Below are 57,509 nucleotides of genomic sequence, written 5' to 3' on the forward strand. Positions count from 1 at the left end.
ATAAGGTTTGTATTGTGATGACACGATTTTACAGATGAAAATCATTCAAACATTCTACATTATCTCAATATTATCAATGTATTCCAACCATTATGTTCAAACTATTGGCTATTTGAAGTTATCTGGCGAGGTATTGATTTGATGGATTTGATAAAATGATTTGTTATAATTTTTTGATAATAGCATTGATTCGAGGTTAAAATGCACTATGGAGATTTGAGCTTATTTGTGCTTGTTGTTTTGTTCGGAGTGTTTTTTGTAGCTGGTTTTATTGATAGTATCGCAGGTGGGGGTGGATTACTTTCAATACCTGCATTGCTCTTAGCTGGAATTCCTCCACAATATGCACTTGGAACTAATAAATTTATCGTCGTTTTTGGTACGGCTAGTGCATTAGTAAATTTTATAAAGCATAAAAAAATCATTTACAAAATCACGCTTTTAAGCGTAGTTTTTTCTTTGTTAGGAGCTCATATTGGGACAGAGCTTATTTTATCTCTTAGCGAATCTATAGCAACCAAAGTTATTTTGTTTTTACTTCCTCTAAGTGCTTTGAGTATTTTTATCCCTCATAATTTTGTAAAAAATAATCCAAAAAGTTTCAATTCGATCCAGACATTTTTATATGCACCATTATTGAGTTTATTAATTGGGGTATATGATGGGTTTTTTGGGGCAGGTACAGGAACATTTTTGATACTGGGATTTTATCTTTTTTTGCAGATGGATATGCTCAGTGCTTCTGCTAGTGCCAAGGCGATCAATCTAGCTTCTGGATTGGGTTCTTTGGTTACATTTGCATTTTCAAATCATATTTTTTATTTTCTTGCACTGCCATTAATAGTGGCAAATATTCTAGGAGGATATACAGGAAGTAAATTAGCCATAAAAAAAGGTGTTGGACTTATTAGGATATTTATTATCATTAGTTTTGTTTTAGTGTTTATCTCCTTGTTGCTTAAATACTTAAAGTCTTATTCATAACTTTAGGATAAAATAAGCTATTTTTCAGTAACCAAAAATGGAGAAATTAGATGCCAACACAACAGATACCCTCTGATTTGAACCCCCAATGGGAACGTAAATCTTGGAGAAATTTTCCTATCAAACAACATCCTAGCTATGCTAACAAAAAAGAACTTCAAGAAGTTGAAGAGGAGTTGCGAAGTTATCCTCCACTGGTTTTTGCAGGAGAGGCACGAAATCTAAAAGAGCGATTCAAAGAGGCCTCTAGGGGAAGAGCATTTTTGCTTCAGGGTGGGGATTGTGCAGAAAGTTTTTCTCAATTTAATGGCATTAATATCCGTGATATGTTCAAAGTTATTATTCAGATGGGAGCTATATTGACGTTTGCAGGGAGTTGCCCAATAGTAAAAGTGGGTCGCTTAGCTGGACAATTTGCCAAGCCTAGATCTTCTGATGCAGAAATAGTTGAGGGAGTAGAGCTTCCTAGTTATCGCGGTGATATGATAAATGGAATGGAATTTGATGTTATTTCAAGAACCCCAGATCCCAAAAGAATGCTAAGGGCATATCATCAAAGTGCGGCTACTTTGAATTTGATTCGGGCTTTTGCACAAGGTGGAATGGCAGATTTGAATGAGGTTCATAGGTGGAATTTGAGTTTTGTGAAAAATAATGATTTTGGGAAAAAATATGAAGAACTTGCTGATCGCATCACTCAAACACTTGGTTTTATGAAGGCTTGTGGAATCAATACGCAAAATACACCCATTTTGAAAGAAACTGAATTTTATACAAGCCATGAGGCATTGTTATTAAACTACGAAGAACAGCTTGTGCGTCAAGATAGCTTAAGTGGAGATTGGTATGGTTGTTCGGCTCACATGCTATGGATTGGTGAGAGGACAAGAGGACTGCAAGAAGCACATTTGGAATTTTTGCGAGGGTTAAAAAATCCTGTAGGCGTGAAAATAGGACCTAATGCAACCAAAGAAGATATTTTAGGTATCTGCGATGTGCTTAACCCAGAAAATGAAGCAGGTCGATTGAATTTGATTGTTCGTATGGGGGCAGATATGATTAATGAGAGATTTCCAAAACTGTTGCGATCTGTTCAAAATGAGGGTAGGGAAATTTTATGGAGTTGTGATCCAATGCACGGAAATACGATTAAAGCAAGTTCTGGATATAAAACAAGAGTTTTTGATAGTGTATTGAGTGAGGTAAAAAGTTTTTTTGAAATACACAAAGCAGAGGGGAGTTATGCTGGAGGGGTGCATCTGGAGATGACAGGACAAGATGTTACTGAATGCGTAGGGGGTTCTCAAGAGATTACAGAAGCAGGGCTAGGCTGTAACTATAACACGCAGTGCGATCCTAGACTAAATGCAACTCAGGCTATTGAACTTGCCTTTTTGATAGCAGATATATTAAAAAATAGAAAAGTTTCTCAATAGACTTTTTTCTGATATAATTTTTTTATAAGCCAACTTGTAAGGAGAGATTATGTTTAAAATTTTTATTGTTACAGCATTTACGATGATTATGTTTTTTGGCTGTGCCTTAGAAGATGCAGACTCTGAAAATCCTCCAACTCCTAGTGAAGAAACAACTTGGATTCCTGAACAAAAATAAAATATCTATTTAGGGTGATTTTATTAAAACATCACTCTTATTTTATTTCTTCTGTTGTTTTGAGTGTTACTTTTTTTCTAAAAATATCTTTTTTCTGCTTTGAGTGCATTTCAAAATCATTTGAAATACTAGCTTTATACACTATGATAAGAATTCAATAAGATGTTAAGGGAAGGTAATGAATAAATTCTTTTGGTATGTAATTTGGGCTTTTATAGCTATTTTGGGGGCTTTTTGTTTTGGTGTTTTGACACTTAATGAAGGTGAAAATATCAGTGCAATTTGGCTTGTGGTTGCAAGTGTTTGTATCTATAGCATCGGGTATCGTTTTTATAGCAAATTTATCGCTTATAAGGTGCTGGGTCTTGACGATAATCGTGCTACTCCTGCAGTGGTAAATAATGATGGTAGGGATTTTGTTCCCACTAATAAGATCGTTTTGTTTGGTCATCATTTTGCCGCTATTGCCGGAGCAGGACCTCTAGTAGGGCCAATATTGGCTGCTCAGATGGGTTATCTTCCTAGCATGATTTGGATATTAGTAGGAGGTGTTCTTGCAGGAGCTGTGCATGATTTTGTAGTTTTGTTTATTTCTGTGAGACGAAATGGCAAGTCACTAGGTGAAATGATAAAAGAAGAGATGGGCAGATTCACAGGTGCTTTTGCTATGCTTGGAATTTTTGGGATTATGCTCATTATCATTGCGATTTTGGCGATGGTAGTGGTGAAGGCTTTGGCAGATAGTCCTTGGGGATTTTTTACCATCGTGATGACAATCCCAATTGCTATTTTGATGGGAGTTTATATGAGGTTTATTCGACCAGGTAGGGTTGGAGAAGCATCTGTAATAGGTTTTGTTCTTTTGATGATTGCTCTTTATTATGGGAGATATGTTTCTTCTGATCCTTATTTGGCAAGTTTTTTTACTTTTGATGCTCCTACACTTGCTATGATGATGATAGCTTACGGTTTTATAGCGGCTATTTTGCCTGTATGGTTTCTTTTGGCTCCTCGTGATTATTTGAGTACTTTTTTGAAAATAGGAGTGATTATAGCTATGGCACTTGCTATTTTGTATGTAGCTCCTCCTATTGAAATGCCAAAACTCACTCAGTATCTTGATGGAAGCGGACCTGTGTTTGCTGGAAGTTTGTTTCCATTTTTATTTATTACTATTGCTTGTGGTGCTATCAGCGGCTTTCATGCTTTGATTGCTTCAGGAACGACACCTAAGATGATACAGAAAGAATCTCACATCAGATTGGTCGGTTATGGATCGATGATCATGGAATCAGGAGTGGCGATTATGGCACTTATTGCTGCTACTATCTTGCATCCTGGATTGTATTTTGCTATCAATTCACCTGCAATCAGTATCGGCACAGATATTGTTTCAGCTGCACAGACCATCTCTAGTTGGGGGTTTCATATCTCTGCACAAGAAATAAGTAATCTTACACAAAACATTGGCGAACAAAGTATCTTGAGCCGAACAGGAGGAGCTCCTACTTTTGCTATTGGATTAGCATTGATTGTTCATCAGATCATAGGAGGGAGTGCGATGATGGGATTTTGGTATCATTTTGCGATTTTGTTTGAGGCGTTGTTTATCCTCACTGCTGTAGATGCAGGTACGAGAACTTGTCGTTTTATGGTTCAAGATATATTAGGAAATATTTATAAGCCCTTTGGTAATACCCATTCTTATTTTTCAGGCGTCATTGCTACGGCTTTGTGTGTGGCTGGTTGGGGATATTTTCTGTATCAAGGAGCAATAGATCCAAAGGGAGGAATTTATACGCTTTGGCCTCTTTTTGGTGTGAGCAACCAAATGCTCGCAGGTATGGCGTTGTTGCTTGTGAGTGTGATTTTATTCAAAATGGGCAAGGCTAGATATGCATGGGTGAGTGCATTTCCTGCTATTTTCGTTCTTGTAGCTACGCTTTATGCAGGAGTGCTAAAGGTATTACCAGCAAGTGGAAATGCCTTAAATGATAGCGTGAGTCATATTGCCATCGCTCAAAACCTTGCTGCTAAACTCCCTAGCATTACTGATAGTGTCCAAATTTCAGCGATTGAAGCCTCTATTAGGAGCAATATTATCGATGCTGTTTTGTGTATATTTTTTATGATTGTAACTGTTTTGGTGATTTTTTCTTGTTTGCGTATTTGTATCTTGTCTCTTAGAGATAAAAACAATCTCAAATCAACTTTGTGCGAGTCTCCATACATAAGAGCTTCATAATGAAATTTTTATCAAAAATTCAAGCAATTTATAGAAAGTCTGATCGCTTTTTTCACCTTTTGGTTGGACTTCCTAGTTATGATAAGTATCTTGAACATATGGAAAAATTTCATCCAGATAAAATACCTAAAACTCAAAAAGAGTTTTTTATACAAGCTCAAGAGGCTAGATATGGTAAAAATGGGGCAAAAAAATGCTGATAAAAGCAAAAGGATACGGTTCGTATCATACATTTTTTGCAAAACATAATAATTTTGATATTTTTAATATGGATGAAATGAGTAGAAATTTATTTATAAAATATTTTTCTTTATGATTCTAAATCAAACTTTGTATCGTTGCTATCTTTTTAGTACAATGAGAATGTATCAAAATTAATAATAAGGAAGATGATATGAATAAAAAAAATACGAATTTGAGTAGAAGGAATTTTTTTAAAACTTCTACACTTGCTGCAGGGGCAGTGCTGGGCGGAGGTGCCTTTGCTGGTACTTTGGCAGGTTGTGATGATTCAAAAAATAACTCCCATTCTATGCAATCAAATTATGATACAAATCAGGAAGCTCAAGCAAGAGGGAGAATGTTTTTTACCAAAGACTTAGATTTCGCGGTTTTATCAGCTAGTTGTGAGCGGATTTTTCCAAAAGATGATTTAGGAGCAGGAGCTATAGAGTTAGGCGTTCCTTATTTTATAGATAATCAACTCGCAGGTGCATATGGATACAACGCTAGAGAATATATGAGCGGACCTTTTGAGAATGGCACTCCAACACAAGGTTATCAAACCCCTCTTATCCGTAGAGATATTTTTTTAGAAGGTATAAAGTCTATAGAAAATGAAGCAATAAAAAATTATAAAAAAAGTTTTGTAGATTTGGATGCTAAAAATCAAGATTTAATTCTCAAAAGTTTTGAAGCAAATAAGGTTTCTATGAAAGGGGTTTCATCAAGCTATTTTTTCTCTCTTTTGAGAGAAATGACTTTAGCTGGGGTGTATGCAGATCCTATCTATGGTGGTAATGATAAAATGCAGGGATGGAAAATGAAAGAGTTTCCTGGAGCACAAATGTCTTATATGGCATTTATTACAGATGAAAAATTTCAAAAAATATCTCCTATGTCTTTAGCTGATATGCAAGGAAAATAAAATGGCAAAAATATTAAAAAAAGTAGATGTATTAACCGTTGGAGTTGGCTGGACAGGAGGTATTGTAGCTGCTGAATGTGCAAAAGCTGGGCTTAAAGTCGTTGGGCTAGAACGTGGAGATATGAGGAGTACTGAAGATTTTGTAGAAGTTCATGATGAGTGGCGTTATGCTGTGAATTATGGCTTAATGCAAGATCTCTCTAAAGAAACTGTAACCTTTAGGAATTCTCCCAAACAAAAAGCTCTTCCTATGAGAAAACTAGGCTCTTTTTTGCTTGGAGATAATTTAGGCGGAGCAGGGGTACATTGGAATGGTTGGACTTATAGATTTTTTCCTTATGATTTTCAGATCAAAACAATGACAGAGAAACGTTATGGTAAAAATAAACTTTCCAAAGACTATTTGCTTCAAGATTGGGGTATTACGTATGATGAAATGGAACCTTATTTTGATAAGTTTGAAAAGACAGCTGGAATTTCAGGTGAGGCTAAAAATCCATTTTCTGGAAAAAGATCTAGTGATTATCCTCAAGTGCCTTTGCAAAATACTCCTATTCTCTCAAAGTTTGAGCAGACAACCAAAAAAATGGGCTACCATCCCTATAGAATGCCCGCAGCAAATAGTTCTGGAAGCTACACCAATCCTGATGGAGAAGTTCTTAATCCTTGCCAATATTGTGCTTTTTGCGAAAGATTTGGTTGTGAGTATGGTGCGAAGGCAAGTCCTATTGTTACTGTTATTCCAACAGCACTTAAAACAGGAAATTATGAAATCAGATCCAATGCAAATGTGATTGAAATTCTCAAAAAAGGGAATAAAGTTATCGGGGTAAAATATGTCGATACAAAGACCTTAGAAGAATATATTCAACTTGCTGATATTGTCGTGCTTAGCAGTTTTGTGCTAAATAATGCTAAGTTGTTAATGGTTTCAAATATTGGAGAACAATATGATCCTAAGACTCGCAAAGGCACTTTAGGAAAAAATTATTGTTATCAGCTCAATCCAGGCACAACAGCTTTTTTTGATGATCAATACAATGTTTTTATGGGTTCAGGAGCGTTAGGAACAAATATAGATGATTTCAATGGAGATAATTTTGACCATTCTAATTTAGATTTTATTCATGGAGCTTTAATCTATGGTCTCCAAAGTGGTTCTAGACCCATTTTGAGTAATCCCGTACCTGCTGGAACACCTTCTTGGGGAAGTGAGTTTAAAAAAGCTTCTGTATATAACTATACTCGTGCCATATCTGTAGGAGGACAAGGTGCTTCAATGCCACATTATCAAAATTATTTATCTTTAGACCCTACCTATAAAGATGCCTATGGAATGCCGTTATTGAGAATGACTTATAATTTTACAGATCAAGACAGAGCTCTTTTCAAACACATAACCGCACAAACTGAAGCGATTGCTAAGGCTATGAATCCTAAGTCTATTGTTTCTGCTGCACAAATCACAGATTATAGCGTCGTGCCTTATCAATCAACGCATAATGTTGGAGGCACTACGATGGGATCAGATCCAAAAAATAGCGTCGTGAATAATTATTTACAACACTGGGATGTGGAAAATCTTTTTGTGGTTGGAGCTGGAAATTTTGCACACAATAGCGGATATAATCCTACTGGAACTGCTGGTGCTTTGGCATATAGATGTGCTGAAGGGATTATCAAGTATCACAAAAAAGGTGGAAGTTTGGTATAAATCCTTTGGTTTCCTTTAGAAGGGTATCTTAATGCCCTTCTAAATTATTTTTTCTCCTTTATCTTTTCTTTCTCTTCTATTTTTAAATAAATATTTTTTATCTATTAATAATTTTATTTTTTCAAGTATCTCAATGTTTAATATTTTAGATGTAAAATGAAATAATTTTAAATTTTAGGAGCGAAAATGAAAGTTGCAGAAATAATGGTCGAAGTTTTGGCAAATGCAGGAGTGCAAAGATGCTATGGGATTGTAGGTGATACACTCAATCATTTTACCGATGCTATTTATCATAGCAAAAAAATACAATGGATTCATATGAGACACGAAGAAGCAGGAGGTTTTGCAGCTGGAGCTGATGCACTTATAACAAAAAAACCAACTGCTTGTGCAGGTTCTTGCGGTCCTGGAAGTTTGCATTTTATCAACTCTTTGATGGATGCAGGACGTAACCGTGCTCCTGTGATATTGATAGCTAGTCAGCTTGATGTTCAAAACTTGGGAACACATTTTCCTCAAGAAGTTGATTTTAAAAAAATCTATGAAAGTTTTGCAGTTTATTGTGAGCAGATAAATACCCCAGAGGAAGCTCAATATATTATGACTATGGCGGTTCAAAATGCCATCAACAAAAGGGGAGTTGCTGTAGTAATAATGCCTGTAAATATAAGCGTACAATCTGCGCAATATGATCCAAATATGAAAATCCATTTACCAAATCCAGTGTTTTGCCCTAACGAAGATGAAATCAAGGAGATTGTCAGTTTGATTTCTAAGGGTAAAAAGGTTGGCATATATGCTGGAGCAGGTGTCGAAGGAGCACATGATGAGCTTGTGAAATTTGCTGAAAAGATCAAAGCACCTATAGCCCACAGTGCAAGATCAAAAGATTTTGTGGAATATGATAATCCGTATAATATGGGTATGACAGGGCTTGTGGGGGTCAAATCAGGCTTTGATATGATGAATGAATGTGATGTGTTATTGGTGTTGGGATCGGATTTGGCATGGAGGCAGTTTTATCCACAAAAGGCTGTGATTATTCAAGTAGATAATGATTGTTCTCATCTTGGACGCAGATGTAATCCAAAAATTGCTGTTTTAGGAGATGTGAAGCATACATTAAAAAAACTTATAGAAGCAGTGAGTGAAAAAACTGATAGGAGCTTCTTAGATCATTGTCTGAAGATAAAAGAAGAAACAGATAAAAAATTACTAAAAGACACACAAGCCCCCTCTGGCGATATAATACATCCGCAATTCCTTACAGGGCTTATTGATAAATACGCTCCAAAAGACGCGCTTTTTGCAGCTGATGGAGGTTCTCCGATGGTCTGGGCATTGCGTTATTTGACAGGGACAAGAGAACGTCGTATTTTTACATCATTATTGCATGGAACGATGGCGAATGCTATGCCGATGTGCTTGGGACTAAAAAAGGCATTTCCAAATAAAGAAGTGATTTCTTTTTCAGGAGATGGTGGATTAGCTATGTTGCTTGGAGATTTGCTCAGTGCCATTCAAGAAAATATACCCATCAAGGTTGTGGTTTTTAATAATTCATCTTTGAATTTTGTTGAACTTGAACAAAAAGTAGAAGGGCTTTTGGACAATTATACAGATCTAAAAAATCCATCTTTTGCCGATCTTAGCAGGGTTATAGGATTTGATTCTTGGAGGGTTGAAAAAAGTTCAGATTTAGAAGAAAATGTAAAAAATTTTTTTAATACTAAAAAACCGGCCTTATTGGATGTTGTAGTCAATCCTAAAGAACTCGTAATGCCTCCAAAAGTTGAATTATCCGAAGTTGCACACTTTGCACTTTATTCAGCAAAGGCACTTATTGCAGGTAGAGCAAATGATGTTGAGGAACTGATAAAAACAAATATCAACAAGCTTATTTGACAAATGTGATTATTTTTTAAACAATCCCTGTTTAAGTTTTTTTTGGATATATTTCCAAAAAAGACCAAATAAAAACAGGGTGGTTTTTCGTGAGTATTTTGAATGTTCTGCATTTAATGAGATTTCATCAATATATCAAGAACTTTTTTATTTTCATTCCGGCATTTTTTAGTTTCAAGTTTTTTGATGAGAACTCTATTTGCAATTCTTTGATCGCTTTTGTAGCATTTTGTTTGTGTGCAAGTGCGATTTATATCATCAATGACATTATAGATGCACCCTCAGATCGTATCCATCCTAGTAAATCTAAGCGCCCCATCGCTAGTGGAAAAATAAAACCTAAAGTTGCCTTGTTTTTCGCAATGATTTTTTTGGTGCTTAGCATTTTTATTTTGATATATTTGCTTCCTGAAGTGATTTTTCCGGTTGTAGTTTATGTTGTGATTAACTTACTCTACACCCTCAAACTCAAACATGTCCCTATAGTAGATATTTTTATCATCGCTAGTGGCTTTGTGATACGGCTATTTGTTGGTGCATTAGCAGTGAATGTTCCCTTGTCTGAATGGATTATTGTGATGACATTTTTATTGGCATTATTTTTGGCTTTGGCAAAAAGACGCGATGATGTGATTTTATACGAGAGTAGTGGTGAGAAAATGCGCAAGGTTGTTGATGGTTACAATCTACAATTTTTGGATATTGCTATGGCCATTAGTGGCTCAATAGTTATGATTGCATATATATTATGGAGTATTTCTGCAGAAGTAAAACTTAGGCTTCATAGCGATTATTTGTATCTCACGAGTATATTTGTTTTGGCAGGAATATTTCGATATATGCAGATTGCTTTTGTAGAAAAAAAGAGCGGGAATCCAAGCAAAATAGTTCTGCAGGATAGATTTTTGCAAGGAGTGATTTTGTGTTGGCTAGTTAGCTTTTGGATATTAATGTATATGAGGGGTTAGAATGTTTTTGGAAAACTTGAAAGACAAGATGATTTATGTATTGATGTTGCTTGTTTTGGGCTTTTTTGCCTATATGGGATATCAGTATATGGATATTCAGTTTTTGCCTACTACTCTTAAAAGATGACTCAATATCTGCAAAAACACTTAGGGAATTGCAGACAAATCACAGGTGCAATCATCAGGAGATTTTGTTATTTTTGTAAAAAACAATAAAAAAGAGAATAGGTGATGGAAATTTTAGATAAAACGAAAATATTTTTGTTAGATGTGTTTAATAAATATAGATGGGTCTTTTTGATAATTTTTGTTCTGATTGCAGTTAAAAGTATTTATCAAAGTATAATCTTGTCTATGGGTAGTAGCTTGGATATGCAGTGGTATCCGGCACTTCAGTATTGGGGGATGGGGGATTTTACTCACTCTATCAATCCTTATTTGGCTCGTTTAAATGGAGATACTTTTATGTCTCAAGATCCAAATTATGCACCATTGCTTTATGTATTGATGTATCCATTTGCCTTGATGGATTTTACTAGTGCAAAAATATCTTTTGCCATTTTTAGTATCACCTGTTTTTTTGCAACCATGTGGTTGTTCTATCGAAATAAAGTCAATCTAGCATTTTTGTTGCTTATAGGTATTTTTGTTTTATTTGGATATACATTTGGAAATGTTATTGCCAATGGTCAGTTAGCGATAATCTTAGGGTTTTTTCTCTCACTGGGATATTTTTATCGTAAGAGTCCCATTGTTTTGAGTTTGTGTTTGAGTATTGTATTTGTAAAATATTCTTTTGGAATCCCTATTTTGCTTGGATTTTTCTTAGCGGGTTATCGAAAAGAAACAATCTTGGCAGGATTTATCAATCTAGCATTTGTGATATTATTTGCATTTCAATTCAATATAAGCATTTTACAGTCTTTGCTTTTGCCACTAAAAGTTTCAGCACAAGCCACAGGGGTAGGACCTTCAGATTTGATGAGTTTATCTAGAATTCTATTTGATGGGGCTTTATTTATGGTTTCAAATCCATTTTTATACATGATTGGGTTTGTGTATGGTTTGTATGTCTATATATGTTTTAGATTATCCCCCCCCCCCCAGCAATATCATCAGTTCTTCTATTTTGCTATCCTTATCGACCTTCTATCATTTAGGATATGATCATTATATGTTTTTTTTGGCTGCAATGATCGCAAAAGAGCGGCTTAAAAGCACAGATTTTTCGATGGTTTTTTTGGTAACATTAGCATTATTTTTGTGGCTTGGATCTAGGGTGCAAAAGTTTCTTCCAGATGGTTATTTTTGGGCGATGAATATGGGAGTTGTATTTTGCTCTATTATGAGTGCAATGATCTTAATATCAGTATTTTGGATACTTTTGGGAAGAAATAAACAAGGAATTTGAAATGAATTTAGACATAGAAAAACAAAAGAGTGATTATTTTATTTTGGGGAGTGTATTGTATATATTTTTATTTTTATTTGCAACAAATATGTTATTTCCTCCACAAAGTGATGATTTTGATGCGTATTATCAAGCCTTAAATGGTATAGATAGTGCGATAAAATCTTATCTTACATGGAATTCAAGATTTGGAGATTTGATTTATGTAGGGTTTTTGGCTAAATATAATGCGAGTATTTATTTTGATGGTTTTATTTCTATTATGGAAACAGGGTTTTTTCTAGCTTTTTTTGTTCTTGTATTTGGTCGATTACCAAAAAATAGCTTTGATAGCCTAATTTTATTTTTAAGTTTATTTTTCATTCTTTTTTTTACAGCTTTTGGGTCTGATTTTTTGTGGGGAAGTGGAGTTTTAAATAATCTCCTTGGTGTCTTATTGATTATGTTGTGCTTAATCCCCTATAGAATGTTTTGGAGTTCCTATTTTGAAGGAAAATTGCAGACAAAAAATTTTTCACTTATCTATACTATTTTATTTTTTTTATTGAATTTTTTCGCTGGGTGGTGTACTGAGCTAGGTGGTATTATTACTATAGCGGCTCAAATTTGTTTTTTATTTTTTGCACTTTTTGTCGCTAAAGTCAAACTTCCTTCTTGGTATTATGTGGGTATTGCTGGATTTTTGATAGGGTATTGTGTTTTATATTTTTCTCCTGGTCCTAGAATAAGAGCAATCAATTCTCCAGAATTCCTTAGTATAGCGGAGTTTTTAAAACTTTCTTTTGTAGATAAAATGAAGCGATTTTATCTAGCTATCAATGCTTATTACTCAAATATATTTGTTGTTTCTCTTTTGAGTATTTTGCTTTATTTTTTGATAAAAAATCTAAAATCAAAATCCAATAAAATCATATTATGGATAGGTTTTGTTCTCTTTAGTGTTGTTTTTTTAGTGCTTGGAAGGCATCTGCCCCATACATTCTTTTTTCTGTTTTGTTTTTTTGTGATTTTGTGGTGTTGTTATTTTTCATATAAAAATAAAAGTGAAGATTTCAAATATTTATTTATCGTATTTTTATTGTATTGTTTTTGGATTGTGGGTGGATTAGCATTGGTGCAGATTCCAAATATTCCCAATAGAACAAGATTGTTTAGTGATATGATATTATTTTCTATAATGATTTTTTCTTTTATTAAAATATATGATTTATTAGATGCTAGATGGAGGAGATTTTTGGCTTCTTTGGTTATATTTGTGAGTGTTTCTTATAGCGTTTTTGTCGAAATACAGTATCTCAAACATAGAATCAGATGGGAAAATATGATTTCTTATATTGAGCAAGAAAAAATCAAAGGTAACAAGCATATTATCATAGATGGAAGGGTTTTTGAGAGTTTGTATAAAAACTTTGGAGATTATGCTGATCCGGGATTCGATCCAGATAAATGGCCAAATGGTATGTATGCACATCGCTTTGGAGTGGATACTTTTCAAATATCAGATAGCAAAGAAAGGATTTTAAATGATTAAGTTTATCCCTATTATTTTATTTTCTGTTGCCTTAAATGCTTTTGCACAGATTTTTATCAAAAAAGGAATGATGTCGCTTGGTTCGCTTTCTGTAAGTATGGATTTTATCCTCAGAGGATTGGGGAATTTTTATCTTTGGATGGGAATGTTATGTTATGCTATCAGCGTATTGTCTTGGATGGTTGTCCTCTCAAAGGTCAATGTAAGCATAGCGTATCCATTTTTGAGTTTGGGATTTATTTTTTCTGCAATTGTTGCTTATTATGCTTTTGGAGAGCCTTTGACGCTTTATAAAATCATCGGTATTGCACTTATTTGTGCCGGACTTTTCTTTTTGACTATTTCTAAGGGATAAAAATGCGCTATATTATCGTTGGCGGAGCTGGATTTTTAGGTCAATATATCGTGGATTTGATCTCTGAAAAACTTGCAAAGAACGATCAAATTATTATATTAGATATTTCAAAGCCAAAAAAACTTCCCTTTGGGACAAATTTTTTTTGCATAGATATTACTAAAAAGATTGATTTTGAATTTTTACGCGATGATGTTGTTGTTCATCTTGCAGCTAGGCAATACCATCTAAAACCACCTAGAAAAAATAGAAGAGAATATTTTTTTGATACCAATGTCTTAGGAACAAAAAATCTATTAGAGAAGATGGAAAAAGATGGTTGCAATAAAATGATTTATTTTAGCACTGATATGGTTTATGGTAAGCCTGAATATTTACCCATAAATTCACGCCATTGCAAAAACCCCTTTGGAGAGTATGGTAAAAGTAAGCTTGAGTGTGAAAGACTTTGCGAACACTATCGCAAAAAGGGTTTTAGTATCACTATTTTCCGTCCGCGTATGATAGTAGGGAAGGGTAGATTTGGGATTTTGATAAAATTATTTAAGTTAATGGAGATGGGATTGCCCATACCAATGATTGGAAGTGGAAATAACTGTTACCAGATGGTGAGCGTGAGAGATTGTGCTAGTGCTATTTGGTTGGCATTGCAAAAAGGTATCCCCAATGTCGAGCTTAATCTAGGAAGCAAAAATCCACCAAAGGTAAAAGATTTACTCAAAAAAATGGTCGCACAAACGGGTTCTAAATCTTGGGTAATACCAACTTATGGAAGGTTTGTAAAATATACTTTAGGTTTTTTAGGTTTTTTGGGATTAGAGATCATGTATAAAGAACAATATAAAATCGCTGATGAGGAATATGTGGTGGATATTACTGAAGCTAGAGATATTTTGGGTTGGGAACCAATGCAAGAAGATGGAGATATGTTGATAGAGGCCTATAATGAATACAAAGCATCAAAAGAAAAATAAGAAAAATAAAAAATGAAACAAAACATAGCTTTTTTTGATTTTGATGGAACTATTACTCGCAGAGATAGCCTGTTTTTATTTGTCAAATTTTTAGTAGGACACAGGAAATTTTATTGGGGTATTTTGATTCATTTGCATATTTTATTGGGATATTTGATGGGGGTATTAAAAAACTCCTATGCAAAAGAGAGATTGAGTGAATATTTTTTCAAAGGCTATGAGGGCAAGGAGTTTTTAATTGAATGTGAGAAGTTTCTGACAATTCTAAAAACAACACTCAAAGATTCTGCTCTTGAAAGGCTGTATTGGCACAAACAGCAAGGAGATAAAATTGTTTTGGTTAGTGCCAGTTTTGAAGAATATCTTATTCCCTTGTGTAGAGAGCTTCAGATAGATTGTATTGGGACGGCTCTGGAGGTCAAAAATGCAAAGCTTACAGGAAGATTTGCATGTGCTAATTGCTATGGAAAAGAAAAATCAATCAGAATTCAAAATAAGTATGATTTAAAAGACTATGCGAAAATTTATGCTTATGGGGATAGCAGTGGCGATAAAGAGATGTTAGCATTAGCATCTATAGAGAATAGATTTTATAAATTTTTCAAATAAAAGAATGTATAAAACTTCGTATTTTCTATGCAGTTAGCATTAATTTTGTGATTATTTGGGTAAAATCTCAAAATTTTAAAAAAGCTAATACGATTTATTTGACATCAAGAGATATGAAAAAGGGTAGAAAATGAAAAAATATGTTGTAGGAGTAGTGGGTGCTAGTGGAGCTGTAGGGGAAGAACTTTTTAGGGTTTTAGATGAACGTAAATTTCCTATCAAGAAAATCGTACCATTAGCAAGTATGCGTAGTGCAGGAGAAGAAATAGAGGCATTTGGCGAAAACCATAAAATATTAGAAACTACTCACCAGGTTTTTGAAAAAGAAGGTATAGAGATCGCGTTTTTTTCAGCAGGTGGAAGCGTGAGCGCGGAATTTGCTCCTAGTGCAGCAAAGGCAGGGGCAGTTGTGATAGATAATACAAGTCATTTTCGTATGCAAGATGATGTTCCTCTCATCGTCCCTGAAGTAAATCCTGAAGATATATCGAAGTGGAAAAAGACAGGAATTATCGCTAATCCAAATTGTTCTACGATTCAGATGGTGCAGGTTTTAGGACCACTTCATAAGGCATTTGGTATTAAGCGAGTGGATGTTAGCACTTATCAGGCAGTCAGTGGTGCAGGTAAAAAAGGGATGGAAGAATTGGTGATGCAAATGCAAAAATTCTTCGCTTTTGAACTAGAAGATTGTGAACCAAAAGCTTTTCCTTACCGCATTGCACTTAATCTTATTCCTCAAATTGATATTTTTATGCCCAATGACTATACAAAAGAAGAAATGAAAATGGTTAATGAAACACATAAGATTTTAGGATCGGATTTTCCTTTGAGTGCAACTTGTGTAAGAGTTCCTGTCTTGAGATCACATAGCGAAGCCATCAGCATTTCTTTTGAACGCGAAGTCAAAGCACAAGAAGCAAGAGAGATTTTAGAAAAATCTAAAAATATTGTTGTCGTGGATACTCCTACTGAAAAGCTCTATCCAATGCCAATTATTTCTACAGATACAGATGAAACTTATGTGGGTCGTATTAGAAATGATATTTATGACAGAAAAATATTACATTTATGGTGTGTGGCAGATCAATTACGTGTAGGAGCAGCCACAAATGCTGTGAAGATTGCACAAAAGTGGATAGAGCTTAATGGTTGATTTGAGAAATAGTGCTTAGAACCTCTTGGAAGTTGGGTCTTTTGATCCCCCTTTCTTTGACTTCTTCTTCGGTGAGCTTTTTCCACAAAAAAGTTTTTCCTATGTATCCGGTTGAATCAATGCTAGAGTAAAAGTCTAAATCACCATTTTTTCTTTGGTGGATTCTGACATAATAGGTTCTGCCATCGTAGAAATTGTAAGCCTTGCCATTTTTATAATTGTTTGGAGAGGTTTGGATAAGATCATACAAAAAGACAACCCCTTTATCATTCCTGTTTCTTAGTTCGGGATTTGGATTTTTCGAGTCTTTTTTAGGTGGTGAATGATCGGCATTTTCTAATCCGTATGCGTAATATTCGCCATTAATTTTGAAGAATTCAACATAAGCACTCTTGAAAAACAAAAAAGATTGCGATTGATATACTCCTACAAGCTCATTTCCAAACAGAAAATTTAGAAAAAATAAAACTATAATCCCATACTTCATAGCTATGCTTTATAGACTCACTTTGACAATCGATCTAGGAACTTTGATAACTATTTTTGAAACATTATTTTCTATATTGTCAAAACTAAGTCCCCCAGCATGAACATCATTATCAAAAAAAATCGCTAACATGCCTTCATCTAGTCTAATTTTTGAGGTTTTTGAATTTTTATTATAAATAATCAAGTCTTTTTGTTCATTGTAAGGAGTTTTGATTTCAAAATCATTTTTATCGCCTATTTCAAAGAATTCCACGCCTTTTACTACTAGTTGAAAATCTATGTATTTGATATGGGTTTCATAAAATGCCTCATCTATGCTTTTGAGGGGATAGGATTGGGCGATGGCAAACATGCCGTTAATAAGATCGGATTTATTCTCTGTCTTTAGTGGTGTGTTTATTGTATGTTGATGGCTAGGGTGATTTGGATTTATCGCATCGCTCATATAACTATAGAGATATTTGAGATCATTATTTTTTTGAAATAAAGATTCTAAAGAATGTAATTTTCCTATGATTGCCATTATTCTTCCTGAAAAGATTCAAAGTTTGTCATTATTTATTTGTGGATGTAATTGTATCACTTTATTTTAAATATTTGCATATGCAATCATTTAAAACAATAGGATATAATTACAACAAAAGATGATAATGTTTTCGGAGAGTAATTAAGTTGAAGATTTTAAAAACTTTGTTGATAGTTTGTATTTGTACTAATTTATTCGGATCTTCGCTTGAAGAGACACTCAAAAATCCAAAAATCAAACACTATAATTTCCCTGCAAAACCCGATGAACCAGGTAATCCATACTATTATGTCCCTGACAGCAAAGGTAAGTATCTTGGAACGAGTGCTGGAATATTAGGCATAGGTTTGATTGTGGGTATTACAGGATTGTATTTGATGCCTGAGAGTGTTACAAACTGGGATAGGGAAAGATTTGGACTTAGAAGTTGGGTTCAGGATGTTTCAATCGCTCCTGCTGTAGATAATGATAATTTTTGGCTCAATGGCGTTGCACATCCATATTTTGGAGCTGTATATTATCTTCAGCCACGAAAGGCAGGGTATAGTTGGCCTGAATCTGTGCTTTTTTCTTTTATGACTTCAGCATTTTTTTGGGAATATGGCATTGAGGCTTTTGTAGAGATTCCTAGTTGGCAAGACTTGATCTATACTCCTGCGATGGGTTCAATATTTGGAGAAATTTTTTACCAACTTACACGTTATATACAATCAAATAATGGAGAGCTTTTTGGCTCCAGGATTTTGGGTTATACGCTTATTGCTTTGATGGATCCAATAGGTTTTATTATTTCAGATCTCGGATTGGGTGAATTTGTAGGGGTCAAAAATAAAAACAAGATAGTCGGGGGCATTTCTCCGCTTGGGATAAGTTTTGCTTATAGATTTTAGGATTTTCCAAATTCGATATTTTTCTTGATATAATTGGATATAGAAATGAATAAAAGGATAGTTTTTGGAAAGATATCAAGTTTCAGAACGTGCAAAATTGCCCACCCGATTTGGTAATTTTTTTATACAGTCATTTAGAGAATTGAAGCCAGAAAAAGATTGTGAATGTCCTGTAGAACATCTAGTTGTTTTTACAGGTGATTTTTGTGATACTCCTGTTGTTAGAGTTCATTCTGAATGTTTGACCGGAGATGTTTTTGGTTCTCAAAAGTGTGATTGTGGTGGAGAACTTGCGTTAGCAATGCAAAAAATAGCACAAGAGCAAGAAAATGGCAAAAGTGGAATGTTGATATATTTGCGTCAAGAAGGTAGGGGTATTGGGCTTTTTAATAAGGTTAATGCCTACGCTCTGCAAGATACAGGTTATGATACGGTTGAGGCAAATGAGGCACTTGGTTTTAAAAGCGATAATCGAGATTATTCTATCGTGGGAGATATTTTCAAATACTACAAGATCAAAAAAATCCGCTTACTTACGAACAATCCTAGAAAAATCGAGGCGATGGGAAAATATGTTGAAGTTATCAGAGATAGCATTCTTGTGCCAAGTAACTCTTACAACGAAAAATACCTAGCTACAAAGAAGGCAAAATTAGGTCATTTATTATAAATGCAAAAAAATATTAGTTTTTATGAAGCCATAGATTTTATACTCAAATCTCAAATTTCGCTATTAGGGAGAGAAAAAGTAGTCTTTAGCGATGCGTTAGGCAGGGTTTTAGCTCAAGATATTATCGCTAAGTCTAATATGCCTAAATTTCCCACTTCAAGCATGGATGGTTATGCCTTTTGTTTTGCAGACTTTCCCAGACTTTTGTCAGAAGGTCTTTTTTTAGATGGGGATAATCCAGCAGGTGCTGATGTGGAATTTTCTTTAAAACCTGCCAGTGCTATCAAAACTTTTACAGGCTCAAGAATGCCTAAAAATTCAGATACGATTTTATTGGTAGAATATAGTGTTTGTAAGGAAGGGAAAGTATTTTTGTCTCAAGATGCCCCTGTGATAAAAAAAGGGGATTGGGTGCGATGTGTTGGAGAAAATTATTGTAGTGGTGATGTTTTGCTTAAAAGAGGTGATTTTATAGGAGCATATGAAATTGGTCTTTTGGCTGATTTAAATGAGGTTTTTGTGGAAGTCTTTAGAAAACCAAAGGTTGCGATTTTAACAGGTGGTTCGGAGATTATTGAGGTTGGAGAAAATCGAGATTGTGAAAATATGATCTACAGCGTGAATAATCATTTGCTTAAAGCGATGGTAACCTCAATGGGAGGAGAAGGGATTTTATATCCCATAATGCCCGATAAAAAAGAGACAATAAAAGAGCTAATGTCTGAGGCTTTTAGAGATTGCGATATATTGCTTAGCACAGGGGGTATGAGTATGGGTGATTATGACTTTACTCAACAGGCTATAGCAGAACTTTGCGAAGTGGTTTTTAAAGGTGTTAGAATAAAACCGGGAAAACCTTTTGGTTACGCACTCTATCACCAAGATCAAAAAATAAAACACTTACTAGCTTTGCCTGGATCACCCAATTCGGCTGCATTGAGTTTTTATTTGTTTGGCAGTGTTGTTTTTGCTAAGATGTTTGGCATAACTTATGAGCATCAAGTATTAAAAGCCATTTTAAGTGAAGATGTAATCAGAACTGATAGCAGGATGGAATTTCGAGTTTGTGATTTAGAGATTTTTGAAGGTAGATATTATGCCAATTTTTCAAAAAAAAGAATTTTTCAAAGCTCGGTTATAAACAATTTATGTGGTAAATCTGCCTTAGTGATACTGCAAGAAAATGGAGAAAATTTGCATAAGGGTGATGAGGTTGATATGATTATTTTCAAAAATTTTTTATAGGAGATATTATGATAAGCGTTGAATTTCTAGGACCTATCGGTGAAAATAAAATGGAATTAGATGTAAAAAATCTCACAGAACTCAAGGAAAAATTACAAGGTATTGAAAGTATTAAAAAATGGTTGCCAATGAGTGCTTTAGCTATCAATGATGTTTTGGTAGAAGATATAAATACCCCTTTAAAAGATGGTGATAAGGTGGTTATCTTACCCCCTGTTTGTGGCGGTTGAATAATGCTTGAAATTTATGAAGGTGCTTTGCCAACCTATGAAATCTATCAAAAATGGGAATTACAGGCAAAAAATAGAAATTTCGGTGCGTTTTGTGTCTTTACAGGTATTGTTAGGGAAGAAAAGCAGATAGAGGGATTGAGCTTTGATATTTACAAGCCACTTTTAGATAAGTGGTTTTGTCATTGGGAAGAAAAAGCAGCCCACCAAGAGGTGGTTTTGATGATGGCACATTCAGTTGGGGATGTTAAAAATGCTCAAAGTTCCTATATGTCCGCAACCATGTCTTCTCACAGAAAAATAGCTTTGGCTATATATGAGGATTTTATAGAGGATTTTAAGCATAATGCACCGATTTGGAAATACGATCTCAAAGACGGAAAAAGAATTTATGCCATAGATAGGAGCCATCATTTAAATGGAAGTGGTATTTTGAGCTGATGAAGATTGTCGCATTTACTGGAAAAAGCAACAGTGGCAAAACAACATTGATTGAAAAAATTATCAAGGTTTTGCATCCGAGCTATTGTGTAGCTGCTATCAAGCACGATCCTAAAAATAAAGCTCAAATCGATACAGAAGGCAAAGATAGCTATAAATTTTTTCAAGCAGGGGCAGATGTGGTTATCGCCTCAGCAAATAAAACAACGATGATGTTTCAAGATGCTTTAGATATGGAGTTTTTATACAAGATGTTTTATAAAAAAGATTATGTTTTTATAGAGGGACTAAAAGAGCTTGAACTTCCTAGAATTTGCGTTGTACGAGATGAAATTGATGAAAAATATATTCCTTATAGTGATGCTTTTGCACTAGATATGAGTGTAAAAAATATTTCGATTTTACCATCAGGGGTTTGCGTACTTGATGTGAATAATCCTAAAGAGATTATTGAATGGATTGACAAAAATGCAAGGAAAATTAATGGATAAGATAAAAATCGGGATTGTCGTTACAAGTGATAGGGCGTTTAATGGTATTTATGAAGATATTTCTGGAGCAGCGATTCAAGAAGTTCTCAAGGAATATATACTTAATGAATGTGAATATATATATAGACTCATAGAAGATGATCAAAAAGTGATTGAAAAGAACTTTATAGAGTTGTGTGATATTCAAAGGTGTGATTTGATAGTCAGCACAGGTGGCACGGGTCCAGCAAGTAGAGATGTTACTCCAGAGGCAACAGAAAATGTGTGTGAAAAAATGATGCCTGGTTTTGGAGAACTGATGCGTCAAACTAGCTTGAAATATGTTCCTACAGCTATCCTTTCTAGGCAGAGTGCAGGAATTAGAAAAAACTCTCTGATTGTCAATCTACCTGGCAAACCAAAAAGTATCAGAGAATGTTTAGAAGCGGTATTTCCAGCTATTCCTTATTGTATTGATCTTATCGGTGGAGGATATATAGAGGCAAATGAGGATAATATCAAGATTTTTCGTCCAAAATCTTGAACGTAATTGACATCATCTATAAGGAATTAGAATGCAACTCACTCATATCAATGAACAAAATCACCCAAAAATGGTCGATATAGGGCAAAAAGAGGCAACTAAAAGAATCGCTAGAGCAAGTGGTAAAATCACTATGAACAAGGAAGCTTATAATGTGATTATTTCTCAATCTTCCAAAAAAGGTCCTGTATTGCAAACAGCAATCATCGCAGCTATCATGGGTGCGAAAAAAACAAGCGATATTATACCGATGTGCCATCCTTTGATGCTAAATGGCATTGATGTGCAGATAGAACAAGATGATATTTCTTGCAGTTTTGTTTTGAGCTCCAGCGTAAAGACAGAAGGCAAAACAGGTGTTGAGATGGAGGCATTAAGTAGCGTGAGTATAGGACTTTTGACGATTTATGATATGGTTAAAGCGATTGATAAGACAATGATTATCAGCGATATCAAACTCGAACTTAAAAGTGGCGGAAAAAGTGGTGATTATATCCGGGGTTGAGTGAGCGGCTTATTAAGCTAAGGTTAGGAATAAGAACAAATTCTAAAATTTAAAAACCGAAAAACCGATCGCTTAGTTATCTTCAAATCTTTGAGAACACAAGCTATTCTAAAAAATATGCTAGAATTCTGATCACGAAATACAACGACAAAGAACAACAAAGGATAGATATATTTGAAAAATATTAATCTCGTTATTCTCTTTAGTGGCAATGGGAGTAATATGGAAAATTTGATTAATTCTCTTCATTCTCAAGAATATTTTCTCAAAGACACTCAAGAGAAGGCAAAAATCCAAATTTCCTGTGCTGTTACAAACAATCCTAATGCTTATGGGATTTCCAGATGCGAAGCATTGGGAATAAATTGTGAAATATTGCCTCACAAGGATTTTGATTGTAGAGAAGATTTTGATGTAGCACTTATTGATCTTTTGAAAAACTATCAGCCCGATGCTGTTATTTTGGCTGGTTTTATGAGAATTTTGTCCCCGATTTTTACTTCGACGATCAGATCTATTAATATTCATCCTTCTCTTCTTCCTAAACACAAAGGATCAAATGCGATTAAAGACACTTATGAATCAGATGATGAATTTGGAGGAGTGAGCGTACATTGGGTCAATGAGATATTAGATGGTGGAGAGATAATTTTACAAGATTATATTCCTAAAATCGCAGGAGAGAGTTTGGAAGAGTTTGAAAACAGAATCCATCAGCTAGAATATGCACTCTATCCAAATGCTATATTAAAAGCATTAAACCTAACACAAGTGATAAAAAATGGATAATTTGGTTACTTTTGCAATTATTTCAATACTGATAGTTTTTGCTCCATTTGTGAGCAAAGTAACAAAGATTCCTATCGTAGTCGTTGAGATGGTATTGGGGGCTTTGGCGTATTATCTGGGCATTGTTAAGCATTCAGAAGCCTTTGATACTCTAGCAGAAGTGGGTTTTTTATTTCTGATGTTTCTATGTGGTATGGAAGTGGATTTGCGAGGATTCAAAAGACTTGGAAAGACATTTTTAAAAAGAGCGGGAATTTATTTTTTAGTTTTGTATGTCGTGGCAGCTTCAGCTGTTCTTCTTCTGAAGCTACCGCCTATTTATATTGCAGCATTTCCGGTGATGAGTCTAGGAATGATTATGGCACTTATTAAGGACTATGGAAAAAATATGCCTTGGCTTGATCTTGCTTTGAAGGTAGGGATTATTGGAGAACTTGTAAGTATAGCTGTTTTGGTTATTATCAATGGAACTTATTCTTATGGTCTAACAATTGATCTTTATAAAACTTTAGCGGTTTTGTTGTTGTTTATACTTGTTATTGTGGGTGTATTTCAGATGGGTAGGATATTGTTTTGGTGGTTTCCGAATTTAAAATTATTTATTATGCCCTATGATGATGCGAACAATCAAGACATTCGCTTTAGTATGATGCTATTTTTTGGTCTGATTGTGATTGTGATTTGGTTAGGGCTAGAGAGTGTTTTAGGAGCATTTTTGGCAGGTATGATCGTGGCTACATTTTTTCCATACAAGCACGAATTGATAGACAAACTCAATGATATTGGTTTTGGTTTTTTTGTGCCATTATTTTTTGTGCATGTAGGTACGACGCTTGATCTTGGATTGATTATCCATACTCCAACTTTGATGTTGCATGGAATGTTTATCGTCGTAGCTATGATAAGTTTGAGATTACTATCTGCGACAATCGCCTTTAGGACATATTTCAAAAGTGCAAAAAACACCGTTTTATTTGCACTGAGTGATTCGATGCCTTTGACATTTTTGGTTGCCACTGCAGCTTTGGGGCTACAGCTCAAGGCAATGGATCAAAACACTTATTATTCATTTTTGCTTGCAGCTATTTTTGAGGGAATCATTTTTACAATCTTTATTAAGCTTGTTTATAATTTATGGAAGGTCAAAAAGGTAAAATAAATCTTTTGAATTTATAAAAAAGATTTGGAACTAAAAATCCTTATCTAGCCCTAAAGTGCCTCCTCAAACCTAAGCAGTCTGTCTCTGTAATACTCATACTGCTTCTTCCTCATCTGTATCTCCGCAGGAATCCCCAAAGAAATATCACTTACAAGCTCATCAAACTTATCCAAAATCCCCACAATCCGCTCCTGCTCCTCTAAAGGCGGAATGGGGATTTTGAGGTTATAAAGGTCATTTCTGTTGATGCCTGGAACTCCACCTTCAATTCTCATTTTTTCTAAATTTAACATTTGCAAATAATAAAAAATGAATTTCAGATTATCTTTTGTTTTCATAACACTATAAAAAGCAGTATCAATTGGGCAACAATTTTCTTCAACAAAATTTAGTTTTCCAGCAGAACCTTTTCGACCAATAATAATAACAGGTGCGGCAACAAAAAAAGTATTATGAGAACCAACAACCCCATTTGAGCCATATACTTTATAGTTTCCTTCTATTCGTTTTGATTGAGGCAGATTTGTTCCATACTCTAGATTCATAATTTCCCCAAGCGTCTTGTATTCAACTAATCCCCCCCCCCCATCATTTTCAAAGCTGAGGAGTTTGTCCCTGTAATATTTGTATTGTTTTTGTCTGAGTTGTAGCTCTGTTTGTAATTGTGCTTCTAGCTCTGTTTGCAAATCTGTGAAAGTATCTAGGATTTTCACGATTTCTTCTTGGATGGGTAGAGGCGGGATGGGGATAATCACCTCTGCCATCTTTTTTTTGGAAACATTAAATCGAGTAACTCCACTTGCTGTACGTTTTATTTGATCTCTTAGTGTATCTGAACGAAATAGATATTTTGAAAAACCCGGAATAAGCATATTTGGATTATTCAAACGATAGCCAAAACAAAAGCTATTGAGATATATTTCTTCGCTTATTTCTTCACATAATACAGAAGACATTCCACATTCTTGAATATTTTCAGAAGAACCTGTAAATAAAATATCTCCTAGTTTTATGGTTTTTTGCTTTTCATCTGGAGCAATTTTTACCTTATCTTTTATATTGATATTTATTGATAGATTATTGTAAATATTCATATAGGTTATAAATTTGGCATTGCCATCTGTGAAATCATTTTTTGATTTACCGCTCAGCCCTCCATAAAAAACCCCAATATCACCGATTTTTTTATATTCCACGCCATTAGGACAATGCTGATGAATGAGTTTTTGTATTTCGTTCATTTTTATTTGGATTTTGTTATATTGATTTTAAATATATATGGCTTTTCTCTGATGAAGACTTTTAATTCTATCACTCCAGTTTTGATCTTATTTGGTTTGATGGCAATAAAACCGCCTTTTGCCTTGCCCTCTACGCTCAAAGTAGATTTTCTTAGATAGTTTGTGGCTAGAATTTTTCGTGCTTGTGCTTGTTCTGCGATGGCTTGTTGGTTTTGAATATTGTCCATAAAAAATGGACTGAAAAACAGACTATAAGCCAAAAAGCCCCCTCTGCCAAAATATAGCATTGGTGCATAAATATTTGTATTATTTACTGGTGGGGTAGGGATACCAAAATCCTGCAAAATATCGGTGAAATCATAACTTGAATGAAGGATTTGATCGTATGTGAGGATTTCTAGCTTGTTTTGATTTTGGGTTGCTTGAAGATTATCAATATCAAAGATAATATCTTTTCCAGATGTGATTTGAGCCCCGACATAGATAACTAGCGGGGATTTGCTAAGACCTCCAAGTTTGTGCTGTGAGACTTCGATCTGAACCTTTGAGTCTTCTTTTGAAGCATCTAAAATATCTATTCCTTTGTCATAACGTGTGATGTTTTCAGGAGCGACATTGTAACTCGCACAAGAACTAATAAGTATTGCCAAAAGTGCTAAAAACACTATTTTGATTGATGTTTTCATTTTAAGAATCCTTTTAAGGGGTTTTTATGCTTTGAATAATTCCTTTCGCTTAATCTTGAGCGATTTTATAACTTCTATGATTTCTTTTTGTCCATAGGAAGTATCTTCATCAAGATTATCTAATTCTTCTAAATATGCGTCAATAGCTTGTTCGATACATTCTGTTTTTACTCCTGCAAAATGCAATGCAACGCCCAACATATCGATAACTTCAAGAGCAAGATCTTCGAAATCTATTTTATCTTCATTTGTCTTCATTTTTTTTTCCTTGTATTTGTTTATGCTTGAGAAGTTTCCAAAATCCTGTCGATTTGACGCTTGATATCTTCATATAAAAAGCTTTCTCTAAATCCGTCTATTTTTCCCCCAGAGGCATTTTTGTGTCCTCCGCCATTAAAAAGTTCCTTGCTCATAGCACTTACATCACATTTTCCATTTGCTCTAAGACTGACATTACCCCTAGAATTGACATCTATATAATAATCAAATTCTGGATTTTGACTTAGAAATAGATTTGCAAGAACGCTGATTCCTCCCATAGAATAACTTAAAAATCCTTTTTTATCACCATATGAGATACTGCATTGAGATTTTTTTTGAGATAAGAGATTTACCTGTGCAAAAGAAGCAATATTGTCCATTGTCTGAAGATCGGGATCTCCTCCTAGTGCGATTTTTTTGAGACGAAATATTTCATTATCAAATTTGATCTCTCCTTTTTGCAACAAAAGATAATTTCTAGCTTCTTTGAGTAATTTGAGCTTGTAGTCTCTGTGCTCTGTATCAAACATAAAACGATTGAGTTCGTTTGAATTTGAAATCATACTCATAGCAACTTTGCCAAATTCAAATCCAAAGCCATTTTCTTGCCAAATATCTACAGAGTTTATCATTTCTACCATTGGATTTAGCCATTTTTCATCTTCAGGGTTTATCAAGGGATATTTTTCTTTGAGTGTTTCATAGGTGATTTTTGTTCCGCATCGATTGGAATCTAGGTAATACCAATGGTAAGCTTTAGCACTTTCTTCCCCGCTGATATGGTGATCTAAAAGAGAGATTTCTATATCTTTTCCAGCTAATCTATTTTCATCAACTCTTTCTTGAAGATATTTAGCCTCTTGCATAGAGAGGTTTAAATCGGTGATGAGTATCAGAAATTTGGCTTGTGATTTGGAATGAAATTTTGATTCTAGTTTGCCTTGTATTGAGTTGTTGATATTGTCCAATATTGAATTGATACGTACCATAACTTCCTTGCCATAATTGGCATTATAAAAATGAATATTTTTAAAAAAGTGTTTAGAGATGAGCTGACAACCATAGCCGTCAAGATCGATGTGAGATAGATGATGAACTTCCATTTTTTTCCTTAAAAATTAATATTGATATTGCCTAAAACTTCATATTTTGCGTTTGTATCAAGTTCTGCATGACTTAAAACAACCAAATCGATCTTAAACTGCTCGACCTTATTAGCTAGAGCACGTCTAAGCTCTGGATCTACGATGAGGATCACAGGAGCGATACCCTTTTGAAGTACTTTCATAGATTCTTCGCTGATAGCATCAAGAAGTTTTTGCATATCAGTTGCATTTAGTAGCAATGTTCTTCCAGAGGGCTGTTCTTTTAACTTGCCAAGAAGGTATTGTTCAGAAGTGGTTGATAATGTGAGAAGTTTTAATGTCCCATCTTCGGATTTAAAAATATTGGTGATAACCCTTGAGAGTTTGGAGCGGACTTGTTCGGTAATGATCGCGACATCATTTTGCACCATAGGAGCTACATCGGTGATGGTTTCGAGAATAGTGAGCATATCTCTGATAGGTATTTTTTCGTGCAATAACTCTTGTAGAACAGATCGAATAACACCTGTTGGAATCCCCTTGGCTTCTTCTATGATGGCTGGATAGTCTTGAGCAAGTCTCTCTAGGAGTGATTTCACTTCATCTTTTGTGATGAACTCTTCTGCATAGCTTTTTACAAGCTCACTCATATGTGTAGCAATAACCGTAGAAGGATCAATAATAGTGTATCCTTGGATAATAGCTTCTTCTTTGTCTTTTTGATCTATCCATAAAGCATCCATTCCAAAGGCAGGTTCTTTTGTGGGAATACCTTCGATTTCTTTGCCCACAAAACCTGTATTCATAGCCAGGAATTTATCAGGCATTACACTTCCTTCGCCAATCACAATTCCTTTTAGTTTGATTTCATAGTTTGTAGGTGGAAGTTGGAGATTGTCTCTAATCCTGATTTGTGGCATCAAAAACCCATAATCACTCGCTATTTTTTTACGAATACCTCTTACTCTCTCTAGTAGATCTCCGCCTTGTTTGACATCTGCAAGACCAATAAGCTGATACCCCAATGCTAGTTCTAAGAGCTCTACTTTGAGGACTTCATCGATGACCTTTTCTTCTTCTTTTTTGATTTCCTCAGGAGTTTTTTGTGCTTTTGTGCTTTGATGATTAGAAATATTATTTTCTTGATCGGAGCTTTTTGCAGAGGCTGCAGAAATATCCATATTCATTTTTTTGCCTAACCATTTTTCAAAAATAGAAAATAGATTTTTTTTATCTTCTCTTGAGATTATCCAAGCAATAAACAAAAATAAAACCCCCACAAAAGCCAAAGAAAATGTCGGTAATCCCGGTATAGTAGCAAATAAAACCAGTATAAGACCCACTATAATGAGTATCTTGCTTTTGCTAGTGAGCTGAGTGATAAGTTTGCTAGCAAAATTCTCTTCTTCGCCTTGTGTGGTTCTAGTAGCGACTATACCTGTTGCAGTAGCAATAATAAGTGCAGGTATTTGACCTACAAGTCCATCCCCGATGGTAAGAACGGTAAAGGTGGATGCACTGTATGCCATACTCATATCTCTTTGAAAAACCCCAACTAGAAATCCACCAATGATATTGATAAGCGTAATAATGATTGAAGCAATCGCATCTCCTTTTACGAATTTACTTGCTCCATCCATTGCTCCATAGAAATCAGCCTCTTGCGTGAGGGCATTACGTCTTTTTTTTGCTTCTTCGTTATCAATAAGTCCAGAGTTTAAATCAGCATCAATTGCCATTTGCTTTCCAGGCATTGCATCAAGTGCAAACCTCGCTCTAACTTCTGTAACCCTTGTTGAACCATTGGTTACAACAAGGAGATTGACAAGCACCAAAATGGTGAAGATTATTGTTCCGATAACATAATTTCCACCTACGGTGAATTCTCCAAATGCAGCGATAATATCACTCACTGCTTCAGGACCTTTGTATCCTTCTGTGAGTATCATTCTTGTTGTGGCAACATTGAGTGCAAGTCTATAGAGCGTTACAATCAAAAGCAGAGTAGGGAAAGCAGAAAAATCTGTAGGTTTTGTAATATAAAGCCCAATAAGAATAATCAGTACAGATAAAGCAATAGAAATAGTGAGTAAAAAATCTAGCAAGAAAGGTGGCAATGGCACAATGATAATCGCTAAAATCGCAATTACAAAGGCAACAACGGTTAAATCTTTGGATTCTGTGATGTATCTTAGCGATGGAATAATCTTTCTAATGATATTTTTTTGTCTCTCTGAAGCCACTGCTATTGACGCCTTATTCTGAAAATATTTATGGGATTTTACAATCTTTAATGTAAAATTTCGCTTTTTTAATGTAATATACCGTTTTTAAAATTAAATACCCTTCAGGAGGTCATTATGGCTTTAGATACGGCGAAAAAACAAGAGATTATCTCAAAATTTTCCAGAAATAGCAAGGACACAGGTTCTTCAGAGGTTCAAGTAGCGTTGTTTAGTAAAAGGATTTCAGAACTAACAGAGCACCTAAAGGCAAATCCAAAAGATCATTCTAGTCGATTGGGACTTTTAAAGCTAGTAGGACAGAGAAAAAATTTGCTCAAGTATCTCAAAAAAACACAATACCAAAGATATGCTAAATTGATTGCTGAAATAGGCATCAAAGACAGATAAGGTTTTTTTTGAATACATTACTTTCAAAATCTTCAAGCAGGATGAATCTATTTTTTACGATTTTATCCTGTGCTGTTTTCCTCCTTTCTTGTTTAAATCATTCTTCAGAAGTTGTTTTGATAATGTTTTTTTTGTCACTAATAGTTTGTCTTTTTAGATTTTCTAGGACAAATGTTGAGCAGGGAATAAAATATATTATTTATGCTTTTGTTGCAATGTTTGCGACAATCATTCCAAATTTATTTTTCAATAACGGTTTTGCTTACGATCATTTTAGAAGCTTCAACATGCAGGTATCTTATTTGGTCGCTTCTGCAGTGCTTTTTTTGATGATTGGACTAAGGGTTTCTTTGAATCCTAAGATTATCATTTATGCGATTTGTATAGCAGCTTATATTAATGGGATTATTGGGATTGTCCAAAAAGTATTTTTTCATATAGATAGAGTTAATGGTTTTACTGGAATTTTTGAATTTGCACATTTGAGTGCTGTTTTGGGACTATGTGTTTTTACTTACTTTTTGAAAGAAAACACAAGCTTTAAAGAACGTATATTTTTTGGAATTGCTTTTGTATTGATTGTATCTGTGCTTATTTTTAATGAATCGCGAGGAATTGCTATAGGCTTTGCTTGTGGATGTTTGGTGATTTTGTGTATTTATATTTTTGTTAAAAAAATGAAAATTGTTTATGCTTTTAAAAGTATAGCTCTTTTGGTTATTCTTCTTTTGATTTTAGGGGGGACTCTTTCTCCTTTTGTAAAAAGCTCTTTAGAACGTTATCATCTGATAAAAACAGATTTGCAAGAATATGAGCATAAAAATAGCGATACTAGCATAGGAGCTCGTTTTGATATGTGGAAAGAAGCTTATAGAGCGTTTAAAATTTCTCCTATTATAGGGCTAAATCCAAAAAGTCTGTGCGAATATGTAAAATATCCAAATGGAGAGATACATCCACGAAATCATTGCTATCAACGACTTCATAGCGAATTTTTTAATACTCTAGCTAGAAAGGGTATTTTGGGTATTTTGGCATTATTGGCAGTTTGGATAACCACAGGTGTATTCTTTGCTAAAACAATCAAGTCAGATGATGCTTTAGAAGCTATATTTGGAAAAAATGAAGCACTTGCTTCGGTGTTTAGTATTTCTTTTATGGGTATATTGGCTCTATATATCGTAAGTGGCGCAGGAAATGAACCAATGATTGCATTTTCAGAGGGGAATTATTTTCTTTTGATTGTAATCGTCTTTGCTAGTATTGTTTATCCCTATAGAAACAAATCTTCAAGATAATTTTTGTCTCTTGAAGGATTTATAATAAAGAAGGCTATCATACACTCTTTTTTATCATTTTTTATCAATCTTTTTTGATAAATTTTTGATATTTTTTGATCTTATCTCTATCAATAAGATAGTTTCGAAAACGATGTCGCATTGATTTTATAGGAATCATAGCACTGAGCATTCTGATAGAAAAAGGAACTTTTCCATAATGACCATTTTCATCTCGATTGGGCAGTGAGTCTTTGTGATAAATATGCGGATTTGAAAATATATTTTCAAAGAAATCTAAGATTTTATCATCATTTAGATTTTCACAGAATTTTTCATTGTTTAGATAGGGGAGTGAAAGTTTTTGGAGATATTTTTCATCATCGTTATCTAGCTCCATAATGACTTTGATAACTTCATCAATAGAGTCATAATCATTCACATCTATAAAAGCATCTTTATTAAAATCTCTTCCCACTAAGGAAGACCCCCAATAAATCGGAATAGTTTTGCTCAAAAACGCATCTAAAATCTTCTCTGTAGTGTAACCAGGGTGGGTGCTATTTTCAAAAGCGATAGAGAATTTATATTTTTTTTGGAATTCGAGTTTATCTTTTATTGCCCCTCCTATATTGTTTAAAAATCTACCTCCAGAATCTACCTGTTTGTATTTAGATAGTTGATGGAAGAATTCTTGTCTGATAGGATCGGCTTGGAGGTTGTTGGAATATACAAAATTACAAAATTTTCTTTTTGCATCTTCTGGTGTAATCTTTCTGTCAAACTTTCTACCTTCATGTATATAGTTGTCCAAATACATATAATACAAAGGTAATCTTAGATGTCTATCTCCATATTCTAAAAATTCAAAACTTAGTGCGTAGTCATAGGCATTAAAATTCGGAACTATATTTTCGCCGATAAAAATAATTCTAGGACAAGTATATTTCTTAAAATCACTTCCAAAAACAGAGCAGATCACAAAATCAGGATTAGGAGAGATTTCTACTTCAAATCTTTTGGATAGAATTCTTGTGAAGAAATTGTCATGTGCGTCAAAATCCACCCACATATCTACGAAATTTAGTTTTATTTTTTTCATCTACCCTCCAAAAAATTTAGGATTTAAGTTTTTAATTGTATCGCAAACTATTGAAATTCATTCAAAAATCATCAAAATCCAACTCATTTAAAAATCTGTTTTTCTATGCTTGAAATTTCTATTTGATGTGTTTGGTAAAAATATTTTCTTAACACTAAAAAAGATATGAGATTCTCGGTTTTTTTATCCAAAAATTGTTTGATGTAGCTATTTGCGTTTTGAATGATTTCTTTGGATTCATTAGGATGAGAGATATAGTATTCCAAACGATCTTGCAAGTTTTCATAATTAGATTTTATCTTGATGTAATGCATATTTGGAATAAGTCTGCCTTCCATAAACCAAGTTTCAAATTTTGGTTCTGGCATCACTGCAAGAGAGTTTGAGCTCATTATCCATTTGAGATTTGTGGCAACATCATTTCCTTCTAGTGATAAAATAAATTTGTATTGCATATGATTTTCTATGCTGATTTTTTCTTTTTTCCATATTTTTAATTCTTCTTCATCTTCCTTGCCCACATGACCTAAATCGCATATGGAATGATTAAAATACTTCCTCATAAAGTCTTTTCGATGATTTTGGTAACAAGCTCCACGAAAAAATAAAATATCTTTTTTTGATTCGTATTTTATCAAAGGAAGAGAGGTGAAGAATTTAAAATGCCTGATTTTGTCCATATTGAGTAAGATATTATTACTAAAATCCTTAAGTACTGGACGAGATTTGCATAAAGAAGGAGTTGAGAGTTCGAAATTTATATCTCCTTGCTCTAAGGTATAAAGCAGATGCTTGGGAAAAAATCTCATATGCTCATAAGTGTCAAAGAAATACCTCGAACCTTTTTTTAATAGCTCAAAGTTGCTTAGATTGGGTATTTTTGGCACTGAGGTTGGGATAAAACAGCAGTAATAATTCACTCTTTTAGAGATTTTTTCAAGTTCATAATCATTTAGTTTTGAAATAGCTGAAAGTTTGGATTTGATAGCATATTTTCCTAGAAACTTTGGATATAGGAAATATTTTATTCCATTTATATTGTATAAGAAAATATTTTTTTTCATATTAAAATCTTTTGAGGTTATTTTTTAATTTCCTAAAAAAACATTATATCTAAAACATTCGTAAAAATAGCCTGAAGAGAACTCTACAATTTTGATATAATTTAAAAAAGATTTTATTTGAAGGTTTGCTTGTGAAAATATTTATCATCAACTTAGATAGAGCAAAAGACAGAAAAGAATTTATGCAAAATCAAATCAATAAACTCAGCGATCTACAGCAAGTAGAATTTATTTTTTTTGATGCTATTGATGCGAAAAATAACGAGCATCATTCTTTTGATAAATATTATTGTAGTTTTTTGACCAAACTTTACCGTGCAAAAGATTCTACAGAAGGGGAGAAGGCTTGTTATGCATCTCACTTTTCTTTGTGGCAAAAATGCGTAGAGTTAGATGAACCTATTGTGATCTTAGAAGATGATATTGAATTATTGCCTGAATTCATAGAAGGAATCAAAAGGATTTTTAGCTCTAGTTATGAGTATGTGAGATTGGTCGTTACAGATAAACCAAAAAATCCCTTTATACCAATACAAAATAGTTTTGTTATGACTTATGATGAACTTGCAGGGGCTCAAGGATATTATCTCACTCCAAAAGGGGCTAAAAAATTTATCAAAGGCTCTAAATACTGGGTATTACCTGTGGATAATTATATGGATAGGATTTCTATGCATGGAGTGAAGACTATTTTGCACATACCTTTTTTAATAAAAGGAGATGAGCAGATGGGGGAAAATACCACTATTCCCAATCGCTATAACAAAAACCTAAAAAAACCATTCTTTTGGAAGATGTTGCGAGAAATGTATCGTTTTTTTATCCAGATCAAACAGAATTTATACGTTATTTTGTGCAAACAGGGGTTGTTGTGAAAATATTTATCATCAACTTAGATAGGGCAAAAGACAGAAAAGAATTTATGCAAAATCAAATCAATAAACTCAGCGATCTACGGCAAGTAGAATTTATTTTTTTTGATGCTATTGATGCGAAAAATGATGAACATCATCGTTTTGTGGGGCATTATCGAAAATTTTTGGCTATTAGTAATGGTGGAAGAGAGTTAAAAGAAAGTGAAAAGGCTTGTTATGCATCTCACTTTTCTTTGTGGCAAAAATGCGTAGAGTTAGGTGAACCTATTGTGATCTTAGAAGATGATATTGAATTATTGCCTGAATTCATAGAAGGAATCAAAAGGATTTTTAGCTCTAGTTATGAGTATGTGAGATTGATGGGATTAGATACCTCAAATAAATCTTTTATTGAGCTAAATGAGCATTTTAGCCTAACTTATGATGAAGTTTTGGGGACACAAGGTTATTATCTCACAGCAAAAGGGGCTAAAAAATTTATCAAAGGCTCTAAATACTGGGTATTACCTGTGGATAATTATATGGATAGGGTTTTTATACATGGAGTGAGAAATATTTTGCATATGCCATTTTTGATAAAAGAAAACGATCAGATGAGTGCCAATACTACTATTCCTAATCGTTACGAAAACGATAAAATGAAAAAGCCTTTTTCATATAGAGTCTCTCGTGAATTTTGTAGGCTCTATAATCAAATCAGAAAAAGAGTTTATATTTTTATAGACAAAAGCTTTCTTTGATTTTCTTATAAATATCATCAACTTTAATGCTATCCATACATAGATAATAGGGGCATTTTAGGCTACAAGAAGTGCATTCAGGTAAGGGATTGTTGTTTTTGTCCTTTGGGGTTATGATGATGTGTTTTTGTGGATTGGATGTAAAAGGTCCCCACCTACTGGGCTTACAAGATCTCATTAGGGTATGAAATCCCATCGTGGGTGTGTCTAGGGCGATAGCACAATGCAAGGGGCCTGTGCCATTGCTCAAAAATAACTTGGATTGTGCGATAATGCCAAAAAATTCTCTCAGTGGTTTTTGTTCCTCTAGTAGGTTATTTGCACTGATAAGAGGATAGTTTTTTAGCATTTGTGCATATCTTTGTAATTCTTCATTTGAGCCGGTGATGAGAATTTCAGCAAGATTTTCTTCTATGATTTTTTGAGCCAATAAAAGATAGTTATCAGTACTCCAATCTTTTGATGATCCACCACTACCTGGATGCAAGATGATGAGATTTTTTGACTTATCCCCGAATTTTTTTTCTAAATATTGCTTGGCTGTAGCTTTTTCGCTCTCACTTAGATAGATTTTTGGATAAAAAATCTTTTGAATTCCTAGCGGCTTGAGTAGGTTTAGGTTATATTGAGCTTCGTTTTGAGAACCGTTAGATCTTTTTTGACGAATTTTGTGTGTGAAAAATATCGATCTAAGCTTGGAAAGTATACCAATACGAATGGGAATTTTGGCAAAAAATGGTACATAGGTGGCTAGTTTTGACGCAAAAAATGAAATACTGATGTCGATTTTTTTGGTTTTTAGAAACGATATGAGATCTTTTTGAGAGTATTTATCTATCAATATAACTTCATCTACAAAAGGGTTATTTTCGAGCAATGGGGCAGTATAAGAACTCAAAGCGAAGTATATATAACTATTAGGATAGGTGTCTTTGATGGCCTCAGCACATTGTATAGTAAGTGCACTGTCTCCAAGTCTATCGGTTCTAAAAAGAACAATACGAAGAGGAGATGATTTTTCAAAGGTTATTTTTTTCATTTTTAGAACTTCTGCCCGTAAGCTTCCTTGTGTTGTGATTTTTGTGGTGTTTATAAAAGAAAATTGTAGCAAAAAAAATTTGCCAAAATACACAAAGATTTCAATACTAAGGGATTTTAATAAAAGCTTGAGATTTGGTGGTGAATTGTTTGATAAAGTGGTGCGGAAGAGAGGACTTGAACCTCCATACCTTGCGGCGCCAGATCCTAAGTCTGGTGCGTCTACCAGTTTCGCCACTTCCGCAATCGCAACTACAATTAGTCAATGTAGAACATTTATAGAACCTATTGAGGGCGGTATTTTACTCACTAAAACTTTAAATCAAACTGAAAAGAATTTAAAAAGAGCTTATGGGGACTTCTTAAGAAATTTTTTGTTATTCTTTGGAAATTATTAGCAAAGCAGAAAGGATACCAAAATGGTAGATAAGATTATTCCTCGCAAAAAGATATATAATCCCAATTCGACCGAAAGCGTAAATGATCGTAGGATTTTTGGAGGAAATCCTACAAGTATGTTTGATCTCAACAAAATTAAGTATCAATGGGCGTATAATCTTTGGAAGCTGATGTTGGCAAATACTTGGTTTCCTGAGGAAGTCAATATGAACAGCGATAAACTTGATTATGGGAACCATCTCACCATTCAAGAAAAGCTAGGTTATGATAGAGCGTTGGCACAGCTTATTTTTATGGATAGTTTGCAAACAAATAATCTCATCGATAATGTCAATCCCTTTATGACAAGTCCTGAAATAAATCTAATTCTAGTCAGACAAGCTTATGAAGAAGCCCTGCATTCTCAAAGTTACGCTGTGATGGTGGAATCAATTTCTGCAAATACTGAAGAAATATACGATATGTGGCGTGTAGATATGCAGCTTCGTAGCAAAAATGATTATATCGCTGATGTTTATTTGCAACTTTCAGAAAATCCTACAGAACAAAATCTAGTCAAAGCGATGTTTGCTAATCAAATATTAGAAGGGATTTATTTTTATAGTGGATTTAGTTATTTTTACACTCTTGCTAGGAGTGGAAAAATGTTAGGCTCTGCACAAATGATACGTTTCATACAACGTGATGAAGTTACGCATCTTGTTTTATTTCAAAATATGATAAATGCCACAAGAAAAGAAAGACCTGATCTTTTTACAAAATCACTTGAAGAGGAAGTGATTGAAATGTTCAGAAAAGCAGTTGAGATAGAATCACAATGGGGTATTTATATCACTCAAGGACAGATTTTAGGACTTACCTCTGAAATCATTCATCAATATATCCAAAGTCTCGCTGATGATAGACTCTCAAAAGTTGGTCTTCCCAAACTTTATAATGTGGTCAATCCTATCAAATGGGTGGATCAATTTGCTAGTTTTAATGATCAAAAAACTAACTTTTTTGAAGCAAAAGTCACTAATTACGCTAAAGGAAGCGTGAATTTTGATGATTTCTAAGAATTCATATGATTTTATCAACCTATGCAAATTTTTTGATGATATTAAATCTTAAAACTATGGAATAAATATGTTTAGACTCAAAGGTCACTTGATGTGCGATCAAATCGCTAGAAAATTTCCTCTTCAAGATAATGTTAAGGAGGCAATCTCAAATATTGATAGAGAGTTATTTGTTCCAGCTTCACTTAAACATTTAGCTTATAATTTGGATGCACTTCCAATGGGGGCTGATCAATGGATAAGCTCTCCTTTGACGGTTGCGAAAATGACTCAATACCTCATACCAGAGGGCGGAGACAGTGTGCTTGAAATAGGATGTGGAAGTGGTTATCAAGCTATGGTTCTCTCCAGGCTTTTTCGACGAGTTTTTTCAATAGAACGTATCGAAAAACTACTCTTAGAAGCAAAGGAGCGAATTAGAAAATCAGGAATAAGTAATATTAATACCAAGTTAGATGATGGTCAAAATGGTTGGGCAGCCTTTGCTCCTTATGATAGGATAATGTTTTCAGCTTGTGTTCAAAAAATACCTGATGCTATTATAGAACAGCTTGAAGAAGGTGGCATTTTGGTTGCACCTATTGCAGATGGTGATACTCAAGTTATTGCTCGATTTAGAAAAAAAAATAATCAGCTAAGTACTCCTGAAATTTTGGAGAAATGTCTTTTTGTGCCAGTTCTTGATGGTGTGATGAGATAATGTTGATTGGTTTTTTTGATTCTGATAAAACCACTCTTTTATATCAATATTTATCCTCTCCTAATTTATTTGATCTCAATGCTTTATGGCTGAGTATTTTGGGTGTTGTTATTTTTCTTACAACACAGCTTTTATTTTATATTCAAAAAAGAAAACCAAAAACGGATTTTACCTTTTTACAGAATTTGTTCTTTTCCAAAACTGAAAGTGTGTTTTTGGTACTGATTTTTTTTGCTGGAGGCATAGGAATTGCTTATCTCTATGGTGGGATATTTCAAATTTGGCTAATGGTTGTTTTTAGCTTTTTAGTTCTTTTATCTGCGATAGATTACAAGGTTTTGGCCGTTCCTGATTGGATAAATTTCGTATTGTTTGTCTGTGTTTTGGTAGGAATGATTTATTTTTCACAAAATTTTTGGGATATTTTGCTTGGTGGACTAAGTATTGCTGGAATGTTTAGCATATTGAGAATTTTTGGGGATATGATTTGGCATAAAGAGGTCTTAGGTGAGGGGGATATTGTTTTTGGAGCTAGTGTGGGAATGTTACTAGGAGTTTATGGCAGTTTAATGAGCATTTTTTGGGGTTGTGTGTTTGCCTCTATATATAGTGTTTTAGTTAGATTTTTTGGAAAGAAAATTACCAAACTACCGCTTATAATGATTATTTTTATAGGCTTATTATTTTATTTTTTAATGGGCATCATCAATGATTAAGCAATATATTTTTTTAGCCGTTTCTCAAATATTTTTTCCATTTTTTTTAGTGCTGTTTTTTATTGCCTCTGTCGTATTGCTTATTGGAATAGCTGGGGTTACATTGGTTGTCAAAATGGACATTTTAGACCTGGGACAACTTTTTTTATATTCGCTGCCTGGAACGGTTTTTTTTATTATTCCTATTACATTTTTTGCTTCTTGTGTTTTAGGTATTTCTCGCCTTTGTTATGATTATGAATTGCTTGTTTTTTTCTCATTAGGGATTTCGCCAAAAACGATTTTAAAAGTTTTTGTCCCTATCAGTGTTTTAGTCAGTATTGTTTTGTTGATGTTCTCGCTTGTGATGATACCTCTCTCAAAGAGTGCTTATTCAGATTTTATTGCAGAGAAGAAAAATAAAGTTGATGTTAATATAAGACCAGGAGAATTTGGTCAAAAACTCGGCGATTGGCTTGTATATGTAAATGGTATCAGTCATAACAAATATAACCAACTCGTGCTTTTTTCTAGTGATGGGTTATCTCAAGAAAGCTTTATTGTGGCTAATAGTGGTGAAGTCAATAATAAAAATGGAGTTTTTGAGCTTAATCTTTATGATGGAGATGCTTATTTTGCACAAAATAAAGAGATAAATAAAGTTGATTTCAAACAAATGAGTTTAAAAAATCAAACAGGATCTATTAAGCTAAGTTCTTATGATTTGATTGATTATTGGAAAAGTGCTTTTAGTGGAGATTCATCCCAAGCTAGAAGACTAGCACAGGCTATAATGACTTCTTTATTTCCCATTGTAAGTGTGTTTTTGATACCTTTATTTGGAATTGCCAATCCAAGATTTCATAAAAATATGTCTTATATTTATATTTTGCTTGGCGTGGGGATTTATTTTTTGATTATGCACATAACAAGTCAAAGTGCTCCTTTTTGGGGAATGGTATTATTGCCTAGTATTTGGCTTAGTATTTCCTACTTTTTTTATAAACGATTTATTTTGAAATTTTACTGATGAAAAAGATTTTTGCAAAAATAGCATATGATGGAAGTGCTTTTAGTGGTTTTGCTAGACAAAGACAAAAAGATATAATGAGTGTAACTGAACGCATAGAAATTGCTCTTAGGAGTATGGGAATAAATGATGAGATTATTTCTGCAGGAAGAACGGACAAAGGAGTTCATGCCACTGGTCAAATAATCAGCTTTTGCGTGGATGAAAAAATACAGATTTCAAAAATAAAATCACTCTTGAATTACAAACTCTACCCTTATATTTTTGTCAAGAATATTTACGAAACAGATATGTCTTTTCAACCTAGATTTGATGCAAGATACAGAGGATACAGATATATTTTTTGTGATAATTTTTCTAATCCTTTTATCTCAAAATATGTTTCAGTTGAAAAATACGGATCAAAAGAACTCATCCAAGAGGCTCTGAATCTTTTTGTCGGAAAACATTGTTTTAGCTATTTTAAAAAACAAGGAAGTGATACAAAAACAGATATTAGAGAAATATATAAGGCAACAATATACCAACATAAAATTTTTTCTAAAAATTGTAATATCATTTATTTACAAGCCAATGGTTTTTTGCGATCTCAAGTCAGACTCATGATAGGAGCTGCACTTGCTTATTCTAGGGGGGAAATTACATTAGAAGAGATTTTATTACAACTAGATTGTAAAAAACATTCTTATAGCAAACCTGTAAGTGCTAATGGGTTGTATTTAGTGCGAGTGATTTATTAAAATATATCTTATTTTAAAGCTGCATTGATTATAATATATATGCCTGAATGATTCGTGTTTGTTAAAAATTGCGAGTCTATTAATAAGTATTTTCAGGTCAATCGTAGCAATCTTTGTGTGTTCGGTATTTTTGCTTGAGCCTTCTGTGGTTAGAATCTGCCGCCTAATAAGATTCTCTTGACCTAATTTGTAGCTTTTCGGGCTACGCATCAATACATAGCGGTCATTTGGGTAATTGATAGAAAGATAAAATAATGAAGTCAATCACATCTCAAAAAATTTTAATTATTGGAAATGGTGGCAGAGAGTATGCTATAGGTAGAGCTTTTTCACAGGATTCTCGCGTGGATAGGATTTATTTTTATCCCGGAAATGGTGGTACAAACAAATTGGGGGAAAATATATCTGTTCAAACAGATGAAGAGCTTATCAGATTTATTTTATCTCATCAAATAGATTTTGTATTTATTGGTCCAGAAGCACCTTTGGTGGAAGGAATGAGCGATGTTCTTAGAGAAGCTGGAATCAAAGTCTTTGGCCCAAGTTCTAAAGCAGCACAATTAGAAGGCTCTAAGGCTTTTATGAAAGATTTTGTTTCCCGCTTTGGCATTCCTACTGCAAGATATTTGCAAACTTCACATTATGATGAAGCCAGAGAGTTTATCATTTCCTTGACACCACCTATTGTGTTAAAGGCAGATGGATTGTGTGCAGGTAAGGGTGTGGTGATTGTAAATACTCATAAACAAGCCCTTGAAGAACTTAAAAACATGCTTGAAGGCAAGAGTTTTGGAGAAGCTGCTAGATGTGTTGTGATCGAAGAATTTTTAGATGGCTATGAGCTTTCGGTTTTTGCCTTGTGCGATGGAGAAGAATATGTATTACTTCCAGCATCTCAAGATCATAAACGTCTTTTGAGTGCAGATAGAGGTCCAAATACAGGAGGTATGGGTGCTTATGCCCCAACACCTCTATGTGATGAAGAAATGATGAAAAAAATCGAGAATTTGATTATAAAACCTACGCTCAAAGGTATGCAAAAAGAAAAAATGCCATTTTATGGGGTTTTGTTTGCAGGTATTATGGTGGTCTCTATAGGAGATGTATTGCAACCATATTTGCTTGAATTTAATGTTCGTTTTGGAGATCCTGAATGTGAAATTTTGCTTCCATTGCTCAAAACACCTCTTTTAGATCTCTGTTATGGTGTGATGGAGCATAAATTAGGATTATTGAAGGTTGAAATCTCTCAGAGATATTGTGTAGGTGTGGTTATTGCATCGCAAAACTATCCTTATAGCACCTCTGAAGCTAAGGCTATTAGCATCAATGATGTTGATGAAAATTTAGGGCATATTTGCTTTGCAGGGGTGAATTTAAAAGATGGTATTCTTATGGCTACAGGAGGGCGAGTATTGGTTTGTGTTGGGGTAGGGGAGAGTTTAAAAGAAGCTAGAAAAAACGCGTATGCACTCGTTGGCAAAGTTCATTTTGATGGAATGAATTATCGCGATGATATTGGATTTAGGGCATTGAAGAATGTATAAAAAAACTAGATATCTAAATTTTTGAGGCATAGATGATTTATACAGATGACAAAATAGAGGAAATCCTATATCGAGAAAACATCAAAATACCCTCTTTTTCTCATAGAGTATCAGCTTTTATTATTGATATATTCTTGGTTGTATTGATTACTTGGGGAGTGTATATCAATTTTTTAAGTACCTCTTCTAGCGATATACAAACTAAAATATATTCAATTCAAAAGCTCATTCTTATTTATTTTTTTTTAGAACTTAGTTATGAAGTTATTTGTCTTAGATATTTAAGTGCCTCCATTGGAAAGATGATTTTTGGAATCAAAGTTATTTCCTTATTGGATTTGGATAGACCTGTTTTAAAAACCATATTTCAAAGATCGACTTTGAAGGTTTTTGAAGAAATATTTGGTTTTGTATTGTTTATTTTTGCCATCGATAATAGGTTTTATCGAGGTCTTCACGACAAAGTAAGCAAAACACTTGTCGTATCAGATAGGTAAAATTTTGATTAGATTTAGTATCGTTTTTATTATTCTTAGCTGTTTTGTTTTTGCCACACAGAGTGCTGTTCAAAAATTTGACAAAAATAACAACAAGGTTTTTGAACTTCTAGCAGATAGTGTAAAAGGCGAGGGTAATGTAGTCGTTGCTTCAGGAAATGCTGTTTTACTTAATACTGATATTTATATTCTTGCTGATAGGATTTCATATGATACAAAAAATCGAGTTGCCACCATTGATGGTAATATAAAGATATATAAAGGTGGAGGACTTTTTGCACGAGCAGAGCATATTGTCTTAAACATGAATGAAAAATACGAAATTATTAATCCATTTTATCTACAAGATGGCATCAGTGGATTATGGATAAGTTCAGAAAATGCAGAAAATCGAGACAAAAAATATAGCTTCAAGAGGGTAACTGTTTCTGGATGTAGTATAGAAAATCCAATCTGGCATATTGACGCAACCTCTGGATCTTATAACTCCGACAAATCAGCCCTATCTTTATGGAATCCAAAAATATATATAGGAGATATTCCTATTTTATATTTTCCTTATATACATCTTTCCACTAGCACGAAAAGAACAACTGGATTGCTATATCCAGAATTTGCAGCTTCCAATACAGAAGGTTTTGTTTATATGCAACCTTTTTACCTTGCACTGCAAGATTTTTGGGATATGACCCTCACACCTCAAGTTAGGACAAATAGAGGTTATGGGGCAAATTTTGAAGCACGTTTTATCAACAAAGAACAGGATAAATTTAGCTTTACAACGAGATTTTTTCATAACAATATGGATTATTATAAAAAATATAGTCTTAGAAATAAAAATGTTTATGGTTTTGAACTTGCACATACAAGTCGCGATCCTCTCCAAAAATATTTTGGCTTAAAAAACTCTATTGATAATGGTCTTTATCTGGATTTTTTGTATATGAACGACCTAGATTATGCTCGATTTGAAAATATCAATACCATTATTACTGATGGAACGCATATGTCTAGGGGAAACTATTATGTTCAGACCGAGAACAACTACTACGGGATTAACTTCAAGTATTTTATCAACCTAAATAAAATCAACAACGACACAACCTTCCAGTCTTTACCAAATTTACAGTACCACAAATATTTAGATTCACTATTTTTTAAAAATCTTTTATATTCTCTTGATTATCAATTTAAAAACACCACTAGAGATATTGGCTATGGATATGTTCAAAACTCTCTAAATATTCCTGTTGGTTTACAATTTTCACTTTTTAAAAAATACATCTCATTAGGGATTTGGAATAATATTTATATGAGCAATGCTATTCTTACAAGATCCCAAAACACCTATATACCCAATCTTGATAAAAAATCCACTAGAGAGTATGGAAATATCTTATCAGCGGGATATAGTATTTATTTAAACTCTGATTTGGCAAAGGATTACAATAAAGTTTTCCACACTATTCAATTCCAACTTGCATTCAATGCTCCTTATTTTGAATTGTCAAATGGTTTGTTTGATTCGCAAATGTACAAAAAAACCACCCTTGCAAAAAGCCTATATTCCAAAAATAGTCTTGAGCAATATCTCATCAATGGCAAATCCTATAGTGATATTTGGGATCCTAATAGTCTAACCGGAACGGCTATATCCGCAAAAACAATGGATATAGGTCTCACTCAATATTTTTATGGATTAGGTGCAAAAGAATTATTTTATTGGAAAATAACTCAAACTTTAAACTTTGATGATCCAGTGTCCATTGCTCGTATTCCTATGGAAAATAAAATTGGTTTTTCTCCGCTAAAAGGTCTAGATATGTACGCGAGTATTTTTTATTCGTTTTATTACAATGCCTTAGATGAAATCGCATTGAATGCAAATTATAAATATAAATATATGATTGCAAATTTATCGTATTATATCAAGAGAGATTTTCGCGATGATGGTATTAATAAGATTGTAGAAAATTCTGCAAACTATCTCAAAGGTGGTTTTAGCAATGATTTTGGATATTTTGGTTTGAGTGCTTCTGCGGGATATGATATCAAAAACAATGTTTTGCTTGATTGGGATGTTGGTATTTTCAAAAATATTCGTTGTTTTGGTATTGGACTTAAGTTTGTCAATCAAAGAAGACCAATACTTACAAACGATCCCGGAAATCCTCTTGAGGTATTGAAAAACACTTACATCAAATTAGAGTTGAATTTCGTACCTCTTACAAATACTGGGCTTACCTATCGGATTACAAAATAAGGAAACACAATGGGTACAACAAAAATAGATAATCTCAAATTTGAAAATAGAGATGATGCTTTGGGACGTTTGATGGATGAGATATTGATACGACATTTAGACACCAAAAATTCTATCATTCTTGCTACAAGTTTAGCAGGAGTGGGTTTTGGAGAAAAAATGTCTAAAAGGATGAATATCCCATTGGATTTTTTATTTACTATGCCTATTTATGCACCCTTAAATAGTGAATGTGAAATTGCTATTGTGAGTGAAAATATGGATATAATTATGAATGAAGCATTGATTGACTCTTTTGATATTACTTTAGATTATGTTTATGGAGAAGCTAAAAGAACCTATGAAGAAGATATTTTGGCTGATATATACAAATTCAGAAAAGGTTCTATGATAAGTTCCTTGAACGATAAAGATGTTTTTATTGTTGATCAAGGGGTTGAAACAGGTCTTACAATGAATGTTGCCATTCAAACTTGCATTTCAAAAGGAGCTAGGAGCGTGTATGTTGCCACACCTGTGATAGCCAAAAATGTCGCCTCCTGTTTGTCTGAGATATGTGATGAGGTCATCAGCGTATTCAAACCCGATCATTTTGTTTCTACTGCCCATTATTACAAATCCTTACCTGCTATGGATGAAGAAGAAGTCGAAGAGATATTAGATCGATCTTTGAAAAAAATATAATTACAATTTAAGGAATTCAAGTGAATATTGTCGAAATAGAGCTAAAAAATCTAAAAGAAAAATACACCCTAAACTACATTGCAAAACAATCAAGCGGATCTGTTTTGTACCAAAGCGGTGGTACGGTTATTTTAGCAAGTGTTGCTGTAGATGAAAAAATCGTAGAAGAAGATTTTCTTCCACTTACTGTTCAGTATATAGAAAAATCTTACGCTGTAGGAAAATTTCCAGGTGGTTTTATCAAGCGAGAGGGAAAACCCGGTGAATTTGAGACGCTCACTTCAAGAATTATTGATAGAACTCTTCGTCCTGTATTCCCAAAAGGCTATAGCTATCCTACGCAGATTACCTTGATGGTGCTTAGTTGTGACAAACAAAGCGATCTTCAAGTCTGTGCTCTTAATGCCGCAGCAAATGCACTTTATGTTTCTAGCTTACCTTTTTATCATCCTATAAATGCACTTAGGGTAGGGATGATTGAAGGTGAATTCATTATCAATCCAACAATGCAAGAGCTTGATAATTCTACTCTCGATCTGTATGTTTCAGGTAGTAATGATGAATTATTGATGATAGAAATGCGATCTCTTGCAAAAAAATCAGGTGCAAATGAAATCAGCGAAGAAAAACTTTTAGATGCACTCAGTCTAGCAAAAGATTATATTTCAAATTCTTGTATGCAGTATCAAAAAGCTTTTGATACTTATAAGGAAAATCCGCTAAACCTTGTGTTGAGGACTGAAAAAAATAATCCACAAATCTATCAATATATTCAAGAAAATTATATCGTGGAAGTCCAAAATAGCCTCCAAGAGATGGCAAAAAGTGAAAGAAATACAGGATTGAAAAAAATTGCTGAATCTATAGCACAAAATACAGATTGGGAGATTTCAGAAATTAATCCTGTTTTGGAAAACTACAAAAAAGAAATCATAAGGCATCAAATACTTGAGCAAAAAACAAGATGTGATGGACGTGGATATGAAGATATCAGACCCATACAAATACAAACAAACATTCTTCCCTTTGCACATGGAAGTGCCTTATTTACTAGAGGTCAAACTCAAGCTCTTGTTGTGAGTACTATTGGTGCAGATAGTGATGCTCAAACTCAAGAAATGCTTACTGACAAAATTCCTAATAAAGAAAAATTTATGTTCCATTATAATTTTCCTGGATTTAGCGTAGGGGAAGCAAGTATGATTGGTTCTGTAGGTAGGAGAGAATTAGGACATGGAAATCTTGCAAAAAGAGCTTTAGAAAGCAGTATTTTAGACCATTCTAAAACCATTAGATTGGTATCAGAAATATTGGAGTCTAATGGATCTAGTTCAATGGCTAGTGTTTGTGGTGGTTCTTTGGCATTGTGTGCTAGTGGCATTGAAATAAGCTCTCTTGTTGCTGGAGTGGCTATGGGACTTGTTGTGCAAGAAGATAAATACGCTATTTTAACAGATATAAATGGACTAGAAGATCATGATGGGGATATGGATTTCAAAATCGCTGGATCAAAAGATGGAATCACTGCGATGCAGATGGATATCAAAATGGGTGGTATTTCTCATCATATATTGAAAGAAGCTCTATATCAAGCAAAAAAAGCTAGAGAATATATATTAAATATCATGGAAGAAGCTAGGTCAAAAATCATCCTCAATACAGATATTCTTCCAAGTTCAGAAGTCTTCAATGTCCCCTCTAGTAAAATTGTAGAGATTATTGGTCAAGGTGGAAGGGTAATTAAAGATATTATCGAACGTTTTGGAGTGAGTATTGATCTAAATAGAGAAGATGGAGAGGTTAAAATTTCTGGAAGTGACAAAAATAATGTGACTGCCGCAAAAGACTTTATTATTAATCTCATACAAAGTCAAAAAATTGATTTGAGTAAGTATGAAACCGGTCTTATTTTTGAAGGTGAAGTAAAAAAAGTACTTGATTTTGGTGCATTTGTATCGCTTCCAAATGGTGGTGATGGATTATTACATATTAGCAAGATAACTAAAAATAGAGACGAGAGTATCAAGAACTATATTTCTGAAGGAGATAGAGTAAGGTGCCAAATTTTGGGTCTAAACAAGGGAAAAATCGAACTTGATTTGATAAAAAGCTAGGATTTTAAACTTACATTTATAATTTTTTAGAGATAATCCCACTTCAGAGTTCAAGTAGGGGATAGATCCGAAAGAGCTTAAATCTTACAGGAGTTTATTATGAAATTTTTCTTAATGATGTTTTTTGGTTTAGTTGGTTTTGCTTTCGCTAACGATGTGAGTGGTATGGATATGATAAAATCTTATTCTGTTGCTGGTGCGGTAATCGGACTGGGAATAGCTGCACTTGGTGGTGCTATCGGTATGGGACATGCTGCTGCTGCGACTATTTCAGGAACTGCTAGAAATCCAGGAATTGGCGGAAAGCTTTTGACCACAATGTTCATCGCTCTTGCTATGATTGAAGCTCAAGTTATTTATACGCTAGTTTTTGCAATTATTGCTATCTATGGAAATCCTTTCATAGGTTAATTTCTTTTACCTCCATTTTGGAGGTTCATGCGCTGGTGGTGGAACTGGTAGACACGCCATCTTGAGGGGGTGGTGAGGCAACTCGTGCGAGTTCAAGTCTCGCTCAGCGCACCATAGTAAAAATGCCGGAGTGGTGAAACTGGTAGACGCGCTAGACTCAAAATCTAGTAGGGGCAACCCTGTGTCGGTTCAAGTCCGACCTTCGGCACCATTTATCTTCTAAAATATCCTCCAAACCATAAAAATTCCGTTTAAAAGCATCTTTTAAATATTTGAACTTGGGCAATAGAATCTCTATTAAAAACTCTGCACTCTTAGATGATGGCACTTCAAGTTGGTAAACAATAAACTCAATCTCTCCTTAAGGAACTAATATGAAGCTCAGCGATGATTGGAGATTGTATGCAGATGTGAGCAGAACCTTCTTTAGTTGTCATTATTTTTCGCAGGATAAGGGGGGGGGAGCCATACCAACCAAACAAACTTCATCACTCTTATTGCTTTTATCGTTATTATTGGTTGCTAAATTATTTGTTTGCGGGAAACATGTTTAAAGAATAAAAAATAAATGTTTTGATTGTGATATAATATTTGATAGGTTTATCCTTAAAAATATCTAAGGATTGGTGCGGATGATAAAAATATTCAATACTTCAGATTCTAATTTTTCTGCAACCTTTATGGAAATTTTAAATCGTGGAAAAATGGATATCAAGAATGTAACTCCTATAGTACAAAATCTTCTGGATGATGTTATTTTTAGGGGTATAGATGCCCTTAAAGAAAACATTTTTAAATTTGATAAATGGGAGCCTAGGGGTTTAGATGATATTCGTATACCTCTAAATGATCTTGCAAAAGCCTATAATCAATTAGATGATAATGCAAAATCTGCACTACATACAGCATACGACAGAATTTATTCCTTTCATTTGAAACAAAAACCCAAGACCTGGCTTGATTTTGAGGAAAATGGGACTGTTTTGGGGCAAAAGATAACACCTGTGGATAGAGCTGGTCTTTATATACCTGGTGGAAAAGCCGTCTATCCAAGCTCTTTATTAATGAATGCAATTCCTGCGATCGTTGCAGGAGTGAAAGATATTATTGTATGCACTCCTACGCCATCTAATGAACCTAATAATATTCTTTTGGCGACAGCATATTTGTGCGGAATAAAGGAGATATACAAAGTCGGTGGAGCGAGTGCTATTGGTTTGATGGCATATGGAATTGATGGCGTGAAAAAAGTGGATGTAATAACAGGACCAGGCAATATCTTTGTTGCCACTGCAAAAAAACTTGTATTTGGTGAAGTTTGTATTGATATGATAGCAGGTCCTAGTGAGATCGGCATTATTGCTGATGAAAATGCCAATCCTAAATATATAGCACATGATTTGCTTTCTCAATCAGAACATGATGAAATGGCAAGTTCAATTTTAATAACCACAAGCAAAGAACTCGCTACAGAAGTTTCAGCTCATGTATCCATGATTTTACCTAGCCTTAGTCGTAAAAATATTGCCAAAGAAAGTATTTCAAATCGAGGAGCTATTATCGTTGCTAAAGATATAGATGAATGTATTGCTTTGAGCAATCAACTCGCTTTTGAACATTTGGAGATATTAACTCACAATTCTTTTGAACTTTTGTCTAGGATAAAACACGCCGGAGCAATTTTTTTGGGAGAAAACACTCCAGAACCTATTGGAGATTATCTTGCAGGACCTAATCATACCCTTCCTACAGGAGGAAGTGCAAAGTTTTTTTCTCCTCTAGGAACAGAGGTTTTTATGAAAAAAAGTTCTATTATTAGCTTTTCAAAACAAGCACTTGATGAATTAGGTGAAGAGTGTGCAATATTAGCGGATTTAGAGGGGCTTGATGCACATAAAAAAGCAATTTTAGTTAGAAAAAAGGAGATTTGATGTGGGAAGAATTTGATAATTTGGAAGTTTTGCAAGGAAATCCTTTGGAAAAATGGAAAGATATTATTTTTAATGCTAGTAGAACATTATCAAGTGCTGAACTTGATAGATTGCTAGAATTACAGGCTATTTATGAAATTATCTTAGAAGAGCATTCACTTGATGGAAAACTTAGAGAATTTTATGTAAAATTGGATGATGATCTTGATTTACAAGACAGACTTAAGCATCAAAAAAGCAATATCGCAATTGAATCGATGGCTAAGATATTAAGTGAAAATGAATAAAATATTCATTTTCTTTGTGCTGAGTAGTTTTCTTTTTGGTAAGTCTCCAATCTGGAACACGAGCGAAAATATTGTTTTAAAAAAAGATGAAGTCTATTCTGGGGTAATTTATGAAGGACATCTTGAAAAACCGCTTTTCTTTAGATGGACATTGTATAAAAATCACGGACTTGTAGTGTATTTGAATTATGATAAATTTCCTTATCAGTTTATTTTATATCAAGATTATCAGAGAGAGACTTTCAAGCTTTTATTGTTTGGAAAGAATGTGGCGAATAGTTTTTCATATTTGTATCTCTCATTCAAAGATTTTGATGAGAAAAACAATACAGCTTCACTCTGGCTTGGTGTATCTGGAGATGCACAATTTTTTCATAAAAATTAGGGGTTTTTGATGTTACAAAAGATCACTCAAAGAATAGAAGATTTGATTAAGGAGATAGGAAATCCTTATGTTGATACCCTTTCTTCTAAGATAACTTCTGGAAAAATGCTCAGAAGTAAGCTTGTTTTAGCTATATGCCAAGATCATGTAGATGTGGTGAATCTATGTGCGATTATTGAAATGATACAAAGTGCTTCTTTGTTGCACGATGATGTCATTGATGAATCAGATATTAGACGGGGACATCCTTCGATTAATGCTATTTTTGGGAATAAAAACTCTATTATGCTTGGAGATATTTTTTATTCTAAGGCGTTTTTCGAGCTTACAAAAATGGATGTTAGGATTGCTAAAAGTATTTCTAATGCCGTTATTGAGCTTTCAAGAGGGGAAATTGATGATGTATTTATGAGTGAAACATTTAATACAGATAAGAAAAGATATTTTCAAATGCTTCAAGACAAGACAGCTTCTTTAATTGCAGCAAGTGCTGAGTCAGCGGCTATTTTAGCTGATCTTGATCATCAAAAATACAAAGATTATGGAATAAATCTTGGTATTGCCTTTCAGGTTATCGATGATTTGTTAGATATTACTCAGGATTCTAGCACTCTTGGAAAACCCGCAATGAATGATTTTAAAGAAGGTAAGACCACTCTTCCTTATATATATCTATATGAAATGCTTCCTGAAGATGAAAAAAAGATTTTGGTTTCATATTTTAAGCAAAATAAGATAGAGATAGATCGCTGGTTAAAAGAGCATTTTGATAAATATCATATCATACCTTTAGTTTTTCAAGAGGCCAAAAAATATGCAAAATTAGCTATTTCTGCTATCGAAGATGAAAATAATAAATCTCTTGAAGAAGTCGTTGAAAATATGATAAATAGGGAGTTTTGATGGATTTAGAAGCAGGGTATTTATCAATTAGCTTTTCACATAAAAACACTGAAATAACAATGAGAGAAAAGCTCTCATTTGCATCTACAGAATCTATCAAAAATTTTTTACAAACCTTAAAATCTAAAGATAGCCACCTCAAAGAGATTATATTGCTTTCTACTTGCAATCGTTTTGAAATATATGCTTATACAGATAGTCCTGGGGATACAAAAAACTTTATCCTTTCTATACTTGCACAAATAAGAGATATTGATGAGGGATTTTTGCAAGAAATAGCTGATGTTTTTATTGATCAGGGGGCTGTTCATCATCTATTTTGTGTTGCTAGTAGTTTGGATAGTATTGTAGTTGGAGAAACACAAATAGGTGGTCAGCTAAAGAGTGCATACAAACTTTCCTTTGACAATGGCTTTTGTGGTAAAAATTTAACTAGATTGATTCATTTTGCTTTCAGGTGTGCAGCACAGGTTCGCAATTCAACCCAAATATCTCAAAATGCAGTTTCTGTAGCTTCTGTAGCGGTCAAAGAAGCAAATGTTTTATTTGAAAAAAATAATATAAAAAATAAAGTCGCTATTGTGGTTGGGGTTGGCGATATGGGCATTTTGGCAAGTAAGCATTTGCTTCATCTGGGTTATAGGATATTATTATTGAATCGAAATAAACAAAATGCTTTGAATGTGTCAAATGAATTAAATTCAGAATATAATGATATGGTAGAGGTGAGAGATTTTTCTACTTTGTCTAGTTTGATAAATGAATATCCTCTTTTGTTTTGTGCGACATCTGCACCGCATTGCATTATCCAAAACTCTATGATAAAAACCACTTCATTCCAGCGTTTTTGGTTTGATCTTGCTGTTCCTAGAGATATTGAAAATCCCAATAGAGAAGATATTTTTCTTTTTTCTGTGGATGATTTACAACAAGTTGCCTCTGAAAACCTTGTAAATAGAAGAAAAAATACAACAAAAGCATATGAAGTTGTAGGCATATTTACATTAGAGTTTTTCAAATGGCTTCAAACTTTGGGAGTAGATCCACTTATTAAAAAAATCCGAGAATTTGCAAAAGAAGCATCTCTTAAAGAACTTGAAAGAGCAGTAAAAAAAGGTTTTATCCCTAGTGAATATGAAGATAATGTTGCTAAGGTATTGCATGGTGCATTCAATATTTTCTTGCATAAACCAACAATAAACATCAAAAATTTTGCCGATAAAGAGGAAGCTGATCCTATTATAGAGGCTATGAAGGCTGTTTTTGATATTGATGATGAAGTAATGCTTATCAATCGCTACAAATGCGAATATGATACGACACTAAACTAAGGACTAGAATGTTATTTTCACAAATGTTTATTCCCACCACAAAGGAGACTCCAAAAGATGCAGTCCTCAAAAGTCATCAATTTTTGATTCGTGCAGGATATATTCATCAGATTGGGAGTGGAATTTATAATTTTTTGCCACTTGGAAAAAAAGTAGTAGAAAAAATCTCCAAAGTTGTCAGAGATGAGATGAATCGCTCTGGGGCACAAGAGATTTTGATGGGATTTGTTACTCCTGCTGAACTATGGAAAAGTAGCGGACGTTATGAAAAATATGGTGGGGAGCTGTTAAGATTTAAAGACAGAAAAGAAAATGAATTTGTGCTTGGTCCAACACATGAAGAGAGTGTGACAGAGATAGCAAAATCTTATATTAAGAGCTACAAGCAACTCCCCTTGAATCTTTATCAGATTCATACAAAATTTCGAGATGAACTCAGACCTAGGTTTGGATTGATGAGGGGTAGGGAGTTCATAATGAAGGATTCTTATAGTTTTCATGCTAGTAAAGAGGATTTAGATAGAGAATTTAGCAAAATGGAGAATGTCTATCGAAATATTTTTAGAACACTTGATCTTGATTTTAGAGTCGTTCAAGCCGATAGTGGTGCTATTGGAGGAAGTGGCAGTAAAGAATTTATGGTTTTAGCAGATTCTGGAGAGGATACAATCGTTGTTTGTTCAAAATGCGACTATGCTTCCAATATTGAGGCAGCAAAACGTTCAAAACTCGTCTATGAAGCAATACCACCTAAGGCAGAGTTCTCTAAATTCCATACCCCGAAAATTAACACTATTAAAAAACTCGTAGAATTTTTTAAAGTGGATGAATTTTTCACTTTAAAAGCAGTTGTAAAAAAAGCTATTTTTGATTCACACACACAAAAACTAGATGAGTTAGTTTATTTCTTTTTGCGTGGAGTTGATGAACTCGAAACAACCAAAGCCTTAAATGCTCTCAATAAAAATGGAGCAAATATTTTAGAGCTTGTAGATGCTAGTACTGAAGAGCTTATCGAATGTGGATTAAAACCCGGATTTATAGGTCCTTATGCACTTAAAAATATAACAAATGCCAATCATGTTATTTTTGATATTGATTTGGAAAATGCAGAGGATTTGATATGTGGAGCAAACGAAGAAGATTATCATTTTGTAGGGGTTGATTTGAGCTTGTTTGAAGGGTTGGTTTATGAAGATATAGCAAAAGTCAAAGAAGGTGATAAATGCCCATTATGCGAAGGTATTCTTGAATATAAAAAAGGCATTGAAGTAGGACATATTTTCAAGTTAGGACAACGTTATTCAAAGCCTCTGAACGCTAGTTTTTTGGACAAAGATGGGAAGAGTGCTTTTTTTGAAATGGGATGTTATGGGATTGGCATTACTCGTCTGCTTCCTGCTATTTTAGAACAAAAAAGCGATGATAAGGGTTGTGTATGGACATCCTCTAGTGTGCCGTTTGATTTGAGTATTATTGTTTCAAATACAAAAGACAACCATCAGCTAGAATATGCTCATAAGATTTATGAAGAATTAAAAAAATCAGGATTAGATATTCTTTTTGATGATAGGGATATAAGGTTTGGATCAAAAATGGCAGATTTTGAATTGATAGGTTCTGCTTATGCTATTATTGTTGGTAAAAATTTTGAAAATGGAATCGTTGAGTTAGTGAGTAGAAAAGATTTGAAAAAACAAGACTTAGATTGCGAAAAACTCACAGATGAAATTATTCAAAGATTCCAAAATACTAAGAGAAAGTGATATGCGTTTTTTTTATTTCATTATTATTAGCTATATTTTCGTTGAACTTATTTGCACGACGCTTTATATAGTGGAATTTGGTGCGTGGATGTTCTTTTTGGAATTTGTTATGACTTCTTTGCTTAGTATGCTTATAATGTTTTGGATTAGGGGTGATATTTTAGAAGGATTGAGAAAATTTAATAAGGGTCAGATTTCTCTATCTGATTTTGTGGGCGGAAATTTTGCACGTGTTGTTGGAGCTTTTCTTTTGCTATTTCCGGGTATTTTTGCTGATTTTTTAGGAATTATTTTGGAGATATATGCTTTTTTTGTTTTGAAAGTTTTCAAAAAAAATCTTCAGAATACCTCAAAAAGAGAGAATTCATTTGATAATTTTGAGCGGTCTAGTTGGAGTTATAGAAATTTTTCTAATGAAGAAATTATTGATGTGGAAATTATTCAAGAACCAAAAAATCTCAAATAAGGGAAATGATGAATAAGCTTATTATTGGCTCAAGGGGAAGCGTACTGGCATTGTGGCAGGCTGAATATATTCAAAAAAGACTTCAGGATGAATTGGGAATTTTTAGTGATATTCAGGTTGTAAAAACAAAAGGAGATAAAATTTTAGATGTTCCCCTGTCCAAAATAGGAGGTAAAGGACTTTTTACAAAAGAACTTGAGGAGCTTTTGCTTGATGGTGAGATTGATTTGGCTGTGCATTCTCTAAAGGATGTGCCTGTTGATTTTATAGAGGGGTTAGGACTTGCTTGTATTACACAAAGAGAAGACATGAGAGATTGTTTTTTAAGTCAAAAATATCCTAGCTTAGAATCTTTACCAAAAAAATCAAAGGTTGGAACAACTTCTCTGAGAAGATCAATGCAGCTAAAGGCTTTCAGGAGTGATTTGGATACACAGAGTTTGCGTGGCAATGTTCAAACAAGGCTCAAGAGGCTAGATGAAGGAGATTTTGATGCGATTATTTTGGCACAAGCAGGGGTAAATCGCTTGAAAATTAGCAAAAAACAAATCAAATACATTGTGCCACTATCTGAACAGGTGATGATACCAGCAATGGGGCAGGGTGCCTTAGGGATAGAAATGAGAGTGAATCATCCAATGTATGAAGAGATAAAAAAACTTTCTGATTATCCCACCAGTGTATGTACTCAAGCAGAAAGAACTTTTGTGAGAATCTTAGAGGGCGGATGTCAGGTTCCTATTGGTGTAAATGCACAAATTCAAGATAAAAATATTACCATCAGTGCAATTGTAGGACTTCCTGATGGAAGTGAAATTCTAAAAAATACAATCCAAGGAGAAGTCCATAAAGTCGAATCTTTGGTGCGGGAATTAGCCGATTATTTTATAGAAAATAATGCAAGAGAATTATTAAACAAAGCACAAAATATGGTTTTGGATAGCTAAGAAGTGCTTTTTGACGGTCTTTATGGGATTAGCGATGAAAAGCTTACTCCTTATGAAAAAATTTTTGATATGCTTGAACTTGCTATTTTAGGTGGCGTAAAAATTTTTCAACTCAGAGATAAAAACCATAGCGATGATGAATTGTTTGAGATTTCCAAGAAGCTTTGTGAATTTTGTATGCAAAGAGATGTACTGTTTGTGATGAATGATAGGGTTGAACTCGCAATTGCAATCAAATCCCCAGCTTTACATATTGGTGGGGAAGATTGTGATTTAAAGAAAGCTAGAAAAATGTTTGATGGCAAGATTGGAGTTTCTTGTTATAACTGCTTAGAATCTGCACAAAAAGCACAGAAACAAGGAGCTGATTATGTAGCTTTTGGAGCATTTTTTTCTTCAAAGACAAAGCCCAATGCAAGAAAGGCGGATTTAGAAATTTTAGAAAAAGCGAAAAAAAAATTAGATATTCCTATCTGTGGTATTGGAGGGATTTTACCTGAAAATGTCAATAAGCTAAAAAAGGCAGATATGATAGCCGTAATCGGAGGATTATGGAATGGAGATATACAAAAAAATGCAGAAATTCTAAAAAGAAAATGGAGAGGGGATTAGCCCTCACCAAATGAAGTTATCTTGTTTTTGGATTCGCTTCATTCACTCTGATTGTTCGACCCATAAAGTCTGTTTCATTCAAAGAGCTAATAGCTTTTAAAGCTTGATCGTCTTCCATTTCTACAAAACCAAAGCCTTTTGCTCTGTCAGTTTCTCTGTCGCTGATT

The 57,509-nt window shown here is 33.9% G+C and carries 63 protein-coding genes and 3 tRNA genes (1 of these 66 running past the window's edge); 54 read left to right on the forward strand and 12 right to left on the reverse strand.

All coding sequences use genetic code 11. The features are described from left to right. The first annotated feature begins 201 nt into the window (after positions 1 to 201). The 17 genes from Q5I06_RS06690 to Q5I06_RS06770 all read left to right on the forward strand — a co-directional run bounded on the left by Q5I06_RS06690 (position 202) and on the right by Q5I06_RS06770 (position 16,613). The gene (locus Q5I06_RS06690) at positions 202 to 984 is read left to right on the forward strand and encodes a sulfite exporter TauE/SafE family protein (RefSeq protein ID WP_305517374.1); all 783 of its coding nucleotides are present in this window, start codon (positions 202 to 204) and stop codon (positions 982 to 984) included. Positions 985 to 1,034: 50 nt separating this feature from the next. Next, a complete protein-coding gene (locus tag Q5I06_RS06695) occupies positions 1,035 to 2,420 on the forward strand; it encodes a class II 3-deoxy-7-phosphoheptulonate synthase (RefSeq protein WP_305517375.1) in 1,386 nt (461 codons plus the stop codon). A 49-nt stretch (positions 2,421 to 2,469) separates the two neighbouring features. Next, positions 2,470 to 2,598, forward strand: a complete 129-nt coding sequence (locus Q5I06_RS06700) for a hypothetical protein (RefSeq protein ID WP_305517376.1) — start codon at positions 2,470 to 2,472, stop codon at positions 2,596 to 2,598. Between the two features lie 178 nt (positions 2,599 to 2,776). After that, complete coding sequence (locus tag Q5I06_RS06705) at positions 2,777 to 4,843, forward strand: carbon starvation CstA family protein (protein ID WP_305517377.1); 2,067 nt, start codon at positions 2,777 to 2,779, stop codon at positions 4,841 to 4,843. Further along, entirely contained in the window at positions 4,843 to 5,043 is a 201-nt protein-coding gene (gene kcuS, locus Q5I06_RS06710) for a KCU-star family selenoprotein (RefSeq protein ID WP_305517378.1), read from the forward strand. The genes Q5I06_RS06705 and kcuS overlap by 1 nt, the downstream gene beginning before the upstream one ends. A 194-nt stretch (positions 5,044 to 5,237) precedes the next feature. Beyond that, a complete protein-coding gene (locus Q5I06_RS06715; protein ID WP_305517379.1) occupies positions 5,238 to 5,990 on the forward strand; it encodes a gluconate 2-dehydrogenase subunit 3 family protein in 753 nt (250 codons plus the stop codon). Position 5,991: 1 nt separating this feature from the next. Further along, the gene (locus tag Q5I06_RS06720) at positions 5,992 to 7,704 is read left to right on the forward strand and encodes a GMC family oxidoreductase (protein ID WP_305517380.1); all 1,713 of its coding nucleotides are present in this window, start codon (positions 5,992 to 5,994) and stop codon (positions 7,702 to 7,704) included. A 186-nt stretch (positions 7,705 to 7,890) separates the two neighbouring features. Then, positions 7,891 to 9,609 carry a thiamine pyrophosphate-dependent enzyme gene (locus tag Q5I06_RS06725; protein ID WP_305517381.1) on the forward strand — a complete coding sequence of 573 codons (1,719 nt, stop codon included), beginning with the start codon at positions 7,891 to 7,893 and terminating at the stop codon, positions 9,607 to 9,609. An 89-nt stretch (positions 9,610 to 9,698) separates the two neighbouring features. Then, complete coding sequence (locus Q5I06_RS06730) at positions 9,699 to 10,577, forward strand: decaprenyl-phosphate phosphoribosyltransferase (protein ID WP_305517382.1); 879 nt, start codon at positions 9,699 to 9,701, stop codon at positions 10,575 to 10,577. 1 nt (position 10,578) lies between these two features. Further along, complete coding sequence (locus tag Q5I06_RS06735) at positions 10,579 to 10,704, forward strand: hypothetical protein (protein WP_305517383.1); 126 nt, start codon at positions 10,579 to 10,581, stop codon at positions 10,702 to 10,704. 101 nt (positions 10,705 to 10,805) lie between these two features. Beyond that, positions 10,806 to 11,744, forward strand: coding sequence for a hypothetical protein (locus Q5I06_RS06740; RefSeq protein ID WP_305520926.1), 939 nt, complete (start codon positions 10,806 to 10,808; stop codon positions 11,742 to 11,744). 7 nt (positions 11,745 to 11,751) lie between these two features. Continuing rightward, the gene (locus tag Q5I06_RS06745; RefSeq protein ID WP_305520927.1) at positions 11,752 to 11,988 is read left to right on the forward strand and encodes a hypothetical protein; all 237 of its coding nucleotides are present in this window, start codon (positions 11,752 to 11,754) and stop codon (positions 11,986 to 11,988) included. Between the two features lies 1 nt (position 11,989). After that, a complete protein-coding gene (locus tag Q5I06_RS06750; RefSeq protein ID WP_305517385.1) occupies positions 11,990 to 13,519 on the forward strand; it encodes a DUF6056 family protein in 1,530 nt (509 codons plus the stop codon). Then, on the forward strand, positions 13,512 to 13,874 hold the full coding sequence (locus Q5I06_RS06755) for an EamA family transporter (protein WP_305517386.1): 363 nt from the start codon (positions 13,512 to 13,514) through the stop codon (positions 13,872 to 13,874). The genes Q5I06_RS06750 and Q5I06_RS06755 overlap by 8 nt, the downstream gene beginning before the upstream one ends. A 2-nt stretch (positions 13,875 to 13,876) precedes the next feature. After that, entirely contained in the window at positions 13,877 to 14,848 is a 972-nt protein-coding gene (locus Q5I06_RS06760) for an NAD-dependent epimerase/dehydratase family protein (RefSeq protein ID WP_305517387.1), read from the forward strand. 12 nt (positions 14,849 to 14,860) lie between these two features. Continuing rightward, positions 14,861 to 15,457 (forward strand): HAD-IB family hydrolase, encoded by a 597-nt coding sequence (locus Q5I06_RS06765; RefSeq protein ID WP_305517388.1) that lies wholly within the window; start codon positions 14,861 to 14,863, stop codon positions 15,455 to 15,457. A 130-nt stretch (positions 15,458 to 15,587) separates the two neighbouring features. Continuing rightward, complete coding sequence (locus tag Q5I06_RS06770; RefSeq protein ID WP_305517389.1) at positions 15,588 to 16,613, forward strand: aspartate-semialdehyde dehydrogenase; 1,026 nt, start codon at positions 15,588 to 15,590, stop codon at positions 16,611 to 16,613. Here Q5I06_RS06770 and Q5I06_RS06775 read toward each other — a convergent pair. Both Q5I06_RS06775 and Q5I06_RS06780 read right to left on the reverse strand, forming a co-directional pair. Then, positions 16,603 to 17,100, reverse strand: coding sequence for a DUF2147 domain-containing protein (locus Q5I06_RS06775; RefSeq protein ID WP_305517390.1), 498 nt, complete (start codon positions 17,098 to 17,100; stop codon positions 16,603 to 16,605). The genes Q5I06_RS06770 and Q5I06_RS06775 overlap by 11 nt on opposite strands. 9 nt (positions 17,101 to 17,109) lie before the next feature. Further along, on the reverse strand, positions 17,110 to 17,625 hold the full coding sequence (locus Q5I06_RS06780; protein ID WP_305517391.1) for a NanQ anomerase/TabA/YiaL family protein: 516 nt from the start codon (positions 17,623 to 17,625) through the stop codon (positions 17,110 to 17,112). 149 nt (positions 17,626 to 17,774) lie between these two features. Here Q5I06_RS06780 and Q5I06_RS06785 point away from each other — a divergent pair, with 149 nt between their 5' ends. From Q5I06_RS06785 to Q5I06_RS06830, 10 genes are all read left to right on the forward strand, one after another. After that, positions 17,775 to 18,518 carry a DUF3943 domain-containing protein gene (locus Q5I06_RS06785; protein WP_305517392.1) on the forward strand — a complete coding sequence of 248 codons (744 nt, stop codon included), beginning with the start codon at positions 17,775 to 17,777 and terminating at the stop codon, positions 18,516 to 18,518. A 64-nt stretch (positions 18,519 to 18,582) separates the two neighbouring features. Then, positions 18,583 to 19,188 (forward strand): GTP cyclohydrolase II, encoded by a 606-nt coding sequence (gene ribA / locus Q5I06_RS06790; RefSeq protein WP_305517393.1) that lies wholly within the window; start codon positions 18,583 to 18,585, stop codon positions 19,186 to 19,188. Then, positions 19,189 to 20,433 carry a molybdopterin molybdotransferase MoeA gene (locus Q5I06_RS06795; RefSeq protein ID WP_305517394.1) on the forward strand — a complete coding sequence of 415 codons (1,245 nt, stop codon included), beginning with the start codon at positions 19,189 to 19,191 and terminating at the stop codon, positions 20,431 to 20,433. It abuts the gene before it with no gap. 8 nt (positions 20,434 to 20,441) lie between these two features. Next, positions 20,442 to 20,663, forward strand: a complete 222-nt coding sequence (locus Q5I06_RS06800) for a MoaD/ThiS family protein (RefSeq protein WP_305517395.1) — start codon at positions 20,442 to 20,444, stop codon at positions 20,661 to 20,663. Positions 20,664 to 20,666: 3 nt separating this feature from the next. After that, positions 20,667 to 21,104 (forward strand): molybdopterin synthase catalytic subunit, encoded by a 438-nt coding sequence (locus Q5I06_RS06805; RefSeq protein WP_305517396.1) that lies wholly within the window; start codon positions 20,667 to 20,669, stop codon positions 21,102 to 21,104. After that, complete coding sequence (mobB, locus tag Q5I06_RS06810) at positions 21,104 to 21,595, forward strand: molybdopterin-guanine dinucleotide biosynthesis protein B (protein WP_305517397.1); 492 nt, start codon at positions 21,104 to 21,106, stop codon at positions 21,593 to 21,595. Before Q5I06_RS06805 ends, mobB begins: the two co-directional genes overlap by 1 nt. After that, positions 21,588 to 22,118 carry a molybdopterin adenylyltransferase gene (gene mog / locus Q5I06_RS06815; RefSeq protein ID WP_305517398.1) on the forward strand — a complete coding sequence of 177 codons (531 nt, stop codon included), beginning with the start codon at positions 21,588 to 21,590 and terminating at the stop codon, positions 22,116 to 22,118. The genes mobB and mog overlap by 8 nt, the downstream gene beginning before the upstream one ends. Positions 22,119 to 22,149: 31 nt before the next feature. Then, on the forward strand, positions 22,150 to 22,623 hold the full coding sequence (moaC, locus tag Q5I06_RS06820; protein ID WP_305517399.1) for a cyclic pyranopterin monophosphate synthase MoaC: 474 nt from the start codon (positions 22,150 to 22,152) through the stop codon (positions 22,621 to 22,623). A gap of 174 nt (positions 22,624 to 22,797) precedes the next feature. After that, complete coding sequence (purN, locus tag Q5I06_RS06825; protein ID WP_305517400.1) at positions 22,798 to 23,412, forward strand: phosphoribosylglycinamide formyltransferase; 615 nt, start codon at positions 22,798 to 22,800, stop codon at positions 23,410 to 23,412. Then, entirely contained in the window at positions 23,405 to 24,571 is a 1,167-nt protein-coding gene (locus Q5I06_RS06830; RefSeq protein WP_305517401.1) for a cation:proton antiporter, read from the forward strand. The genes purN and Q5I06_RS06830 overlap by 8 nt, the downstream gene beginning before the upstream one ends. A gap of 50 nt (positions 24,572 to 24,621) precedes the next feature. Here Q5I06_RS06830 and Q5I06_RS06835 read toward each other — a convergent pair whose 3' ends face one another. The 5 genes from Q5I06_RS06835 to flhA are packed head-to-tail and all read right to left on the reverse strand — an operon-like array spanning position 24,622 to position 30,087. Next, on the reverse strand, positions 24,622 to 25,812 hold the full coding sequence (locus Q5I06_RS06835) for a restriction endonuclease subunit S (RefSeq protein ID WP_305517402.1): 1,191 nt from the start codon (positions 25,810 to 25,812) through the stop codon (positions 24,622 to 24,624). A 2-nt stretch (positions 25,813 to 25,814) separates the two neighbouring features. After that, entirely contained in the window at positions 25,815 to 26,498 is a 684-nt protein-coding gene (locus Q5I06_RS06840; protein WP_305517403.1) for a hypothetical protein, read from the reverse strand. A 24-nt stretch (positions 26,499 to 26,522) separates the two neighbouring features. Continuing rightward, complete coding sequence (locus Q5I06_RS06845; RefSeq protein ID WP_305517404.1) at positions 26,523 to 26,756, reverse strand: hypothetical protein; 234 nt, start codon at positions 26,754 to 26,756, stop codon at positions 26,523 to 26,525. Positions 26,757 to 26,776: 20 nt separating this feature from the next. Further along, positions 26,777 to 27,862, reverse strand: coding sequence for a DHH family phosphoesterase (locus tag Q5I06_RS06850; protein ID WP_305517405.1), 1,086 nt, complete (start codon positions 27,860 to 27,862; stop codon positions 26,777 to 26,779). A gap of 8 nt (positions 27,863 to 27,870) precedes the next feature. Then, positions 27,871 to 30,087, reverse strand: a complete 2,217-nt coding sequence (gene flhA, locus Q5I06_RS06855) for a flagellar biosynthesis protein FlhA (protein WP_370690942.1) — start codon at positions 30,085 to 30,087, stop codon at positions 27,871 to 27,873. 117 nt (positions 30,088 to 30,204) lie between these two features. Here flhA and rpsO point away from each other — a divergent pair, with 117 nt between their 5' ends. After that, positions 30,205 to 30,477 (forward strand): 30S ribosomal protein S15, encoded by a 273-nt coding sequence (gene rpsO, locus Q5I06_RS06860; RefSeq protein ID WP_305517406.1) that lies wholly within the window; start codon positions 30,205 to 30,207, stop codon positions 30,475 to 30,477. 8 nt (positions 30,478 to 30,485) lie between these two features. Continuing rightward, the gene (locus Q5I06_RS06865) at positions 30,486 to 31,775 is read left to right on the forward strand and encodes an O-antigen ligase family protein (protein ID WP_305517407.1); all 1,290 of its coding nucleotides are present in this window, start codon (positions 30,486 to 30,488) and stop codon (positions 31,773 to 31,775) included. A 64-nt stretch (positions 31,776 to 31,839) separates the two neighbouring features. Here the strand turns inward: Q5I06_RS06865 and Q5I06_RS06870 are convergent, their stop codons facing one another. Next, positions 31,840 to 32,856 (reverse strand): glycosyltransferase family 10 domain-containing protein, encoded by a 1,017-nt coding sequence (locus Q5I06_RS06870; protein ID WP_305517408.1) that lies wholly within the window; start codon positions 32,854 to 32,856, stop codon positions 31,840 to 31,842. An 83-nt stretch (positions 32,857 to 32,939) separates the two neighbouring features. Beyond that, a complete protein-coding gene (locus Q5I06_RS06875) occupies positions 32,940 to 33,920 on the reverse strand; it encodes a glycosyl transferase family 90 (protein WP_305517409.1) in 981 nt (326 codons plus the stop codon). Between the two features lie 131 nt (positions 33,921 to 34,051). On the opposite strand from Q5I06_RS06875, the gene Q5I06_RS06880 reads away from it, so the two are divergent. Further along, positions 34,052 to 34,795: a glycosyltransferase family 25 protein gene (locus tag Q5I06_RS06880; RefSeq protein WP_305517410.1), complete on the forward strand. Its 744-nt coding sequence runs from the start codon at positions 34,052 to 34,054 to the stop codon at positions 34,793 to 34,795. Then, positions 34,792 to 35,535: a glycosyltransferase family 25 protein gene (locus tag Q5I06_RS06885; protein WP_305517411.1), complete on the forward strand. Its 744-nt coding sequence runs from the start codon at positions 34,792 to 34,794 to the stop codon at positions 35,533 to 35,535. The genes Q5I06_RS06880 and Q5I06_RS06885 overlap by 4 nt, the downstream gene beginning before the upstream one ends. On the opposite strand, the gene Q5I06_RS06890 is transcribed toward Q5I06_RS06885, so the two are convergent. Together Q5I06_RS06890 and Q5I06_RS06895 are read right to left on the reverse strand one after the other, a co-directional pair. After that, positions 35,513 to 36,574, reverse strand: a complete 1,062-nt coding sequence (locus tag Q5I06_RS06890) for a glycosyltransferase family 9 protein (RefSeq protein WP_305517412.1) — start codon at positions 36,572 to 36,574, stop codon at positions 35,513 to 35,515. The two genes, Q5I06_RS06885 and Q5I06_RS06890, sit on opposite strands and share 23 nt — an antisense overlap. Before the next feature lie 158 nt (positions 36,575 to 36,732). Further along, positions 36,733 to 36,817 (reverse strand) — tRNA-Leu (locus tag Q5I06_RS06895). 175 nt (positions 36,818 to 36,992) lie between these two features. Here Q5I06_RS06895 and Q5I06_RS06900 point away from each other — a divergent pair. The 23 genes from Q5I06_RS06900 (at position 36,993) to thiE (ending at position 57,342) form a co-directional block, all read left to right on the forward strand. Then, positions 36,993 to 38,030, forward strand: a complete 1,038-nt coding sequence (locus tag Q5I06_RS06900; protein ID WP_305517413.1) for a ribonucleotide-diphosphate reductase subunit beta — start codon at positions 36,993 to 36,995, stop codon at positions 38,028 to 38,030. Between the two features lie 70 nt (positions 38,031 to 38,100). Further along, positions 38,101 to 38,733: a protein-L-isoaspartate(D-aspartate) O-methyltransferase gene (locus Q5I06_RS06905; protein WP_305517414.1), complete on the forward strand. Its 633-nt coding sequence runs from the start codon at positions 38,101 to 38,103 to the stop codon at positions 38,731 to 38,733. Then, positions 38,733 to 39,449 (forward strand): prepilin peptidase, encoded by a 717-nt coding sequence (locus Q5I06_RS06910; RefSeq protein WP_305517415.1) that lies wholly within the window; start codon positions 38,733 to 38,735, stop codon positions 39,447 to 39,449. The genes Q5I06_RS06905 and Q5I06_RS06910 overlap by 1 nt, the downstream gene beginning before the upstream one ends. Continuing rightward, positions 39,442 to 40,458 (forward strand): LptF/LptG family permease, encoded by a 1,017-nt coding sequence (locus Q5I06_RS06915; protein ID WP_305517416.1) that lies wholly within the window; start codon positions 39,442 to 39,444, stop codon positions 40,456 to 40,458. The genes Q5I06_RS06910 and Q5I06_RS06915 overlap by 8 nt, the downstream gene beginning before the upstream one ends. Next, positions 40,458 to 41,198, forward strand: a complete 741-nt coding sequence (truA, locus tag Q5I06_RS06920) for a tRNA pseudouridine(38-40) synthase TruA (protein ID WP_305517417.1) — start codon at positions 40,458 to 40,460, stop codon at positions 41,196 to 41,198. The genes Q5I06_RS06915 and truA overlap by 1 nt, the downstream gene beginning before the upstream one ends. 254 nt (positions 41,199 to 41,452) lie before the next feature. Continuing rightward, positions 41,453 to 42,745: a phosphoribosylamine--glycine ligase gene (gene purD, locus Q5I06_RS06925; RefSeq protein WP_305517418.1), complete on the forward strand. Its 1,293-nt coding sequence runs from the start codon at positions 41,453 to 41,455 to the stop codon at positions 42,743 to 42,745. 32 nt (positions 42,746 to 42,777) lie between these two features. Next, positions 42,778 to 43,242 carry an RDD family protein gene (locus Q5I06_RS06930; RefSeq protein ID WP_305517419.1) on the forward strand — a complete coding sequence of 155 codons (465 nt, stop codon included), beginning with the start codon at positions 42,778 to 42,780 and terminating at the stop codon, positions 43,240 to 43,242. A gap of 4 nt (positions 43,243 to 43,246) precedes the next feature. After that, complete coding sequence (locus Q5I06_RS06935) at positions 43,247 to 45,505, forward strand: LPS-assembly protein LptD (protein WP_305517420.1); 2,259 nt, start codon at positions 43,247 to 43,249, stop codon at positions 45,503 to 45,505. A 9-nt stretch (positions 45,506 to 45,514) separates the two neighbouring features. Next, on the forward strand, positions 45,515 to 46,189 hold the full coding sequence (locus tag Q5I06_RS06940; protein ID WP_305517421.1) for a phosphoribosyltransferase: 675 nt from the start codon (positions 45,515 to 45,517) through the stop codon (positions 46,187 to 46,189). A gap of 20 nt (positions 46,190 to 46,209) precedes the next feature. Further along, a complete protein-coding gene (locus Q5I06_RS06945; RefSeq protein ID WP_305517422.1) occupies positions 46,210 to 48,303 on the forward strand; it encodes a polyribonucleotide nucleotidyltransferase in 2,094 nt (697 codons plus the stop codon). 99 nt (positions 48,304 to 48,402) lie between these two features. Beyond that, positions 48,403 to 48,714 (forward strand): F0F1 ATP synthase subunit C, encoded by a 312-nt coding sequence (locus tag Q5I06_RS06950; protein WP_305517423.1) that lies wholly within the window; start codon positions 48,403 to 48,405, stop codon positions 48,712 to 48,714. 29 nt (positions 48,715 to 48,743) lie between these two features. Further along, positions 48,744 to 48,828: transfer RNA gene (locus tag Q5I06_RS06955), tRNA-Leu, on the forward strand. Positions 48,829 to 48,838: 10 nt separating this feature from the next. Beyond that, positions 48,839 to 48,925 (forward strand) — tRNA-Leu (locus Q5I06_RS06960). A 163-nt stretch (positions 48,926 to 49,088) separates the two neighbouring features. Further along, positions 49,089 to 49,268, forward strand: coding sequence for a hypothetical protein (locus Q5I06_RS06965; RefSeq protein ID WP_305520928.1), 180 nt, complete (start codon positions 49,089 to 49,091; stop codon positions 49,266 to 49,268). Positions 49,269 to 49,349: 81 nt separating this feature from the next. Then, complete coding sequence (gene hisD / locus Q5I06_RS06970) at positions 49,350 to 50,645, forward strand: histidinol dehydrogenase (protein ID WP_370690944.1); 1,296 nt, start codon at positions 49,350 to 49,352, stop codon at positions 50,643 to 50,645. Beyond that, entirely contained in the window at positions 50,645 to 50,932 is a 288-nt protein-coding gene (locus tag Q5I06_RS06975) for a DUF2018 family protein (RefSeq protein WP_305517426.1), read from the forward strand. The genes hisD and Q5I06_RS06975 overlap by 1 nt, the downstream gene beginning before the upstream one ends. Beyond that, positions 50,925 to 51,317 (forward strand): hypothetical protein, encoded by a 393-nt coding sequence (locus Q5I06_RS06980; protein ID WP_305517427.1) that lies wholly within the window; start codon positions 50,925 to 50,927, stop codon positions 51,315 to 51,317. Before Q5I06_RS06975 ends, Q5I06_RS06980 begins: the two co-directional genes overlap by 8 nt. Positions 51,318 to 51,326: 9 nt before the next feature. After that, complete coding sequence (locus Q5I06_RS06985) at positions 51,327 to 52,220, forward strand: polyprenyl synthetase family protein (RefSeq protein WP_305517428.1); 894 nt, start codon at positions 51,327 to 51,329, stop codon at positions 52,218 to 52,220. Continuing rightward, entirely contained in the window at positions 52,220 to 53,551 is a 1,332-nt protein-coding gene (gene hemA, locus Q5I06_RS06990; RefSeq protein ID WP_305517429.1) for a glutamyl-tRNA reductase, read from the forward strand. Before Q5I06_RS06985 ends, hemA begins: the two co-directional genes overlap by 1 nt. Positions 53,552 to 53,559: 8 nt before the next feature. Then, on the forward strand, positions 53,560 to 55,317 hold the full coding sequence (locus Q5I06_RS06995) for a proline--tRNA ligase (protein ID WP_305517430.1): 1,758 nt from the start codon (positions 53,560 to 53,562) through the stop codon (positions 55,315 to 55,317). Position 55,318: 1 nt separating this feature from the next. After that, positions 55,319 to 55,783, forward strand: coding sequence for an FxsA family protein (locus Q5I06_RS07000; RefSeq protein ID WP_305517431.1), 465 nt, complete (start codon positions 55,319 to 55,321; stop codon positions 55,781 to 55,783). An 8-nt stretch (positions 55,784 to 55,791) separates the two neighbouring features. Further along, positions 55,792 to 56,730 carry a hydroxymethylbilane synthase gene (hemC, locus tag Q5I06_RS07005; RefSeq protein WP_305517432.1) on the forward strand — a complete coding sequence of 313 codons (939 nt, stop codon included), beginning with the start codon at positions 55,792 to 55,794 and terminating at the stop codon, positions 56,728 to 56,730. Between the two features lie 3 nt (positions 56,731 to 56,733). Continuing rightward, positions 56,734 to 57,342: a thiamine phosphate synthase gene (gene thiE, locus Q5I06_RS07010; RefSeq protein WP_305517433.1), complete on the forward strand. Its 609-nt coding sequence runs from the start codon at positions 56,734 to 56,736 to the stop codon at positions 57,340 to 57,342. Positions 57,343 to 57,358: 16 nt separating this feature from the next. Here the strand turns inward: thiE and Q5I06_RS07015 are convergent, their stop codons facing one another. Continuing rightward, positions 57,359 to 57,509, reverse strand: the 3' portion of a protein-coding gene (locus tag Q5I06_RS07015) for an RNA recognition motif domain-containing protein (RefSeq protein WP_095295783.1). Its footprint extends 98 nt past the window's final position; 151 of the gene's 249 nt are visible here — the last part of the coding sequence; its start codon lies beyond the right edge, outside the window; it ends in the stop codon at positions 57,359 to 57,361.

This window comes from Helicobacter cappadocius, from assembly GCF_030688855.1.
Classification (GTDB): domain Bacteria; phylum Campylobacterota; class Campylobacteria; order Campylobacterales; family Helicobacteraceae; genus Helicobacter_J; species Helicobacter_J cappadocius.

Excerpts from the sequence above, each read along its gene's own strand:
- Q5I06_RS06715 (WP_305517379.1), top strand. The coding sequence starts at position 5,238 with ATGAATAAAAAAAATACGAATTTGAGTAGAAGGAATTTTTTTAAAACT.
- rpsO (WP_305517406.1), top strand. The coding sequence starts at position 30,205 with ATGGCTTTAGATACGGCGAAAAAACAAGAGATTATCTCAAAATTTTCC.
- Q5I06_RS06965 (WP_305520928.1), top strand. The coding sequence starts at position 49,089 with ATGAAGCTCAGCGATGATTGGAGATTGTATGCAGATGTGAGCAGAACC.
- Q5I06_RS06890 (WP_305517412.1), bottom strand. The coding sequence starts at position 36,574 with ATGAAAAAAATAACCTTTGAAAAATCATCTCCTCTTCGTATTGTTCTT.
- Q5I06_RS06775 (WP_305517390.1), bottom strand. The coding sequence starts at position 17,100 with ATGAAGTATGGGATTATAGTTTTATTTTTTCTAAATTTTCTGTTTGGA.
- Q5I06_RS06930 (WP_305517419.1), top strand. The coding sequence starts at position 42,778 with ATGATTTATACAGATGACAAAATAGAGGAAATCCTATATCGAGAAAAC.
- Q5I06_RS06695 (WP_305517375.1), top strand. The coding sequence starts at position 1,035 with ATGCCAACACAACAGATACCCTCTGATTTGAACCCCCAATGGGAACGT.
- kcuS (WP_305517378.1), top strand. The coding sequence starts at position 4,843 with ATGAAATTTTTATCAAAAATTCAAGCAATTTATAGAAAGTCTGATCGC.
- Q5I06_RS06780 (WP_305517391.1), bottom strand. The coding sequence starts at position 17,625 with ATGGCAATCATAGGAAAATTACATTCTTTAGAATCTTTATTTCAAAAA.
- hemA (WP_305517429.1), top strand. The coding sequence starts at position 52,220 with ATGGATTTAGAAGCAGGGTATTTATCAATTAGCTTTTCACATAAAAAC.
- Q5I06_RS06835 (WP_305517402.1), bottom strand. The coding sequence starts at position 25,812 with ATGAACGAAATACAAAAACTCATTCATCAGCATTGTCCTAATGGCGTG.
- Q5I06_RS06980 (WP_305517427.1), top strand. The coding sequence starts at position 50,925 with ATGAATAAAATATTCATTTTCTTTGTGCTGAGTAGTTTTCTTTTTGGT.
- Q5I06_RS06745 (WP_305520927.1), top strand. The coding sequence starts at position 11,752 with ATGTTTTTTTTGGCTGCAATGATCGCAAAAGAGCGGCTTAAAAGCACA.
- Q5I06_RS06840 (WP_305517403.1), bottom strand. The coding sequence starts at position 26,498 with ATGAAAACATCAATCAAAATAGTGTTTTTAGCACTTTTGGCAATACTT.
- Q5I06_RS06795 (WP_305517394.1), top strand. The coding sequence starts at position 19,189 with ATGCAAAAAAATATTAGTTTTTATGAAGCCATAGATTTTATACTCAAA.
- Q5I06_RS06830 (WP_305517401.1), top strand. The coding sequence starts at position 23,405 with ATGGATAATTTGGTTACTTTTGCAATTATTTCAATACTGATAGTTTTT.
- Q5I06_RS07000 (WP_305517431.1), top strand. The coding sequence starts at position 55,319 with ATGCGTTTTTTTTATTTCATTATTATTAGCTATATTTTCGTTGAACTT.
- Q5I06_RS06870 (WP_305517408.1), bottom strand. The coding sequence starts at position 32,856 with ATGAAAAAAATAAAACTAAATTTCGTAGATATGTGGGTGGATTTTGAC.
- Q5I06_RS06770 (WP_305517389.1), top strand. The coding sequence starts at position 15,588 with ATGAAAAAATATGTTGTAGGAGTAGTGGGTGCTAGTGGAGCTGTAGGG.
- Q5I06_RS06725 (WP_305517381.1), top strand. The coding sequence starts at position 7,891 with ATGAAAGTTGCAGAAATAATGGTCGAAGTTTTGGCAAATGCAGGAGTG.
- Q5I06_RS06690 (WP_305517374.1), top strand. The coding sequence starts at position 202 with ATGCACTATGGAGATTTGAGCTTATTTGTGCTTGTTGTTTTGTTCGGA.
- Q5I06_RS06850 (WP_305517405.1), bottom strand. The coding sequence starts at position 27,862 with ATGGAAGTTCATCATCTATCTCACATCGATCTTGACGGCTATGGTTGT.
- Q5I06_RS06915 (WP_305517416.1), top strand. The coding sequence starts at position 39,442 with ATGATTAAGCAATATATTTTTTTAGCCGTTTCTCAAATATTTTTTCCA.
- Q5I06_RS06995 (WP_305517430.1), top strand. The coding sequence starts at position 53,560 with ATGTTATTTTCACAAATGTTTATTCCCACCACAAAGGAGACTCCAAAA.
- Q5I06_RS06705 (WP_305517377.1), top strand. The coding sequence starts at position 2,777 with ATGAATAAATTCTTTTGGTATGTAATTTGGGCTTTTATAGCTATTTTG.
- hemC (WP_305517432.1), top strand. The coding sequence starts at position 55,792 with ATGAATAAGCTTATTATTGGCTCAAGGGGAAGCGTACTGGCATTGTGG.
- Q5I06_RS06805 (WP_305517396.1), top strand. The coding sequence starts at position 20,667 with ATGCTTGAAATTTATGAAGGTGCTTTGCCAACCTATGAAATCTATCAA.
- Q5I06_RS06700 (WP_305517376.1), top strand. The coding sequence starts at position 2,470 with ATGTTTAAAATTTTTATTGTTACAGCATTTACGATGATTATGTTTTTT.
- mog (WP_305517398.1), top strand. The coding sequence starts at position 21,588 with ATGGATAAGATAAAAATCGGGATTGTCGTTACAAGTGATAGGGCGTTT.
- moaC (WP_305517399.1), top strand. The coding sequence starts at position 22,150 with ATGCAACTCACTCATATCAATGAACAAAATCACCCAAAAATGGTCGAT.
- Q5I06_RS06975 (WP_305517426.1), top strand. The coding sequence starts at position 50,645 with ATGTGGGAAGAATTTGATAATTTGGAAGTTTTGCAAGGAAATCCTTTG.
- Q5I06_RS06940 (WP_305517421.1), top strand. The coding sequence starts at position 45,515 with ATGGGTACAACAAAAATAGATAATCTCAAATTTGAAAATAGAGATGAT.
- Q5I06_RS06985 (WP_305517428.1), top strand. The coding sequence starts at position 51,327 with ATGTTACAAAAGATCACTCAAAGAATAGAAGATTTGATTAAGGAGATA.
- Q5I06_RS06875 (WP_305517409.1), bottom strand. The coding sequence starts at position 33,920 with ATGAAAAAAAATATTTTCTTATACAATATAAATGGAATAAAATATTTC.
- Q5I06_RS06950 (WP_305517423.1), top strand. The coding sequence starts at position 48,403 with ATGAAATTTTTCTTAATGATGTTTTTTGGTTTAGTTGGTTTTGCTTTC.
- Q5I06_RS06800 (WP_305517395.1), top strand. The coding sequence starts at position 20,442 with ATGATAAGCGTTGAATTTCTAGGACCTATCGGTGAAAATAAAATGGAA.
- Q5I06_RS06905 (WP_305517414.1), top strand. The coding sequence starts at position 38,101 with ATGTTTAGACTCAAAGGTCACTTGATGTGCGATCAAATCGCTAGAAAA.
- Q5I06_RS06755 (WP_305517386.1), top strand. The coding sequence starts at position 13,512 with ATGATTAAGTTTATCCCTATTATTTTATTTTCTGTTGCCTTAAATGCT.
- purD (WP_305517418.1), top strand. The coding sequence starts at position 41,453 with ATGAAGTCAATCACATCTCAAAAAATTTTAATTATTGGAAATGGTGGC.
- truA (WP_305517417.1), top strand. The coding sequence starts at position 40,458 with ATGAAAAAGATTTTTGCAAAAATAGCATATGATGGAAGTGCTTTTAGT.
- Q5I06_RS06750 (WP_305517385.1), top strand. The coding sequence starts at position 11,990 with ATGAATTTAGACATAGAAAAACAAAAGAGTGATTATTTTATTTTGGGG.
- Q5I06_RS06900 (WP_305517413.1), top strand. The coding sequence starts at position 36,993 with ATGGTAGATAAGATTATTCCTCGCAAAAAGATATATAATCCCAATTCG.
- Q5I06_RS06910 (WP_305517415.1), top strand. The coding sequence starts at position 38,733 with ATGTTGATTGGTTTTTTTGATTCTGATAAAACCACTCTTTTATATCAA.
- Q5I06_RS06760 (WP_305517387.1), top strand. The coding sequence starts at position 13,877 with ATGCGCTATATTATCGTTGGCGGAGCTGGATTTTTAGGTCAATATATC.
- Q5I06_RS06765 (WP_305517388.1), top strand. The coding sequence starts at position 14,861 with ATGAAACAAAACATAGCTTTTTTTGATTTTGATGGAACTATTACTCGC.
- Q5I06_RS06845 (WP_305517404.1), bottom strand. The coding sequence starts at position 26,756 with ATGAAGACAAATGAAGATAAAATAGATTTCGAAGATCTTGCTCTTGAA.
- mobB (WP_305517397.1), top strand. The coding sequence starts at position 21,104 with ATGAAGATTGTCGCATTTACTGGAAAAAGCAACAGTGGCAAAACAACA.
- Q5I06_RS06720 (WP_305517380.1), top strand. The coding sequence starts at position 5,992 with ATGGCAAAAATATTAAAAAAAGTAGATGTATTAACCGTTGGAGTTGGC.
- Q5I06_RS06735 (WP_305517383.1), top strand. The coding sequence starts at position 10,579 with ATGTTTTTGGAAAACTTGAAAGACAAGATGATTTATGTATTGATGTTG.